The 48,755-nt window shown below is 67.9% G+C and carries 38 protein-coding genes (1 of these 38 only partly in view); 29 read left to right on the forward strand and 9 right to left on the reverse strand.

The features are described 5' to 3' along the window. Positions 1 to 237: the beginning of a DNA helicase RecQ gene (gene recQ, locus H4O10_RS07855; RefSeq protein ID WP_049454762.1), read on the reverse strand. It extends 1,569 nt beyond the left edge of the window; the window shows 237 of its 1,806 coding nt (coding positions 1-237); it begins with the start codon at positions 235 to 237; its stop codon lies off the left edge, out of view. 641 nt (positions 238 to 878) lie between these two features. Beyond that, the gene (locus H4O10_RS07860; RefSeq protein WP_005410730.1) at positions 879 to 1,427 is read right to left on the reverse strand and encodes a Dps family protein; all 549 of its coding nucleotides are present in this window, start codon (positions 1,425 to 1,427) and stop codon (positions 879 to 881) included. An 86-nt stretch (positions 1,428 to 1,513) separates the two neighbouring features. On the opposite strand from H4O10_RS07860, the gene hrpA reads away from it, so the two are divergent. Continuing rightward, positions 1,514 to 5,599, forward strand: coding sequence for an ATP-dependent RNA helicase HrpA (gene hrpA / locus H4O10_RS07865; protein ID WP_088470543.1), 4,086 nt, complete (start codon positions 1,514 to 1,516; stop codon positions 5,597 to 5,599). Positions 5,600 to 5,672: 73 nt separating this feature from the next. Here hrpA and H4O10_RS07870 read toward each other — a convergent pair whose 3' ends face one another. Further along, a complete protein-coding gene (locus tag H4O10_RS07870; RefSeq protein WP_005410728.1) occupies positions 5,673 to 6,209 on the reverse strand; it encodes a hypothetical protein in 537 nt (178 codons plus the stop codon). 130 nt (positions 6,210 to 6,339) lie between these two features. Here H4O10_RS07870 and H4O10_RS07875 point away from each other — a divergent pair, with 130 nt between their 5' ends. The 8 genes from H4O10_RS07875 to tsaB all read left to right on the forward strand — a co-directional run bounded on the left by H4O10_RS07875 (position 6,340) and on the right by tsaB (position 18,638). After that, positions 6,340 to 8,496: a bifunctional (p)ppGpp synthetase/guanosine-3',5'-bis(diphosphate) 3'-pyrophosphohydrolase gene (locus tag H4O10_RS07875; RefSeq protein WP_043035705.1), complete on the forward strand. Its 2,157-nt coding sequence runs from the start codon at positions 6,340 to 6,342 to the stop codon at positions 8,494 to 8,496. 30 nt (positions 8,497 to 8,526) lie between these two features. Next, complete coding sequence (locus H4O10_RS07880; protein ID WP_049453538.1) at positions 8,527 to 10,098, forward strand: hypothetical protein; 1,572 nt, start codon at positions 8,527 to 8,529, stop codon at positions 10,096 to 10,098. A 63-nt stretch (positions 10,099 to 10,161) separates the two neighbouring features. Further along, on the forward strand, positions 10,162 to 11,052 hold the full coding sequence (locus tag H4O10_RS07885; protein ID WP_005414259.1) for an NAD-dependent epimerase/dehydratase family protein: 891 nt from the start codon (positions 10,162 to 10,164) through the stop codon (positions 11,050 to 11,052). Positions 11,053 to 11,124: 72 nt separating this feature from the next. Beyond that, positions 11,125 to 12,177, forward strand: coding sequence for a glycosyltransferase family 2 protein (locus H4O10_RS07890; protein ID WP_088470542.1), 1,053 nt, complete (start codon positions 11,125 to 11,127; stop codon positions 12,175 to 12,177). Between the two features lie 84 nt (positions 12,178 to 12,261). Further along, positions 12,262 to 14,697 carry a penicillin-binding protein 1B gene (gene mrcB / locus H4O10_RS07895; protein WP_049453541.1) on the forward strand — a complete coding sequence of 812 codons (2,436 nt, stop codon included), beginning with the start codon at positions 12,262 to 12,264 and terminating at the stop codon, positions 14,695 to 14,697. Beyond that, positions 14,694 to 15,230, forward strand: coding sequence for a hypothetical protein (locus tag H4O10_RS07900; protein WP_049404693.1), 537 nt, complete (start codon positions 14,694 to 14,696; stop codon positions 15,228 to 15,230). The genes mrcB and H4O10_RS07900 overlap by 4 nt, the downstream gene beginning before the upstream one ends. A gap of 636 nt (positions 15,231 to 15,866) precedes the next feature. Further along, the gene (locus H4O10_RS07905; protein WP_049452989.1) at positions 15,867 to 17,915 is read left to right on the forward strand and encodes an ATP-dependent DNA helicase; all 2,049 of its coding nucleotides are present in this window, start codon (positions 15,867 to 15,869) and stop codon (positions 17,913 to 17,915) included. A 9-nt stretch (positions 17,916 to 17,924) separates the two neighbouring features. Then, complete coding sequence (gene tsaB / locus H4O10_RS07910; RefSeq protein ID WP_049452986.1) at positions 17,925 to 18,638, forward strand: tRNA (adenosine(37)-N6)-threonylcarbamoyltransferase complex dimerization subunit type 1 TsaB; 714 nt, start codon at positions 17,925 to 17,927, stop codon at positions 18,636 to 18,638. Positions 18,639 to 19,145: 507 nt separating this feature from the next. Here the strand turns inward: tsaB and H4O10_RS07915 are convergent. Both H4O10_RS07915 and gshB read right to left on the reverse strand, forming a co-directional pair. Further along, positions 19,146 to 20,030 (reverse strand): energy transducer TonB, encoded by an 885-nt coding sequence (locus tag H4O10_RS07915; RefSeq protein WP_005410719.1) that lies wholly within the window; start codon positions 20,028 to 20,030, stop codon positions 19,146 to 19,148. Continuing rightward, positions 20,030 to 20,977: a glutathione synthase gene (gene gshB, locus H4O10_RS07920; protein WP_049404563.1), complete on the reverse strand. Its 948-nt coding sequence runs from the start codon at positions 20,975 to 20,977 to the stop codon at positions 20,030 to 20,032. The genes H4O10_RS07915 and gshB overlap by 1 nt, the downstream gene beginning before the upstream one ends. Positions 20,978 to 21,217: 240 nt before the next feature. Between gshB and pilG the strand changes: the two genes are divergently transcribed. The 7 genes from pilG to H4O10_RS07955 all read left to right on the forward strand — a co-directional run bounded on the left by pilG (position 21,218) and on the right by H4O10_RS07955 (position 33,159). Beyond that, entirely contained in the window at positions 21,218 to 21,619 is a 402-nt protein-coding gene (gene pilG, locus H4O10_RS07925) for a twitching motility response regulator PilG (RefSeq protein ID WP_005418455.1), read from the forward strand. Between the two features lie 18 nt (positions 21,620 to 21,637). Continuing rightward, positions 21,638 to 22,000, forward strand: coding sequence for a response regulator (locus H4O10_RS07930; RefSeq protein WP_005410717.1), 363 nt, complete (start codon positions 21,638 to 21,640; stop codon positions 21,998 to 22,000). After that, the gene (locus tag H4O10_RS07935) at positions 22,000 to 22,530 is read left to right on the forward strand and encodes a chemotaxis protein CheW (RefSeq protein ID WP_005410716.1); all 531 of its coding nucleotides are present in this window, start codon (positions 22,000 to 22,002) and stop codon (positions 22,528 to 22,530) included. The genes H4O10_RS07930 and H4O10_RS07935 overlap by 1 nt, the downstream gene beginning before the upstream one ends. Positions 22,531 to 22,571: 41 nt before the next feature. Continuing rightward, positions 22,572 to 24,608: a methyl-accepting chemotaxis protein gene (locus H4O10_RS07940; protein WP_005410715.1), complete on the forward strand. Its 2,037-nt coding sequence runs from the start codon at positions 22,572 to 22,574 to the stop codon at positions 24,606 to 24,608. Positions 24,609 to 24,708: 100 nt separating this feature from the next. Beyond that, positions 24,709 to 31,386, forward strand: a complete 6,678-nt coding sequence (locus H4O10_RS07945) for an Hpt domain-containing protein (RefSeq protein WP_049453771.1) — start codon at positions 24,709 to 24,711, stop codon at positions 31,384 to 31,386. Beyond that, entirely contained in the window at positions 31,373 to 32,698 is a 1,326-nt protein-coding gene (locus H4O10_RS07950; protein WP_049453773.1) for a chemotaxis protein CheB, read from the forward strand. Before H4O10_RS07945 ends, H4O10_RS07950 begins: the two co-directional genes overlap by 14 nt. Continuing rightward, a complete protein-coding gene (locus H4O10_RS07955) occupies positions 32,695 to 33,159 on the forward strand; it encodes a chemotaxis protein CheW (protein ID WP_033833436.1) in 465 nt (154 codons plus the stop codon). Before H4O10_RS07950 ends, H4O10_RS07955 begins: the two co-directional genes overlap by 4 nt. Before the next feature lie 102 nt (positions 33,160 to 33,261). Here the strand turns inward: H4O10_RS07955 and H4O10_RS07960 are convergent, their stop codons facing one another. Together H4O10_RS07960 and bioA are read right to left on the reverse strand one after the other, a co-directional pair. Beyond that, on the reverse strand, positions 33,262 to 33,999 hold the full coding sequence (locus tag H4O10_RS07960) for a 16S rRNA (uracil(1498)-N(3))-methyltransferase (RefSeq protein WP_033833435.1): 738 nt from the start codon (positions 33,997 to 33,999) through the stop codon (positions 33,262 to 33,264). Then, the gene (bioA, locus tag H4O10_RS07965; protein WP_049454212.1) at positions 33,990 to 35,381 is read right to left on the reverse strand and encodes an adenosylmethionine--8-amino-7-oxononanoate transaminase; all 1,392 of its coding nucleotides are present in this window, start codon (positions 35,379 to 35,381) and stop codon (positions 33,990 to 33,992) included. The genes H4O10_RS07960 and bioA overlap by 10 nt, the downstream gene beginning before the upstream one ends. A 77-nt stretch (positions 35,382 to 35,458) precedes the next feature. Here bioA and nudE point away from each other — a divergent pair, with 77 nt between their 5' ends. The 10 genes from nudE (at position 35,459) to H4O10_RS08015 (ending at position 43,133) form a co-directional block, all read left to right on the forward strand. Continuing rightward, positions 35,459 to 36,022, forward strand: coding sequence for an ADP compounds hydrolase NudE (gene nudE / locus H4O10_RS07970; protein WP_033833433.1), 564 nt, complete (start codon positions 35,459 to 35,461; stop codon positions 36,020 to 36,022). Further along, positions 36,019 to 36,822: a 3'(2'),5'-bisphosphate nucleotidase CysQ gene (gene cysQ, locus H4O10_RS07975; RefSeq protein WP_033833432.1), complete on the forward strand. Its 804-nt coding sequence runs from the start codon at positions 36,019 to 36,021 to the stop codon at positions 36,820 to 36,822. Before nudE ends, cysQ begins: the two co-directional genes overlap by 4 nt. Positions 36,823 to 36,835: 13 nt before the next feature. Continuing rightward, positions 36,836 to 37,675: a nucleoside triphosphate pyrophosphohydrolase gene (gene mazG, locus H4O10_RS07980; protein ID WP_033833431.1), complete on the forward strand. Its 840-nt coding sequence runs from the start codon at positions 36,836 to 36,838 to the stop codon at positions 37,673 to 37,675. Further along, on the forward strand, positions 37,672 to 38,001 hold the full coding sequence (locus H4O10_RS07985) for a YnfA family protein (RefSeq protein WP_033833430.1): 330 nt from the start codon (positions 37,672 to 37,674) through the stop codon (positions 37,999 to 38,001). Before mazG ends, H4O10_RS07985 begins: the two co-directional genes overlap by 4 nt. A 125-nt stretch (positions 38,002 to 38,126) precedes the next feature. Next, positions 38,127 to 38,429, forward strand: coding sequence for a DUF962 domain-containing protein (locus H4O10_RS07990; protein ID WP_049454214.1), 303 nt, complete (start codon positions 38,127 to 38,129; stop codon positions 38,427 to 38,429). 66 nt (positions 38,430 to 38,495) lie between these two features. Continuing rightward, complete coding sequence (locus H4O10_RS07995; protein WP_005410704.1) at positions 38,496 to 39,455, forward strand: SPFH domain-containing protein; 960 nt, start codon at positions 38,496 to 38,498, stop codon at positions 39,453 to 39,455. Between the two features lies 1 nt (position 39,456). After that, positions 39,457 to 39,903, forward strand: a complete 447-nt coding sequence (locus tag H4O10_RS08000; RefSeq protein WP_049454216.1) for an NfeD family protein — start codon at positions 39,457 to 39,459, stop codon at positions 39,901 to 39,903. A 359-nt stretch (positions 39,904 to 40,262) separates the two neighbouring features. Then, complete coding sequence (gene gcvT / locus H4O10_RS08005) at positions 40,263 to 41,375, forward strand: glycine cleavage system aminomethyltransferase GcvT (protein ID WP_033834040.1); 1,113 nt, start codon at positions 40,263 to 40,265, stop codon at positions 41,373 to 41,375. A gap of 93 nt (positions 41,376 to 41,468) precedes the next feature. Continuing rightward, the gene (gcvH, locus tag H4O10_RS08010; RefSeq protein ID WP_005410701.1) at positions 41,469 to 41,864 is read left to right on the forward strand and encodes a glycine cleavage system protein GcvH; all 396 of its coding nucleotides are present in this window, start codon (positions 41,469 to 41,471) and stop codon (positions 41,862 to 41,864) included. A gap of 774 nt (positions 41,865 to 42,638) precedes the next feature. Then, positions 42,639 to 43,133, forward strand: coding sequence for a hypothetical protein (locus H4O10_RS08015; protein ID WP_049402545.1), 495 nt, complete (start codon positions 42,639 to 42,641; stop codon positions 43,131 to 43,133). Between the two features lie 119 nt (positions 43,134 to 43,252). Here the strand turns inward: H4O10_RS08015 and H4O10_RS08020 are convergent, their stop codons facing one another. Continuing rightward, complete coding sequence (locus H4O10_RS08020) at positions 43,253 to 44,146, reverse strand: LysR substrate-binding domain-containing protein (RefSeq protein ID WP_005414244.1); 894 nt, start codon at positions 44,144 to 44,146, stop codon at positions 43,253 to 43,255. A gap of 114 nt (positions 44,147 to 44,260) precedes the next feature. On the opposite strand from H4O10_RS08020, the gene H4O10_RS08025 reads away from it, so the two are divergent. After that, positions 44,261 to 45,019: an SDR family oxidoreductase gene (locus H4O10_RS08025; RefSeq protein WP_049433098.1), complete on the forward strand. Its 759-nt coding sequence runs from the start codon at positions 44,261 to 44,263 to the stop codon at positions 45,017 to 45,019. 99 nt (positions 45,020 to 45,118) lie between these two features. On the opposite strand, the gene H4O10_RS08030 is transcribed toward H4O10_RS08025, so the two are convergent. Further along, a complete protein-coding gene (locus H4O10_RS08030; protein WP_005410697.1) occupies positions 45,119 to 46,519 on the reverse strand; it encodes a serine hydrolase domain-containing protein in 1,401 nt (466 codons plus the stop codon). A 324-nt stretch (positions 46,520 to 46,843) separates the two neighbouring features. Between H4O10_RS08030 and H4O10_RS08035 the strand changes: the two genes are divergently transcribed. Then, on the forward strand, positions 46,844 to 48,133 hold the full coding sequence (locus H4O10_RS08035; RefSeq protein WP_172958442.1) for an MFS transporter: 1,290 nt from the start codon (positions 46,844 to 46,846) through the stop codon (positions 48,131 to 48,133). Between the two features lie 42 nt (positions 48,134 to 48,175). Continuing rightward, positions 48,176 to 48,526 (forward strand): DUF1304 domain-containing protein, encoded by a 351-nt coding sequence (locus H4O10_RS08040; protein ID WP_043034500.1) that lies wholly within the window; start codon positions 48,176 to 48,178, stop codon positions 48,524 to 48,526. Positions 48,527 to 48,755: the final 229 nt, after the last annotated feature.

Here is a 48,755-nt window from a genome sequence, read left to right on the forward strand (position 1 = left end):
GCGCAGGGCTTCGACCTGGTCCTGCATCAGCGCGATCAGCGGCGAGATGACGATGCCACATCCGTCACGCAGCAGGGCCGGGACCTGGTAGCACAGCGACTTGCCACCGCCGGTGGGCATCAGCACCAGGGCATCATGACCGGCAGCCACATGCTCCACGATGTCCTGCTGCGGACCACGGAAATCGTCGTAACCAAAGACGCGTTGGAGCAGGTCGTGCGCGGGACGGGAAGCCATCCGGCTAGTTTACCCCGGCGGGGGAGTCGGCAGGGCTGCGCCCTGCACCTGCTACAAGCCAGAGCAACGTCAAAGGCAACAGCCGGCTCTGGCGTGTCTGCTGGTTGGGCGGGGCGGTGTGGGCTTGCAGGACACGCCGTAAACCCCGCTCCGCGGTCCGGCCCAGCCGCTGGCGGCTGTGCGTTCGGGCGCTTGCGAAGCAGTGCTTCGCAAGCAAAGCGCCCTCACCCCTGGGGGCTCGATGGCGCCATCCATGGCGCCAACGGTCCTGCAAGCCCACACCGATCCGCCCCCGACAGCTTCCGGTTGACGGTGGGGCCATCCACGCCATGCGTGGATGAAATCTGTCAGATATCGACAATCAAAATGGGGTCAGATCCGTTTTCCTGCGGAAAAACGGATCTGGCCCCAGGCAATGCCCTGGCAGATCGCGGAAATCTGTCGAAGGCGGGGTGGGGCCGGTGGCAGGGGTGTCCGCGGCATGGATGCCGCGGCCAAGCCCCCAAGGACGGGTTTACGGCGTCCCCTGCCACCGGATCCACCCCGCCAACCCTCAGGAAACCAGCTTCTGCTCTGGCTCTGGCCGTTGATTTAAGGCCTCTGCGGGTGCAGGGCGCAGCCCTGCCGAATACCCCCAACCCTTACTGGAGCAGGGAACGCAGCATCCAGGCGTACTTCTCGTGTGTCTGCAGCCGCTGGGTCATCAGATCCTCGGTCGGGGCGTCGTCCCCCTTGGCCGCCACCTCCAGCACTTCACGTGCCGTACGGCAGACTGCTTCGTTGGCGACCACCAACTGGCGTACCATTTCACGCCAGTCCGCACTGTCGGTCAGGCCCGGTTCCTCGGCGATCGAGGTCAGCGCAGCGAATTCCCGGTAGGAGCCCGGGGCATTGAAGCCCAGCGCGCGGATGCGCTCGGCCACGTCGTCCAGTGCCGCCCACTGCTCGGTGTACTGCGTCTCGAACATGGTGTGCAGCGAGTTGAACATCGACCCGGTCACGTTCCAGTGGAAGTTGTGCGTCTTCAGGTAGAGCGTGAACGCATCGGCCTGGAAGCGCGACAGACCGTCGGCGATCTTCTTGCGGTCGCCCTGGGTGATCCCGATATCGATGTTCGGTGCCGACGGTGCCGCCGCAGCAAGCTTCTGCTTGCCGGTTTTGGCCTTGGTCGTGCTCTTGGTCTTCGCCATGGGGTTCCTCCTTGTGGAATCGTTGGCCTTCACAATAAACCGGTCGTGATGACTGGTCGCTTTCAAAGTTTTGAACGGACCGATTGATGAACTCTATCGATAAAAATCCATCGCCCCGCCTGCGCCAACAGCGTGCCGCCATCGACGGCGCCATGAGCCGCGACCGGGGCCGTTTGCTGGGGATGCTCTCGCGTTGCCAGGCCAAGCCACAGGATGCGGCACTGGCCGCCACCTTCGAGCAGGCCTTGCAGGCGTCGGTGCAGCGCCGGCAGGTGCGGGCGCAACAGCAGCCGTCCATTACTCTGGACCCGCAGCTGCCGATTGCGCGTGAAGCCGACGCCATCATCGGGCTGATCCGCGAACACCAGGTGGTGGTGATCGCCGGTGAAACCGGCTCGGGCAAGACCACCCAACTGCCGAAACTGTGCCTGGCCGCCGGCCGTGGCCAGGCCGGCATGATCGGCTGCACCCAGCCGCGACGGATTGCCGCACGTGCGGTGGCCAGCCGTGTCGCACAGGAACTGCAGAGTGAACTGGGCCAGCTGGTCGGCTACCAGGTGCGCTTCAATGACAAGGTCAGCGAAGACAGCCGCATCAAGTTCATGACCGACGGCATCCTGCTGGCGGAGATCGCCAGTGACCGCTGGCTGTCGAACTACGACACGATCATCGTCGACGAGGCGCACGAACGCAGCCTCAACATCGATTTCCTGCTGGGCTACCTGAAGCAGCTGCTGCGCAAGCGCCCGGACCTGAAGCTGATCGTCACCTCGGCCACCATCGACACCGAACGCTTCGCCCAGCATTTCGACAATGCGCCGGTGATCAGCGTCGAAGGCCGTACCTATCCGGTGGAAGTGCGCTACCGCGCGCTGGAAGGCGAGGGCGAAGACCAGGGCGAACGCACCGTCAACGACGCCATCGTGTCGGCCATCGACGAGATCACCCGCCTGGATGCGCGCGGCGACGTGCTGATCTTCCTGCCGGGCGAGCGCGAGATCCGCGATGCGCACCAGTCGCTGGAACGGCGCAAGTACCGCAATACCGAGGTGCTGCCGTTGTACGCGCGGCTGTCCAACCAAGACCAGGACCGCGTGTTCAACCCCGGGCCGAACCGGCGTATCGTGCTGGCCACCAACGTGGCCGAAACCTCGCTGACGGTGCCGCGCATCCGTTACGTGGTCGATCCGGGTTTCGCCCGCGTCAAGCGCTACAGCCCGCGCAACAAGCTGGACCGCCTGCACATCGAGCCGATCTCGCAGGCCAGCGCCAACCAGCGCAAAGGTCGCTGCGGACGTATCGCCGAAGGTATCTGTTACCGCCTGTACGCCGAAGCCGATTTCCAGGCGCGGCCCGAATTCACCGATCCAGAGATCCGCCGCTCCAGCCTGGCCGGGGTGATCCTGCGCATGCTGCAGCTGGGCCTGGGCCGCATCGAGGATTTCCCGTTCCTGGAAGCGCCGGACGAGCGTGCGGTGGCCGATGGCTGGCAGCAACTGACCGAACTGGGCGCGATCGATGCCGAGCGGCGCATGACCACCATCGGCAAGCAGATGGCACGCCTGCCGGTGGACGTGAAGCTTGCGCGCATGCTGGTGGCCGCGCAGGCTGCAGGCTGCCTGCGGCCGATGCTGGTGATCGCCTCGTTCCTGGGCATCCAGGACCCGCGCGAACGCCCACCCGAAGCGCGTGGTGCGGCCGACAGCGCGCACGCGCAGTTCGCCGATGACCGCTCCGAGTTCGTCGGCGTGCTGCGCCTGTGGGATGCCTACCGGCAGGCCCATGAAGACCTGACCCAGTCCAAGCTGCGCGACTGGTGCGGACGTCATTTCCTCGGCTTCCTGCGCATGCGCGAGTGGCGCGAGCTGCATCGCCAGCTGCGGCTGCTGTGCGAGGAACTGGGCTGGAAGGAGGAGGCCAGCGAGGCGTCGATGGCGCCGTTGCTGGCCGGCAGCAGTGCGCCGGCACCGGCGCGTGACGACGCGGCGGCGGTGAAAGCCACCCGGGGCCAGCTGCACCGCGCCGCGCGCCTGGCCCGCGAAGGCAAGGCGGAGGCCGCACCGGCGCCGGTGGCCGTGCGCGCGCAGAAGGAACAGGCGCCGGTTGGCGGCGGTTTCAGCGAACGCGTGCGCGCCGCCGCCTACCAGACCCTGCACCGGGCGCTGGTGGCGGGCCTGCCGACGCAGATCGGCCACCGCACCGAGAAGGGCGATTTCCAGGCACCACGCCAGCGCCGGTTCCTGCCGTTCCCGGGGTCGGCGCTGTCCAAGCGGCCGCCGCCGTGGCTGCTGGTGGCCAACCTGCTGGATACGCAGAAGGTGTGGGGCATGACCCTGGCCGCGATCGAACCGGACTGGGTGATTGCCGAGCTGCCGCACCTGCTGCTGCGCAAGCACTTCGATCCGCACTGGTCGCGCGCGCAGGGACAGGTGCTGGCCTCCGAGCAGATCAGCCTGTTCGGCCTGGTGCTGGCGCCGAAGAAGCCGGTGCATTACGGCCGCATCGAGCCGGGCGAGGCACATGACATCTTCGTGCGCCAGGCACTGGTGACCGGCGAGATCAACACCCGCGCCAGTTTCGTGGCCGACAACCAGAAAGTGCTGGAGGTCGCCCGCGAGGAGGAAGCCAAGCTGCGCCGTGCCGGCATCGTCGCCGACGAGGACTGGCAGGCGCGCTGGTACCTGGACCGGGTGCCGCCGCAGATCCATTCGGCGGCGGGCCTGGATGCCTGGTGGAAGGGGCTGGTGCCGGAACAGCGCAAGACCCTGCACTGGTCGCTCGCAGACTTGCTGCCCGGAGAGGGCAGTGAGCAGGAGCGCTACCCGAAATACCTGGCGCTGGGCCAGGCGCGGTTGCCGCTGCACTACCGCTTCGAGCCGGGTGCCGACGATGACGGCGTGACCCTGGACGTGCCGCTGCACCTGCTCAATGCACTGGACCCGGTGCAGCTGGGCTGGCTGGCGCCGGGCTTCGTCGCCGACAAGGCCTCGGCACTGATCCGCAGCCTGCCCAAGGCAACGCGCCGCAACTACGTGCCGGCGCCGGACTTCGGCCGCGCGTTCTACGAGGCGTTCCCGCAGCCCAGCGCCGATGCCATCACCGGCGAACTGGCACGTTTCCTGTCACGTGCAACCGGTGCCACCGTGACCGCGCTCGATTTCGAGCCCGGTTCGATCGAGCCGCACCTGCACATGAACCTGCGGCTGCGCGACGAGCAGGGCAAGGTGCTGGCCACTTCGCGTGATCTGGACGCACTGCGCGCGAAATTCGGCGGTCGTGCCGGCGATGCGTTCGCTGCACGCGCTGGCCGCGAGATGGCGGCCGATGGCCTGCGCACGTTCCCGGCCACGCCGATGCCGCTGCAGGTGCCCGGTGAAGCCGGCGTTCCGGCCTATCCGGCATTGCTGGACGAGGGTGACAGCGTGGCGCTGCGCATCTTCGCCGATCGGCAGCAGGCACAGGAGGCTCACCCGCTGGGCGTGCGCCGGCTGCTGGAGTTCGCCCTGGCCGAGAAGGTCAAGCAGGCGCGCAAGCAGCTGCCGGTGGGCGCCAAGACCGGCCTGTTGTATGCGGCGATCGAGTCGCAGGAGCGCCTGCGCGGAGACCTGGTGGATGCGGCGATGAACGCGGTGTTGGCGGAGGGCCTGGAAGACATCCGCGATGCGGCGGCCTTCGAACAGCGCCGTGAGCATGCGGCCAAGGCCCTGTTCGGCGAGGCCATGTCGCGGCTGAAACTGGCCGAAACCATCCTGGCGCTGGTGGCGGAACTGAAGCCGATGCTGGAAGCACCGTTGATGGGTTGGGCGCGCGGCAACCTGGACGACATGGAAGCGCAGCTGTCCGGGCTGATCCACCCCGGCTTCCTGCGCGACACGCCGGCCGACGCGCTGGCGCAGTATCCGCGCTACCTGAAGGCGATGATCCTGCGCAGCGAACGCGCCAAGCGTGATCCGCCACGTGACCAGGCACGCATGCTGGAACTGCATCCGTTCCTGGAAGCGCTGGAAACGGCAGAGCAGCAGGGCCTGCGCGATCGCCCGCAATGGCAGGCGCTGCGCTGGGACCTGGAAGAGCTGCGGGTGTCACTGTTCGCGCAGGAGCTGGGGGCACGTACCGGCATTTCGGCGAAGAAGCTGGCGCAGCGGGTGACGGCACTGCGCCAGGCCTCGTAACCCCCGACCCGACCCCGCCGGACGATGACCGGCGGGGTACGGTGGAATGTCATCCACGCGTGGCGTGGATCCACTACTTGGAGCGGCGCACCTTGGGCTGGCTGTTCACGCCTTCCACCTTCATGTACCACACGCCCATCACGCCGGGCTTGATGCTGACCTTGGGCGATTGCTTGCGCACGCCGACCACGCTGGTGCTGTCGGTCTGCTCCCATTCCTGGCCGTTGTCCAGCACGTAGACGCGGCCCTTGCCGAAGCCACGGAACTCGCCCTGCAGCACGCCGGTGATCGGCTCGCTGCTGCCGAAATCGAAGAACCCGCGGTTCTTCACGATCACTTCCTGGCGGCCCTGTTCGCGGGCTTCTTCGCGTACCGCTGCCACAGCCTGGGTCGTCGCCGCTTCAACCTTGCCCTGCAGCCAGCGGTTGAGCGTGGCCAGTTCCTGCGCGCTCAGCTTGTCCAGGCCGGCCGCCTTGAATTCGGTCGGCGACATCTGCTGCTGCAGGTCACCGTCCACCACGCGCTGGGCCAGCGCAGGCGCCGACAGGGACAGCAGCAGTGCGGCGCAGGCCAGCAGCCGTGGACGGAAACGTGGGGCGATCGAGGGCATGGCGGAACTCTCCTGGGTTTGCCGGCGAGTGTAGCGGCATGTCTTCATGCCGGGTGATGGTGGCTGCGGTGATTGTCCCTGAACGGCGCCGGCGCTAGTGTAGGAACCTCTGTCTTGCCTGCTCGATGCTGTGAACCGCGCTTCTGTCCCCGGCCTGGATGCCTTGTTGAACCGTCCCTCCGCCGCGGTGCTGCCCGCTCCGCTGCGCCAGGCCCTGCGCGAACACTGGGAAGCACCGGAGTGCGACCACCAGATGCGCGCCAGCTGGTCGGTGCTGGGCGATACCCTCGATGCACTGTCGATGCTCTCGGCCGACGAAGGCGCGGTGGTTGCCGCGCTGTTGTTCGACCTGCCCGGCCTGCGCGCCAGCCTGGACCAGCTGCCGCTGGGCAACCACAAGGCGGCGGTGATCGGCCTGCTCGACGGCCAGGACGCCGCCGATCCGGTCTGGGCGCTGCATGCTGGCCGCGAGGCCGGGCGCAACAGCGAGGGCCTGCGCCGCCTGCTGCTGGCGATCATCCGCGACCTGCGCGTGGTGCCGATCCTGCTGGCCCGGCAGCTGGCGAGAATGCGCGCTGCCGACAAGCTGGACGACGAGCAGCGCCGGGCGCTGGCGCAGCTGACCCGTGACATCCATGCGCCGCTGGCCAACCGGTTGGGCATCTGGCAGCTGAAGTGGGAGCTGGAGGACCTGGCGTTCCGCCACCTGGAGCCGGAAACCTACCGCCGCATCGCGCGCGAGGTGGACGAAACCCGCGTGGCGCGCGAGCGCTACGTGCAGAACGTGAAGAAGCAGCTGTCGCGCGAGCTGGCCGCACAGGGCATCCATGCCGAAGTGAGTGGCCGCCCCAAGCACATCTACAGCATCTGGCGGAAGATGCAGAAGAAGCGGCTGGCGTTCGACCAGCTGTACGACATCCGCGCGGTGCGGGTGATGGTCGACGACGTCGCCGCCTGCTACGCCGCGCTGGGTGTGGTGCATGCGCTGTGGGCCCCGGTGCCGAGCGAGTTCGACGATTACATCGCACGCCCGAAGGCCAACGACTACCGTTCGCTGCACACCGCCGTGGTCGGCCCGGAAGGGCGCACGATCGAAGTGCAGATCCGCACCCACGAGATGCATTCCCAGGCCGAGCTGGGCGTGGCCGCGCACTGGAAGTACAAGGAAGGCGGCAAGGGCGCGGAAAAGTCGTTCGATCGCAAGATCACCTGGATGCGCCAGCTGCTGGAGCAGGCGCAGGACGGGCAGGGCAATGAACTGGCCGGGGCACTCGACGCCGAGCTGACCGAGGACCGGGTCTATGCGCTCAGCCCGAAGGACGAGGTGCTGGACCTGCCCCAGGGGGCCACGCCGCTCGATTTCGCCTACCAGGTACATACGATGGTGGGCCACCGCTGCCGTGGCGCCAAGGTCAATGGCCGCATCGTGCCGCTGACCTATCGCCTGCGCAGCGGCGACCGTGTCGAGATCCTCACCGGCAAGGAGGCCGACCCCCGCCGCGACTGGCTGATGCCCGCGCTGGGCTTCCTGGCCAGCAACCGCTCGCGCGAAAAGGTGCGCAGCTGGTTCCACAAGCTGGACCGCGCGCGCAACGTGCAGGCCGGGCGCGAACTGCTCGAGCGCGAGCTGAAGCGTCTGGGGCTGCAGCATTCGGATCTGGCGGTGGCGGCGAAGAAGTTCCATGCCGACAGCGTTGACGACCTCTACATCCAGGTGGCGCTGGGCGACACCGGCCCGAACCAGGTCAGCCGTACGCTGCTGGAGGCAGAGCGCGCGGCCAGCCAGCCGGCCCCTGCGCCGGCGCTTCCGCGCCCGACCGCCCGCCGCGAGAACCTGGGCAAGTCCAAGTTCACGGTGCAGGGCGTGGGCAATCTGCTGGTGCAGCTGGCGCGCTGCTGCCAGCCGGTGGCCGGCGAACCGATCGTCGGCTACCTCACCCGTAGCCGTGGTGTCACCGTGCACCGGGCAGACTGTGCCGCGCTGGCCCGGCTGGCGGCCACCAGCCCGCAGCGCATCCTGCCGGTGGAATGGGGCCAGGCCGGGGGCGGCTACGAGGTGGACGTGGTGGTCAATGCGGTCGACCGCCGCTGGCTGCTGAAGGACATCACCAACCTGATCGCCCAGGAAGACGCCTACGTGCTCGACATCCACAGTGACAACGTGCGCAACAGTGGCCGTGCCCATCTGCGCCTGAGGCTGAAGGTCAGCGACTACGACCAGTTGTCGAACCTGCTGGGCAAGCTGGACGCGCTGCCGGGCGTGAGCGAGGCGCGTCGCCTCGGCTGAGCTTCACGCCGCCCCGGCTACCCTGCACGCATGGAACGCGAGCCCCCGCATCGCCCGCATGGCGCTGAACACCCTGCGCTGGATCGCGTCCGCCGCGAAGGCCGCTGGTGGTGGCTGCAGGCACGTCATGCGCGGCGGGTCTGGCGATGGGCGCTGGTCGCGGCGCTGGCGGTGTTCGTGCTGCTGGTGCTGCTGCGCAAGCCGCTGGCCGACTGGTTCTGGGACGAGCCGCAGATCGATCAGCTGCTGGTCGAAGGCGATCGCGCGCTCGCCGCCGGCCGGCTGAGTGCGGCCGACGGCAGTGGTGCGCGGGAGCGCTACCAGGCGGTGCTGGCACTGGATGGCGATCGGCCGCAGGCGCGGCAGGGCCTTGCACGAACCGCCGCGGCAGCATTGCAGCAGGCCCGCGACAAGCTGCAGGGCGACGATCTGGAGGGCAGCGCGCAGTCACTGGCGCTGGCCCGCGAGCTGCAGGTGCCGCAGGGCGACGCCGACGCCGTGGCCCGCCAACTGCAGGCGCGGCGTAGCGCCGGCGCCGGTATCGGCGCGTTGCTGGCCCAGGCCCGCAATGCGTTCGCGGCCGGCCGGCTGGACGATGGCGACAGCAGTGCGTTGCCGCTGTTCCAGCGCATCCTGGCACTGCAGCCGGACAACCTGCCCGCTCTGGAGGGGCGCGAGGATGCACTGAGCGATCTGCTGCAGCATGCGCGCGCGCTGGCCGGACGCGGGGAACTGGCTGAAGCCGCTGCGACGTTGCAGCGCGCGCGCCTGTTCGATGCAGGCCACGCCGATCTTCCCGCCAGCCAGGAGGCCCTGGCACGGGCGGTCGACGAGCGCTTGCGGCAGGCACAGCGCGCACTTCAGCGACAGCAGCTGGAACGTGCCGCAAAGGGGTTCCTGGCCGTGCTGGCGGTGGCGCCGGACGATCCCACTGCCCAGCGGGGCCGCGAGCAGGTGCTGCAGGCGGTGCTGGCGCGAAGCCAGATCCAGGCCGACGATTTCCAGTTCGAGGCGGCGCAGCGTGATGCCGTGCTGGCCGAAGCACTGGGCGCTTCGCAGGCGGCACGACAGCAACTGGTGCAGCGCCTGCAGCGTGCACGGCAGGCCCGGGAGGCACTGCAGCAGCCCGCAGTGAGCAACGCGCAGCGTGAACGCGAGCTGCGCGATCACCTGCGCCGGATCGAACGCGCCGAGCGCGCAGGCCAATGGATCAGCCCGCCGGGGCACAGCGCATTCGATGCCCTTCGCGAAGCACAGGCGCTGGCACCGCGCGATTCACGGGTGAAGGCCGCGGCCGCGCGCCTGCTGCCTGCCAGTCGCCGTTGTTTCGACGACAACCTCCGGCAGAACCGGGTGCAGGCTGCAGGTGCCTGCCTGCAGGCCTGGCAGACGTTGTCTCCCACCGCTGGCGGCCTGCCTGCGGCCCGCCAGCGCCTCGCGCAGCGTTGGATTGCGATTGGCAGCGAACGATTGGGCAACGGAGATGTCGCCTTTGCCGAACGTGCGCTCCAGCAGGCGGGCGAGCTTGGCGTCGGCACTTCCAGCAGCGAGTACCAGCAGTTGCGGCAGCGCCTGCGCGACATCGGGGTGTCGTCGCCCTGAGCCCGCCGCTGCCGGAGGGACCGCTATAGTAGCCACCCCTCGCAACATCCCCACGGAGTGCCGATGACCGTCCTTGTTTCCGGAGCCACCAGCCAGATCGGCCGGTTCCTGCTGCCGCGCCTGGTGCAGGCGCATGGGCGGGTACAGGCGGTGAGCCGGCAACCGCAACCGGCACAGGACGGCGTGCAGTGGCTGTGCGGGGACCTGGCAGCTGCGCTGGACAGCGTGCCGTCTCCGGACTGGCAGGCGATTGCCAGCTTCGGCCCCCTTGAAGCATTGGCGCAGTGGTTGTCGCGGCAGACGGCGGCCCCCGCGCGGCAGGTCATCGCCACCAGTTCGATGAGCGTGCTGAGCAAGCAGAATTCCGAGCAGGCCGACGAGCAGGACGTCGTGGCGATGCTGCAGCGGGGCGAAGCGGGCCTGATCGCGCAGGCCGAGCGTCTTGGCATGGGCTGGACGATCCTGCGGCCGACCCTGATCTATGGGGCCGGCATCGACCGCAGCATCACCCCGATCGTGCAGCGTGCGCTGCGTCTGCGCCTGTTTCCGATTCCGCTGGTGGGAGGCCTGCGCCAACCGGTGCATGCCGACGATATCGCCCGCGCCGTGGTGGCCTGCATCGCCACCGGTGCAGCGTCGGCACGGGTGCTGGAAATCGGCGGTGGCGAGCGCCTGCCCTATCACGCGATGTTCCGCCGCGTGCACGCCAGCCTGGCACAGCCGACATTGGCGCTGCCGTTGCCGGGCGCGGCACTGCGGGGCCTGGCCGCGGTGCTGCCGCGGGCGCGTGGTCCGGTGTCACGCCTGCAGCAGGATCTGATTGCGGACAATGGCCCGCTGCAGGCGCTGCTGGACGTACATCCGCGGCCGTTCCAGCCCGACGCGGACACGTGGCGACCGATGAGCGCGGCCCAGGCCGTGCAGCGGATCGCTGCGTATCCCGGCAACGGCTAGCCAGCCACCGTATCCATCCTCTTTGGGGGCTCTGCTACCATCCCCCGGCCCTTGTTTCCGCGAGTACGTTCGATGCCTGACGCGCCATCCCGATCGGCCCCTGCCGAGCGCATTGGCGTCGCGCTGTGCACCTACAACGGTGCGCGCTACCTGCAGGCGCAGCTGGACAGCATCCTCGACCAGGATCTTCCGGTGAACGAAGTCATGATCGGCGATGACGGTTCCAGCGACCAGACGCTGCAGCTGCTGCAGGCCTTCGTGCCGCGTGCACAGGCGCTGGGCATCCGTGTCGAGATCGTCCAGCACGCGCGCAATCTCGGCTATGTGCGCAATTTCGCCGATGCACTGATGCGTTGCCAGGCCGACATCCTGTTCCTGTGCGACCAGGATGATGTCTGGCATGCGGGGCGTGTCCGCCGCTATGTGGAGCGCTTCCAGGCCGATCAGGGCCTGTTGTTGCTGCACAGCGATGCATGGCTGGTGGACGCGCAGGGCGCGCCGCTTGGCCAGCGGCTGCTGGAGGTACTGGTGGTCCATCCGGCCGAGGTCGAGCTGGAACGCTCGGGCCTTGCGATCGACGCGATCCTGCTGCGCAACTTCATCACCGGTGCCACCTGTGCGCTGCGCCGCGGGCTGCTGGCCGGATCGCTGCCGGTCCCGCCGGGCTGGAGCCACGACGAATGGCTGGCGGTCCACGCATCGCTGCGTGGAGGATTGGACATGCTGGCCGAACCGACCATCGACTACCGGCAGCATGGCAACAACCAGATCGGTGCCAGTCGCCGCGGTTTCCTGCAACGCCTGCGCCATCTCGATCTGTTCGATTCACAGGCGCGCCAGCGCACGGCCGGGCGCCTGCTGGCCCTGGCCGATCTGCTGGGGCAGCGCGGCGTGGTGGTGGCGCCGGAGCGCTTCCAGGGACTTCACGCGCTCGCCTGGCGCATGGCCTGGTCGCGCCTGCAGCTGTATCGCCGCGTGGATGTGCCGGCAGGCTGGATCGCCCATGATGCGCCGCGGTTGATCGCACGCCTGGCCAACGTCTGCCTGGCGGGGGGCGGCTGGAAAGGGGGCTGGGCAGCGCTTGCGGGTGCGTGGGCCGGGTGGCGGGCGCCGCGCGCTGCTTGAACTGCAGTGAAACCGCGGGCCATCGCCTGCCAGCCACCGCGGCGCCTGCGTTAGACTCGCCAGACCCTACCTGCCTGCATGCCCGTGCCCCGACGCTACGATTCCGACGACATCGACGATTTCGACGACGACCAGCAGGACGACAGCCCGCTGTGGCGGCGTCGCCTGATCACCTGGAGCATGGCTGCGGTCGCGTTGGGATTGGGCTTCCTGATCCCTTATACGCTGTACCTGAACCAACAGGTGACCCAGCGCTTCGGTGAACTGCGCTGGCAGATCCCGACCCGGGTATATGCGCGGCCGCTGGTGCTCACACCCGGCAAGGCGATGGACGCGGCGACCCTGAAGACCGAACTCGCCGCATCCGCCTACCGCGATGACGGGCAGGGCAAGGAGCCGGCGACCTATGCGGTGAACGGCGGGCGCTTTGTCATTTCCAGCCGTGGCTACAACGATGTGGATGGCCGCGTCGCACCGCGTCGGCTGGAACTGTCGCTGGCAGACGGTGCGGTCGCGTCGCTGCGTGATGCCGACAACCGCAAGGCGCTGAAGGCTGCGCGCCTGGACCCGGCGCGTATTGCCACCCTGTACGGGCAGAAGCAGGAAGAACGCCGCCTGATCCGCATGGACGAGGCGCCGGACCTGCTGGTGACCGGCCTGCAGGCGGTGGAGGACAAGGACTTCAACCGTCACCACGGCATCGATCTGTCCGGCATCGCGCGCGCGGTGTGGGTGACGGTCCGTTCCGGTGGCCAGAGTCGCCAGGGGGCGTCCACGCTGACCCAGCAGCTGGCCCGCAGCGGCCTGCTCGGGATCGGCAAGGAACAGACGGTCACCCGCAAATTCAACGAAGTGCTGTACGCGCTGATCATGGAGGCGCGCTACGACAAGCGCACCATCTTCGAGGCCTATCTCAACCAGGTGTACCTGGGGCAGCGCGGCAGCCAGGCCATCCACGGCATGTCTTCCGGCGCCGAGTTCTGGTTCGGCCGTGACCTGCAATCGCTGGAAACCGAGCAGATCGCGCTGCTGATCGGCCTGGTCAAGGGCCCGTCCTACTACGATCCGCGGCGCAACCCGGAACGCGCGCTGGATCGCCGTAATTTCGTGCTGGGCAAGCTGCATGAGGCGACGCTGATCGACGATGCCGAGTACCAGCGTGCGTTGAAGGCGCCGCTGGGCGTGCCCAAGACGCCGGGCCTGGTGGCGGCCAACCGCTTCCCGGCCTATGTGGACCTGGTTCGCCGCCAGCTCGGCCATGACTATCCGGAATCGGCGCTGCAGGGCGCCGGCCTGAGCGTGATGACCGGCATGTCGCCGTCTGCGCAGGCCTATGCCGAAGGCGCGGTGACCCGCACCATCAAGTCGCTGGAAAGCAAGCGCCGTCCCGAACTGCAGGCCGGCATGGTGCTGACCGACGTGCACAACGGTGACGTGTTGGCGGTGATCGGCAGCCGTGAGGTGTCCGAGGTGGGGTTCAATCGAGCGATCGAAGCACAGCGCCCGGTCGGCTCGCTGTTGAAGCCGTTCGTGTACCTGCTGGCGCTGGCGCAGCCGGACCGCTACTCGCTGGCCAGCTGGGTCGACGATTCGCCGGTGACGGTGCAGCTCGGCCGTGGCCGCAACTGGAGCCCGGGCAACGCGGACAACCGCAGCCACGGCACCGTGCGCCTGATCGACGCGCTGGCGCATTCCTACAACCAGGCCACGGTGCGCGTGGGCATGCAGGTCGGCCCCGAGCGTGTGACCCAGCTGATCCACGTGCTGGCCGGCATCAAGGCCGAAGCGAATCCGGCGGTGATCCTCGGTTCGACCGACCAGAGCCCATACGCGATGGCACAGCTGTACCAGTTCCTCGCGTCCGGTGGCGAAATCCAGCCATTGCATGCGGTGCGTGGCGTGCTCGATCCGCAGGGCAAGCTGCTCAAGCGTTACGACAAGACCCCGGCACCGGCCCAGGAAGGCGATTCGATTGCCGCCAACCTGATCAGTGTCGGCCTGCAGCAGGTGGTTGCCAGCGGCACCGCGCAGCGGCTCAACGCCGATGGCCTCAGCCGCCTGCAGCCGGCCGGCAAGACCGGTACCACCAATGATGGTCGTGACAGCTGGTATGCCGGTTACACCGGGGATCACCTGGCGGTGATCTGGATCGGCAACGACCAGAACGAGCAGGCTGGCCTGTACGGTGCTACCGGCGCGATGCGGGTCTGGTCGGGTATCTTCCAGCGTCTTCCCAGTGCGCCGCTGCGGGTCAGCAACAAGGGCCTGGACTGGCAGTCGGTGGCCGCCAGCGGCCTCAACACGACCGACGAAGGCTGCCCGGGAGCGCGCCGCTTCCCGTTCGTGGTCGGCTATGCGCCGGCCTATGCGCCCTGTGCACCGGCGGTGTCGCCGGACGGGCAGGGTGAGGCCGAAGGCGAGGGTGGTGGCTGGCGCAGCTGGTTCGGCCTGGACCGCAAGCCGGAAGTGCCTGCCGAACCTGCCGCGACGCCCGCTGCCACTCCTCCCCCGAGCCGATGATGCCGATGAACATGCGATCCCTGCTGCAGCCCCTGGCCCTGACCGGCCTCAGCCTGTCCCTGGCCGCCTGCGTGAGCAGTGCACCGCCGGTGGTCAAACCGGTCGATACCACCACGCCGGCGCAGCGCCTGGCCGCAGTTGACGCAGCCGCTGGCCCGGATGACAAGGAGCTGTCGGTGCAGCCGTTGCGTGACTCGCAGGTGGAAGATCTGCGGGTGACCGCGCAGGCGCAACGCCAAGCCAACGATCTGGCCGGTGCCGCCAGCAGCCTGGACCACGCGCTGGAAATCGTCGCCGGCGACCCGGCGGTGCTGCAGGAGCGCGCCGAGCTGGCGCTGCTGCAGGGGCAGTGGGCGCAGGCGGAGGCGTTCGCGCGCAAGGCGGTCGACCTGGGCTCGAAGACAGGGCCGCTGTGCCGCCGGCATTGGGCGACGATCGAGCAGTCTCGCCTGGCGCGGGGCGAGAAGGAGAATGCGGTGTCGGCGCATGCGCAGCTGGAAGGCTGCACGGTGCCGGGGATCAAGCGGTACTGAGTTTTCAGCCAACGGAACAGCCCCTCGTGGCTGGCTGCTTGGCCGCGTAAAGCAAAAGCCGCGCTTGGCCGGGCGGGGTGGGTCCGCGGGGGACGCCGTGAACCGTCCCTGGGGGCTTGGCCGCGGCATCCATGCCGCGGACACCCCCGCGAAGCCACCCCGCCCGGCCTCTGACAGTTCCCGTGTGCGTCCAGCCACGGAAAAGAAAAAGAAAATCAAAAGCGGGTCGCGCGCTGCGCGCACTCGACCCCTTCTTGTTTCCGTTCGACCCACCGCTTCTGAATCCAGTCGAGCAAGCGCGACGCCACGAAGCACGTCCATCCGTCACCGGGAAACTGTCGAAGGCGGGGCGGGAGGGGCAGGCAGGACCGTTGGCGCCATGGGCCCGAGGCACGCCTCGGGCGGGTTGGGCAGGACGCCCAACCCCGGTCTTGCCGTGTGCGCAGGACAGCGCACACGAGCAAGGCGCCATCGAGCCCCCATGGACGGGTTTACGGCGTGTCCTGCCTGCCCCTCCCGCCCCGCCAAACACGCAGCAACCCAGAGCCATGAACCACGCTGTTGCTGTTGCCTTTGCCTGCGCTCTGGCTTGAAACGGGTGCCGGGCAGCGCCCGGCCGGGTATCCTTTCCCTCTGATGTCCGACCTTGTCCATGCCAGCCGCGAAGCCCTCAGCGACGGCGGCGCGCTCGCCTCGCACCTGGATGCCTTCGTCCCGCGTCCGGCACAGCTGCACCTGACCGAAGCCATCGCCGATGCGCTGCAGCAGCGTGACCCGCTGCTGGCCGAGGCCGGTACCGGCACTGGCAAGACCTTTGCCTACCTGGTGCCGGTGCTGCTGTCCGGGCTGCGTACCATCATTTCCACCGGAACCCGCGCGCTGCAGGACCAGCTCTACCACCGCGATCTGCCACGGGTGCGTCAGGCGCTGGGTGTCGGCCTGCGCAGTGCGCTGCTGAAGGGGCGCGCGAACTACCTGTGCCGCTATCGCCTGCAGCAGGCGCGCGGCGAGCCGCGTTTTTCCAGCCCCGAACAGGCGGCGCAGTTCCAGCGCATCCTGGCCTGGTCCGGTCGTTCGGAGTTCGGTGACATCGCCGAACTGGAAGGCCTGGCCGATGATTCGCCGCTGCTGCCGATGGTCACTTCCACTGTCGACAACTGCCTGGGTACCGACTGCCCGTTCTGGGATGACTGCTTCGTGGTGCGCGCGCGGCAGCGTGCGCAGGCGGCCGATGTGGTGGTGGTCAACCATCACCTGCTGCTGGCCGATCTGGCCCTGAAGCAGGATGGCTTCGGTGAACTGCTGCCGGGGGCGCAGGCCTTCGTCATCGACGAGGCACACCAGCTGCCCGAATTGGCCGCGCAGTTCTTCGGCGAAGGTTTCGGCATGCGCCCGTGGCAGGAACTGGGCCGCGACTGCCTGGCCGAAGCGCGTGGCGTCGGCGGCGCGCAGTCCGCGCTGCAGGAACCGGTCGACCAGTTGCAGCAGGCGCTGCTGGCCCTGCGTTCGGCGATGGAGGGACTGCCGCCGCGTGGCACGCAATGGCGCGCGTTGGCGATGCCGCAGGTGCGCGATGGATTCGATACGGTGATGGCGGGGTTGGTGACGCTGGAGCAGGCACTGCAGCCGCTGCGCGAAGCCGCGGCGGGCCTGGATGCCTGCCATGCACGGGCGCGCGAAGCGGTCTCGCGGCTCAGCCGCTGGCTGGGCGATGACGAACCTGCCCTCGATTTCGATACCGACCCGGCGGAAACCGCCACTGCCGCTGATGTGCTCTGGTACGAGCTCACGCCACGTGGTTTTCGCTGCCAGCGCACGCCGATGGATGTGTCCGGCCCGTTGCGTGAGCATCGCGAACGCAGTCGCGCGGCATGGATCTTCACCTCGGCGACGCTGACCGTGGGCGGTGGCTTCGACCACATCGCCACCCGCCTGGGCCTGGACGATCCGCACACGCTGGTCCAGCCGAGTCCGTTCAATTGGCCCGAGCAGGCATTGTGCTACCTGCCCGAAGGCCTGCCTGATCCGGCTGCGCGGGGCTTCGGTACTGCGTTGATCCAGACCCTGCGGCCGGTGTTGCAGGCCTCCCAGGGCAGGGCATTCCTGTTGTTTGCCTCGCACCGTGCATTGCGCGAGGCCGCCGAGGCACTGCGTGATGGGCCATGGCCGTTGTTCGTGCAGGGCGAGGCGCCGCGCGCGACGCTGCTGCAGCGCTTCCGCGAATCGGGCAATGGCGTGCTGCTGGGCTCGGCCAGTTTCCGCGAGGGCGTGGACGTGGTGGGCGAGGCGCTGAGCGTGGTGATGATCGACAAGCTGCCGTTCGCGGCGCCGGACGATCCGGTGTACGAGGCACGGCTGGAGGCGATCCGCAGCCAGGGTGGCAATCCGTTCCGCGATGAGCAGCTGCCGCAGGCGGTGATTGCGCTGAAACAGGGCGTCGGTCGCCTGATCCGCAGTGAGAGCGACCGTGGTGTGTTGGTATTGTGCGACCCGCGCCTGCTCAACCGTGGTTATGGCCGGGTCTTCCTCGATTCACTGCCGCCATTCCGCCGTACCCGCAGTCTGGCCGATGTGCAGGCCTTCTTTACGCCACAATGGGCGCCCGTGGCCGATCATGCGGCTGCCCCGGCCGCCGTTGCGACCGGCCCCGAGCCGGCGCCCGGTGCCACGTTCCCCCTGTTCTGACCCGATCCGATGAAACTGCTCGCCTTTGAAACCGCCACCGAAGCCTGTTCCGTTGCCCTGCATGTCGATGGGCAGGTGCTGGAACGCTTCGAGATCTCCCCGCGCCGGCATGCCGAACTGAGCCTGCCGTGGGCGGAGGCGCTGCTGGCCGAAGCCGGCATCAGCCGCCGCCAGCTGGACGGTATCGCGCTCAGCCGCGGCCCGGGTGCGTTCACCGGCGTGCGCCTGGCGATCGCCATCGCGCAAGGCATTGCGCTGGCACTGGATCGGCCGTTGCTGCCGGTCTCGACGCTGCAGGTGCTGGCGCTGCGGGCACCGGCGGACGAAACGCAGATCCTGTCGGCGATCGATGCACGGATGGGCGAGCTGTACGTCGCGCGCTTCGAACGTGTAGACGGCCTGCCGGTGGCACGCGATGCCGAGCGCGTGTGCGCACCCGCTGCGGTTGCGCTGCCGGAAGGGATGTCGGCCTACGGTGTCGGCACCGGTTTCGGTGCAGCCGAGGGGGCACTGGTGACCCAGCTGGGCACCGGCCTGCGCGGCTTTGATGCGACGGCGCTGCCGCGGGCGTCGGATGTATTGGCACTGGCGGTGCCGGCGTTCGCTCGCGGCGAAGCCATTGCACCGGAGAAGGTCGAGCCGGCGTACCTGCGTGACAATGTGGCGCTGACCCTGGTCGAGCAGCAGGCCGCGCGCGAGGCGAAGGCGAAGGCCAACGGCTGAGCCCCTCGTGGCGGGATTGGTCGCGTAGATCAAAAGCCGTGGTTTGGCCGGGCGGGTGGGCTGCGCAGGGGGCGCTGCAAGTACGTCCCTGTAAGCTCGGTCGCCGCATCCATGCGGCTCACGCCCCTGCGCAGCCCACCCGCCCGGCCTCTGACAGTTTCCGTGTGCGTCCGCCACGGAAAATCAAAAAAGAGAATCAAAGTCAAAAGCGGATCGCTTCGCTCGCATCCACACGTAGCGTGGATATGTGTCGACCAAGGTCGACACCTATCAACAGCGGAGCGGGACGTGATGCGCCGCGATCTGTCAGAGGTGGGGCGGTGTGGGCTTGCAGGACCGTTGGCGCCATGGATGGCGCCATCGAGCCCCCAGGGACGGGTTTACGGCGTGTCCTGCAAGCCCACACCGCCCCGCCAAACCCACAGCCCAACCGCCGCTGTTGCTGTTGCTTCAGTTGTTGCTGTTGCCTCCAGCGGGTCCCGGGCCGCAGGCCCGGGCAACAAAACCCTACCGGTCGTCGTGCAGGGTGCCGCCCGGCAGAAACACCCACGTACGGGTGACCTGCAGGATGTCGATTTCGTCTTCGGTCTTCGGCAATGGCGGGAACGGCTGGGCCAGCTGCACCACCCGCAGGGCGGCCTCATCCAACAATGGCGTCCCGCTCGAACGCAGGATCCGGCTGCTCTCCACGCTGCCATCGCGGCGCACGCCCACGCTGATCACTACCTGGCCGCCGAGGCGGCGCTGCCGCGCCTCATCCGGGTAATTCAGGTTGCCTACCTTCTCGGCGCGGTCGACCCAGGCGCGCAGGTAATTGGCATAGGCATACTCACGCGTGCTGGCCGACACGAACTTGCGGTTCGGGCGCTTGGCGTACTGCGCCGAGCGCAGATGTACTTCGGCAGCCAGCCGCGCCATCTCCACGTCGCGCTGTTCGCGTGCGCTCAAGGGCGCATCCGGTTCGGGCTGATCCGGCGTGGGGCGGGACTGCGCCTGCGCCACCACCTCTTCGCCATTGCGGCTGCTGACCACCCGTGCCTGTGGCGGCGGAACCGGCGCGGCCGATTGCTGCTGCTGTGGAACCGGGCTGATTCCGGACTGGGCCTGCGGCACGATGCCGGCCTGGTTGTCGCGCGGACGCTGTGCGCGGTCGTGCTCGCCACCGCCTTCCTGATTGGCCGCGGCCAGGAAATCGGCCTGCTTCGGGGTCAGCGCGGTGCGGGTCTGGCTGAAAATGACTTCCAGTGTCGGCACCAGCGGCGCATCGCCCTTCACGGCGAAGCCCACGCCCAGGATCAGCAGGGCGTGGACCAGCACCGACAGCGCGATGGTCGCCCCCAGCCGTTGCGCTTCGCGCGGCGGCGGGGGCAGGACGGCAGGTGCGGCAGACATCAGCGCAGGCCGGCCTCGAGTGCGTCGAACAGGGTGCCAGCGATGTTCAGGCCGTACTGCGAGTCCAGTTCGCGCACGCAGGTCGGGCTGGTCACGTTGACCTCGGTCAGGTAATCGCCGATCACGTCCAGGCCGACGAAGCGCATGCCGCGGCGCTTCATCTCCGGGCCGACCTGGGCGGCGATCCAGCGGTCGCGCTCGCTCAGCGGGCGGCCTTCGCCGCGGCCGCCGGCGGCCAGGTTGCCGCGGAATTCATCGCCCTGCGGGATGCGCGCCAGGCAGTAGTCCACCGGTTCGCCATCGACCAGCAGGATGCGCTTGTCGCCGGCGGTGATGTCGGGAATGAACTTCTGGGCCAGCGCCAGCTTGCGGCCGCCGTCGGTCAGGGTTTCCAGGATCACGTTCAGATTCGGATCGCCCTGGCCGCTGCGGAAGATCGAGCGGCCGCCCATGCCGTCCAGCGGCTTCAGCACGGCCTGGCCGTGCTCCAGCGCAAAGGCCTTCAAGACCTTCGCGTCGCGGCTGACCAGGGTCGGCGGGCAGCACTGGGGGAACAGCAGCGCGGCCAGCTTCTCGTTGTAGTCGCGCAGGCCCTGCGGGTTGTTGACTACGCAGGCGCCAGCCGCTGCGGCCACGTCCAGCACCTGGGTGTCGTAGATGTATTCGGCGTCGACCGGCGGGTCCTTGCGCATCAGCACGATCTGGCCGGGGCCGAACTCGGTGCGGCTGAACGCGCCCAGCTCATACCAGCCGGCCGGGTCGTCGCGCACCTGCAGCGGCGCGGTCTGGGCCACCGCTACGCCACCCTCCAGGGCCAGGCCGCCCGGGCGCACGTAGTGCAGGGCATGGCCGCGGCGCTGGGCTTCCAGCAGCATGGCAAAGGTGGTGTCCTTGGCGATCTTGATGTGGGCGATGGGATCCATCACCACGATGACGTTCAACGGCATGGGCGCACCTGTCAGGCAAGGCGTTGATGGTAGCGGCAACGCCGCTCGCGCGCCTCCCCGCCGTCCTGCAACGCAGCGTCCGCCCGGCGGTCGCGCACGCATTGCGAAACCCGTCACGTTCAGGAGGGTGCCATGCCCCGCGCCATGGGGCGGCCTTGAAGCGGGCGCGGAAAGTGCGATATAGATACGCTTTCGTAGCGGCCCCCGCCAGAGATCGGGCCGTGCGCTTGGGGATAGGCAATGACTGAAAACACGACTGCGGGCGGGGAACTCGCAGGACTCCGGGTGATGGTCATCGATGATTCGAAGACCATCCGCAGGACTGCGGAAACGCTGCTCAAGCGCGAAGGCTGCGAGGTGGTCACCGCCACCGACGGCTTCGAAGCGCTTGCGAAGATCGCAGACCAGCAGCCGCAGATCATCTTCGTCGACATCATGATGCCGCGCCTGGACGGGTACCAGACCTGTGCGCTGATCAAGGGCAACCAGCTGTTCAAGGCGACCCCGGTCATCATGCTGTCGTCCAAGGATGGCCTGTTCGACAAGGCGCGGGGACGCATCGTCGGCTCGGAGCAGTACCTGACGAAGCCTTTCACGCGTGAAGAACTGCTGGGTGCCATCCGCACATACGTCAACGCCTGACCAGGGGGGAAAGGCACAATGGCTCGTATCGTTCTGATCGAGGATTCACCGACCGACCGCGCGGTGTTCACCCAGTGGCTGCGCCGTGCCGGCCACGAGGTGCTGGAGGCGGACAATGCCGAGGATGGACTGCAGCTGGTCCGCGACCAGGTGCCGCAGCTGGTGCTGATGGACGTGGTCCTGCCCGGCATGAGCGGTTTCCAGGCCACCCGCGCGATGGCCCGTGATGCGGCGATCAAGCACATCCCGGTGATCATCGTCAGCACCAAGGCGATGGAAACCGACAAGGCATGGGGCCTGCGCCAGGGCGCGGCCGATTACATCGTCAAGCCGCCGCGCGAGGATGAACTGATCGCGCGGATCAACGAACTGGTGGCCTGATGCGCTCGCCCTTCGACATTCTCGAAGCCTACGAACGGCGCAGCCTGGCCCATGCGGTGCAGCTGCCCGAGCGGCAGTTCGCCCAGGACCTCTGGCGTGGCGTGGGTTACCGCGTCGGCCAGCGCCGGCTGGTGTCCGATTTCCGCGAAGTGGTGGAAATCGTGCCGATGCCGCCGGTGACCCCGGTGCCGTGCGCGCAGCCGTGGCTGCTGGGCGTGGGCAATCTGCGCGGCAACCTGTTCCCGGTGGTCGACCTGAAGTACTTCCTGGAAGGCACGCGTACCGTGCAGCAGGAAGGCCAGCGCGTGCTGATCATGCGCCAGGCCGGCGGCGACGTCGCCCTGACCATCGATGAACTGTTCGGCCAGCGCAGCTTTGAACTGGACCAGCAGATCGCGGCCGGCACGCTGGCCGAAGGGCGCTACGGCCACTTCGTCGATCGCGCCTTCCACGCCGACGGCCACGACTGGGGCGTGTTCTCCCTCTCGCTGCTGTCGCGTACCCCTGAATTCCGGCAAGCCGCGGCCTGAGGCCGGGCATCGCCCCCTGCATTGAAGATCGAGGTTGAACGATGAGTACTGCTTCGGACGCCACCAAGACCGGCAAGCTGCGGCTGGGCGGCAGCAACCTCTGGCTGTTCCTGCTGCTGGCATCGATGATCCTGTTCGGCGTCAACACCGGCGTCGCCACCTGGCAGGGCAGTCGCCTGGCCGATGCCGGTTCCAAGGCGGCCGACCTGCAGGTGCTGTCGCAGCAGCTGGCCAACCAGGGCCGTGACGCGGTGGGCGGCAACGCGCAGGCGTTCACCGCCTTCAAGGCGACCCGCAACGCGATCGAACAGAACGTGTCGACACTGCAGGGGCGCTACGGCAAGGAGCCGGGCGTGTCCGGTGCCATCGCCACCCTGGGCGAGACCTGGGCGCCGCTGGGCAAGCAGGCCGGGCAGCTGGTCGCCAGCGAACCGGCGGTGCTGGCGCTGGCCGGCAATGCCAACAACTTCACCGGCGCGGTGCCGGGCCTGCAGGCCCAGCTGAACGAGCTGGTGCGTGCGATGTCGGCCTCCGGCGCGCCGTCGTCGCAGGTGTACAGCGCCCTGCAGCAGGTGGTGGTGGCCGGCTCCATGGCCCGTCGCGTGACCGAAATGCGCGCCGGTGGCAGCGCCGCAGCGACGTCCGGCGATGCACTGGCACGCGACATCACCGTGTTCTCGCAGGTGCTCGACGGCCTGCGCAACGGCAACGAGGAACTGGGCATCACCGCCGTGCGCGGTGCCGCCGCCGTCGCCGCACTGGAGCAGTCGCAGCAGAAGTGGGAAGCGATGAAGCAGGACGCTGACGCGATCCTGGCCAGCTCGCGCCAGCTGTTCGCGGCGCAGTCCGCCGCCACCGCGCTGGGCCAGGGTTCGGCCCACATGCTGGATGACAGCCGCAAGCTGTTCGACGCGTTCTCCTCGTTCGGCTCGGTGTCTGACACCCGCCTGTTCCCGAACTTCTGGATCGGTGTGGTGTCCGGTGCGCTGTCGCTGATCGCGATCATCGGCTTCGTTTCCACCAACGTGCGCAGCCGCTCGCGCGAGCAGGAACTGCGTTACCAGACCCAGGTGGAATTCAACAGCCGCAACCAGCAGGCGATCATGCGGCTGCTGGACGAAATCTCCTCGCTGGGTGAGGGCGACCTGACGGTGAAGGCCTCGGTGACCGAGGACATGACCGGCGCCATCGCCGACGCGATCAATTACGCCGTCGACGAGCTGCGCCACTTGGTGACCACCATCAACGACACCTCGGCCAAGGTCGCGCTGTCCACCCAGGAAACCCAGGCCACCGCCATGCAGCTGGCAGAGGCGGCGGGCCACCAGGCCAACCAGATCACCTCGGCGTCGGACCGCATCGGCGAAATCGCGGCGAGCATCGAACAGGTGTCGCGCAACTCGGCCGAGTCGGCCGACGTGGCACAGCGTTCGGTGGTGATCGCCGCCGAAGGTGCCGGCGTGGTGCGCGAGACCATCCAGGGCATGGACCAGATCCGTGACCAGATCCAGGAAACCTCCAAGCGCATCAAGCGCCTGGGTGAGTCGTCGCAGGAAATCGGCTCGATCGTGGAACTGATCAACGACATTTCCGAACAGACCAACATCCTGGCGTTGAACGCGGCAGTGCAGGCGGCGTCGGCCGGTGAAGCGGGTCGCGGTTTCGCGGTCGTGGCCGACGAAGTGCAGCGCCTGGCAGAACGTACCTCCGGCGCGACCCGACGCATCGAGAACCTGGTGCAGGCCATTCAGGCCGATACCAACGAAGCGGTCACCTCGATGGAACAGACCACCGCCGAAGTGGTGTCCGGTGCACGCCTGGCCGAGGATGCCGGCACCGCGCTGACCGAGATCGAGCGCGTGTCCAATGCACTGAACACCCTCATCAAGAACATCTCCATCGCCGCCCAGCAGCAGTCGGCCGCGGCCTCGGACATCACCCGCACCATGGGCGTGATCCGGCAGATCACCGGCCAGACCTCGCAGGGTGCCGGGCAGACCGCCGAATCGATCGGCCACCTCGCGCAGCTGGCGGCCGACCTGCGTCGTTCGGTCGCCGACTTCAAGCTGCCGGCGTGACGCGGGCAGGGCGGCGAGCAAGGAACCAGTCGATGAAGCATTTCCATTCCCCACGCCAGAACTCGCGCGGCTTCCGCGCGGCGGCGAACGGAGCGCGTCCATGAGCAGTCTGCGCGATGCGATGAGCCACGCAGCGCTGGGCTGGGTCAAGCCCGAGCTGGACGAGACCCTGCGCCAGGTGCGCAACGAAGTCGAGTACTACGCGGAAGACCCGACCGACGCCAGCCGCATGCGCATCTGCGCCGGCTACCTGCACCAGGTGCAGGGCACCCTGCGCATGGTCGAGCTGTACGCCCCGGCCATGGTGGCCGAGGAGCTGGAACAGCTGGCCAATGCCATTGGCGCCGGTGGCGTGGCCGATCGGGATGAAGCCTGCGCGACCCTGATGCGTGGCAGCGTGCTGCTGCCCGATTACCTGGAGCGCCTGCAGAACGGTCACCGTGACATCCCGATCGTGCTGATGCCGCTGCTGAACGAGATCCGTGCCGCACGTGGCGAAGAGGGCGTACATGACAGCGTGCTGCTGGCATTCGCACCGGACAGCGTCACCGCCACCGAGGCCGAGCTGGACCATGCCCGTGGCAGCCTGAGCGGGCGCAACCGCGAGCTGCTCGATACCGTGGGCAGTGCAGTGAAGGAAGAACTGCTGCGCATCAAGGATGCGCTGGACCTGCACCTGCGTACCGGCGGTGCGCCGGAGCAACTGCAGACCCAGGCCAACGAGCTCGGTGCGGTCGCCGATACGCTGGGCATGATGGGCCTGGGCGTGGCCCGCGGCGTGGTCGTGCAGCAACGTGATGCCCTGCGTGGCGTGGTCGAGGGCCGCCAGCAGATCGACGAAAACCTGCTGCTGGATATCGCCGGGGCGCTGCTCTACGTGGATGCGTCGCTGGATGACCAGGTCGCCCACCTGGGCGCCGGCGGCAGTGGCCAGGACGATCCGAGCGCAGTGGAGAACCGGCGCACGGTAGAGGTGCTGGCGCACGAGGCCATCGCCAACTTCGCCGCCGCGCGCGAGCACTTCGTCGCGTTCATTGAAACCAGCTGGAACCATGCCGAGCTGCACGACGTGCCGCGCCTGCTGGGCGATGTGTCCGGTGCGCTGCGCATGCTCGACCTGGGTACCGCCGCCGATTACCTGCGCGGTGTGCAGCAGTACATCGAAGCCGAGCTGATCGGTCGCCAGCGCGTGCCGAGTGGCCGCCAGCTGGACACGCTGGCCGACGCCATGGCCAGCCTGGAGTACTACCTGGAAGCCCTGCGCGACCGTCGTCCGGGTCGCGAGGACATCCTCGACATCACCCGCAGCAGCCTTGAGGCGCTGCGCTACTGGCCGTTGCCGGACCACGATGCGGCTGAGCCGGCAGCGTCCGTGCCGCAGTCGATCGAGCGTGAGCCGGTCGTGCTGCAGGGCGAGGCACTGCAGCCAGAGCACATCGAGATCCCGGTACAGTCGGCCGCGCCGGCACCCGGTGAGGTGCCGGTACCGCTGCCGGACTTCACCTTCGATCCGCCACCGGCCACGCCTTCGCCTGCAGCGGCGGACAACAGCTTGATGTTCGGTGGGCTGGGATCCGTCGCCTCCGCGCCACTATCGCTGCGTGACGAGTCGGATGCACCGCTGGTCTTTGCCGCCTCCAGTGCACCTGCACCCGAGGTCCCGCAATGGGATCTGGCACCGTTCCATCCTGAGACCGATCCGCCCGCTCCAGCGGACGATGAGCGCAGTCCGACGTTTGCCAGCTTCGATCCGGTCAGTTTCGAACAGCTCGATGCAGGGCAGGGCGCCGCCGCCCATTGGACGCTGTCGGAGGCGGCTCTGCCAGTGCAGTCCAATGCGACAACCGGCCTGGACGTAGAGGACGCCGCCGACGCCTCGCTGTCCATCGAGACCGGCGCGCATGCCGCACCGGGGTTCGACCCGGTGGCCGCCGAACATGACGCGGTTTCTGCAAGTGACGACGTCGTGTTCCGTTTCGATGCCGATGCGCTGGACAATGCCGACGACGTGTTGTCGCTGCATGCGATGGAGGCATTGTCGCTGGAGGACGCTGCCGGGCTGCATCCGTCGCTGGAGAGCATCGATGCCACTGCCCCTGCGGTGGTGGAAGAGAGCCCGGCTGCCGCAGAGCCGGACATCACCCCTGTGGATGTGCCGGTGGAAGCGCCGGCACCGCTTGCCGATGTGCCGGCAGCGGCGGTGTCGATGATCGACATCGACACCATCGCACCGATTGATTTCAGCGAAGCCGACGCGCAGTTCTTTGTCGAGCTGAGCGCTGCCGCCGCGGACTTCAATCCGCAGGCGACCCCGACGCCGGCCGATGCGGAAGCGCCAGTCGCCGTGGGCAGCGCGGAAGATGCAGACGCCGGCTTCGAGGCCGGCTTCGACGACGATGCCGAGAACATCGACGAGGACATCCGCGAGGTGTTCCTGGAAGAGTTCGACGACGAACTGGCCAACCTCGGAACGTTGCTGCCGGCATGGCGCATGCAGCCGGACAACATGGACCGTCTGCGTCCCATCCGCCGCATCTTCCATACGCTCAAGGGCAGTGGCCGACTGGTCGGTGCACGCACCCTGGGCGAATTCGCGTGGAAGATCGAGGGCATGCTCAACCGCGTGCTCGACGGCAGCCGCCCGGCGACGCCAGCCGTGCTGGCCATGGTCGACAACGCGCATGCCGCGCTGCCGCAGCTGAACGCCGCGTTGCGTCATGGCCAGCGGATCAGCGTGGACCTGCAGGCGATGCAGGCCATTGCCGATCGCGTTGGCGCGGGTGAGGAAACCTATTACGTACCGCTGCCGGTTGCGGCCGCTCCCGCCGCACCGGTGGTCGAAGCCGATGGCGAGGACGAGATCAGCCGCATCCTCGAAGCCGAAGCAATGGCGTCGGTGCAGGCTGAAGCCGATGCGGACCCGGCGCCCGAAGCACTGGGCACGCCGGCCAACATCGACAGCGTGCTGCGCGAGATCCTGGAAGCCGAAGTGGAAGTCCACCAGGCGACCCTGCAGGACTGGCTGCGCTCGGCGCAGCAGGCGCCGCAGCCGGTCAGCGACGCGCTGCTGCGCGCGGTGCACACCATGAACGGCGCCTTCGCGATGACCGAAGTGCCGGAAATCACTGCCGTTACCGGCGGTGCCGAGTCCTATATCAAGCGCGCGCTGGCTGCAGACGTGGTGCCGGGCGACGAGGGCGTGGCTGCGCTGGATGCGACCGCGCAGGCGATCACCGCGACCATGGAAGCGCTGCAGGCCGAGCAGCCGCGCATCACGCCACAGGAAGCGCTGGTACAGCGCCTGCAGGCGCTGGCCGGTGAACTGCCGGAAGCGCGCTGGCCGATGGTCGGGCTGGAGGACGAGGATGAAGAGGGCATCGAGCTGGCGCCTGATGCCGGGCAGGCATCCGAAGCGGAAGCGCCGCTGGCTGGGCTGGACACGCTGGACGAAACCAGCATGGCGTCCGCTTTCGATGTGGCGCCCGATCTCATTGCCGAGCCGCAGCCGCTTGCCGAAGATGCGCTGGAGCCGGTTCCAGCTGCAACCGACCCGCAGACGCTGGACATCGCGGCCGATAGCGGCTTGGACGTGGGCGAGCTGACCGCCAGCGACGATCTTTCGCGTTACTTCGACGCCGGCTGGCCGTCGGTGCCGGGCGAAGGTGAACCTGCCGTGGCGGACACCGGCGCGATTGAATCGATCCAGCCGGTCGAGAGTGCGCCTGTTGTCGAAGTGACCGAAGCAGATGCCGTGCCCACGATCGCGACGGTCGACGACGCTGATCTGACCATGGCCGACGATCTGTCGCCCTACCTCGACGCCAGTGCGCTGCCGGTGGATGACCGCGACGCGGAAGAACGGCCGGTGCCTGCGGAAGTTGGCGCGATCGACCTGAATACGTCGTTGTCCTTTGATTCGGGCAGTGGCGATGACAGCGTCATTGACGCCGCTGCTGCACTGCCACTCGACAGCGGGCTGTCGAGCCTGCAGGATGAAATGGCTGCGCCGGGTTTTGCAGAACCGGTCACGCTGGCAGCCGCGCTCGAGGCCGGCCTGCACGTGATCGAAGAAGAGCAGACCCTGGACGACGACGGGCAATGGCCCGTGCTCGGCCTCCAGGCCAGCGAACTCGCGCCGGGCGAGGCGGAAGCCTTTGCCGAGGATGCGGACGTCGGCGGGGAGGCGGCGGTCGGCGAAGGAGAGAGCGCCGATCAGCCGTCCCCGGCGACGGTGAACGAGGTGAGCGCTGCCGAAGCACTGCAGGCCACCGCCGAGCCGGTGCGGTTCTTCGAACTGGAAGAAGCGCCGGGGCAGGGCACGGCCGACGCCGATGCCGAACCTGCCGAGGCCGACGCCGGAGAGCGGGCGCCGCTCCACGATGAAGCCTCCACCCTGGAAGACACCGCGGATGGCGCCGATGCGCTCGACTTCAGCGTGTACGACCGCGAACTGGTCGACATCTTCGTCGAGGAAGGCAAGGACCTGCTCGACCACTGCGATGGCCTGATCAGCGAGCTTCGCAATGCGCCTCAGGATCGCGAGGTGCTGGCCGGCCTGCAGCGTGACCTGCACACCCTGAAGGGTGGCGCACGCATGGCCGGCATCAATGCCATCGGCGACCTTGGCCACAGCATCGAATCCCTGCTGGAAGCCGTGGCGGCCGGCCGCACCGAGATCGAACGCCGCGACGTGCAGCTGCTGGAGCGCGGCTTCGACCGCCTGCACCAGCTGCTGACGCGGACCGGTGCCCACCGCGTGGTGGCGCCTGCACAGGACCTGGTGGAGGCCTTCGAGGTCCGCACCACCACCGATATCGCGGCGGCCGCTGCGGCCGCGCGTGCGGCCAGCGAGGCCGAGGCCGTGCCGGCACAGGCTGTGGGCCCGCTGACGACGCCGGCCGATGCCCCGCTGTCGGCACCACTGCCGGCCGAAGGCGTGGCCGACGAAGATCCGCTGGCGCGTCCGCAGCAGGAGCAGGTGCGGGTGCGCGCCGACCTGCTCGACCGCCTGGTCAACCATGCCGGTGAAGTGGCGATCTATCGCTCGCGTCTGGAACAGCAGCTGGGTGCCTTCCGTGGTGCCATGGCCGAACTGGAGCGCACCAATGCGCGACTGCGCGACCAGCTGCGCCGACTTGACCTGGAAACCGAGGCGCAGATCGTCGCCCGCTACCAGCGCGAGCAGGACCAGGCGGACCAGAAGTTCGATCCGCTGGAACTGGACCGTTTCTCCACCCTGCAGCAGCTCAGCCGTGCGCTGAACGAGTCCGCCGCCGACCTTGGCGGCCTGCAGGGCGTCCTGGACGATCTGTCGCGCCAGTACGACTCCCTGCTGCAGCAGCAGTCGCGCGTAAGCTCGGAACTGCAGGATGGCCTGATGCGCGCGCGCATGGTGCCGTTCGACGGTCTGGTGCCGCGCCTGCGCCGCGTGGTCCGCCAGTCCGGCATGGATACCGGCAAGCAGGTCCACCTGACCCTGGAAGGTACCCACGGCGAACTGGACCGCAACGTCCTCGACCGCATGGTCGCGCCGCTGGAACACATGCTGCGCAACTCCGTGGCCCATGGCCTGGAGGCGCCGGAACAGCGCCGCGCCGCCGGCAAGCCGGAGGAGGGCGAGATCGCCATCCGGCTGCACCGCGAAGGCTCGGAAATCGTGCTGGAAGTGGCCGACGACGGCGCCGGCCTGGACCGCGAGGCGATCCGCCGCCGCGCCATCGACCGTGGCCTGCTGGCTGCCGATGCGCAGCCGAACGAGCAGGAACTGGACAACCTGATCTTCGCCTCTGGTTTCACCACCGCTGACCAGGTCAGCCAGCTGGCAGGCCGTGGCGTGGGCATGGACGTGGTGCGCAACGAAGTGCGCCAGCTGGGCGGTTCGGTAGATATCCAGTCAGTGCGTGGCCAGGGCGTGCGCTTCACCCTGCGCCTGCCGCAGACGCTGGCGGTCACCCAGGCGGTGTTCGTGCAGATCGGCGAAACCACCTTTGCGGTGCCGGTCGCATCGGTCAGTGGCATCGGCCGCCTGTCGCGCGAGCGTTTCGAAGCGGCCGACAGCAGCTACCGCTACAGCGGCGAGGACTATCCGCTGTACGACCTCGGCAGCCTGGTCGGGCAGGCCCCGGCGCGTGCCGATGGCCAGGACCAGGTACCGCTGCTGCTGGTCCGTGCTGGTGACCTGCGTGCCGCTGTCGCGATCGACCAGGTGCTGGGCAACCGCGAAATCGTGGTCAAGCCGGTCGGCCTGCAGATCGCGTCGGTGCCGGGCATCTACGGTGCAACCATCACCGGCGATGGCCGCGTGGTGGTGATCCTGGACGTCGCGCCGCTGGTGCGCCGCTTCCTCGCCAACCCGACGCTGCCGGTGCTGGCCAACGCGCCACGCCAGGAGCGCCAGGTGCCGCTGGTGATGGTGGTGGACGATTCGCTGACCATGCGCAAGGTGACCGGGCGCATCCTCGAACGCCACAACTTCGAGGTCAGCGTCGCCCGCGACGGCGTGGAAGCACTGGAGCGTCTGGAAGAACGCGTGCCCGACCTGATGCTGCTGGACATCGAGATGCCGCGCATGGATGGTTACGACCTGGCCACCGCGATGCGTGCCGACCCGCGCTACAAGGACGTGCCGATCGTGATGATCACCTCGCGCAGCGGCGACAAGCACCGCCAGCGCGCCTTCGAGATCGGCGTGCAGCGCTACCTGGGCAAGCCGTACCAGGAGCTGGACCTGATGCGTAACGTGTACGACCTGCTGGGGATCGCCCGTGTCCGTGAGTGAAGCCCAGGCGGCCCCGGCCGTCGCCCTGCTGGCCCGTCCTGGCGCGGCGCGCGAGCGCCTGCGCGAGGCGTTGTCGCATGCCGATGTGCAGCTGGTGCTGGAAGACGACCCCAACGGCCTGGAGCCGCAGCTGCTGCAGGACGCGCGTCCACAGTTCGTGGTGATCGCGCTGGAAGCGGCCATCGAGGATGCTCTGGAGCGGCTTGAAGCGGTGCTGTCCGCACCAGGCCTGACCCTGGTCTTCGACGAAGCCGAGCTGGCGGCGCGCCGTGATGGCTGGGAGGCACAGCGCTGGGGCCGCCACCTGGCCGCCAAGCTGCACGGCCACCAGCAGGTGCTGCCGCCGGGTGCGGAAGACGAACCCGCCCTGCAGCTGGAACCGGGTCACCCGGCACCGCCGCCGGCACCACGGGAAGAAGCGCTCCAGCCGCATCTGGACCAGGCATTGAGCTGGGCCGACGAGGTGCCGGCGGACAGCCTGTATGCGCCACCGGCGCACCTGCACGAACCGATCGCGCTGGAGCAGGCACTGGCCGCGCTGCAGCCGGTGGTGCCGGAGCCGCTGGAGGCAGCGCCGATGCAGCCGGTTGCCACACCGGCAACGCCGCCGGTGTCCTTCGACCACACCGCGTGGTCGCTGGTCGAGGACGTAGCAGACGCACCCGCAGCCACCGGGTACAGCGCCGCGATGGAAGCCCCGCTGCCGTCCTTCGATACCGATCACCTCAGCCTGGTGGACCTGGACACTGCGGCGCCTGCGGGCGCACGTGCCGGCTCGCTGCTGGTGCTGGCCGGCATTGGTGGCCCGGATGCGCTGCGCCGTCTGCTCGGTGCGCTGCCGTCGTCGCTGAGCGTGCCGGTGATGGTGCACATGCGCCTGGACGGTGGCCGCTACGGCAACCTGGTCAAGCAGATGACGCGGGTGTCGCCGCTGCCGGTGCAGCTGGCCGAAGCCGGCCAGCGTGCAACACCCGGTGAAGTGCACGTGCTGGCCGATGACATCGGCGTGCAGGCCGCCAGCGACGGCCTGCATTTCGTCAGCGACGCGCAAGGCATTTCGATTGCCGGGCTGCCGGCCGACCACACTGCGCTGGTCCTGCTCAGCGGCGCCGACCTTGCGCATGTGGGTCCGGCGCTGGACCTGGCCGCCGCCGGTGCCTGGGTGGCCGGGCAGGTCGGCGAGGGCTGCTATGACCCTGCCGCAGCCACGGCGGTGGTCGCCGCTGGCATGGTGGCGGGTGAGCCACAGGAACTGGCGCAGGCCATCGCCTCGCGCTGGGGCGTGGAAGACGATAACGGAGAGGCACCATGAGCTATGCCAGCAATGACGAAATCCGCGGCGTCCTGATCCAGGCCGGCAACGAGCGCGTGCTGCTGCCCAATGCCACCGTGGCCGAAATGATGTCGCGGGTGCCGGTGCAGCCGGTTTCCGACGCCCCGCGCTGGCTGGTCGGCGAAATCGGCTGGCACGGCTGGCAGGTGCCGCTGGTGTCGTTCGCGCGCCTTTCCGGCCTGGGCGAGGAAGCCGTGGGCGGCCACAACAAGGTCGTCGTGCTGAAGGCCCTCAGCGGCAACGCGCAGCGCCCCTACTACGCGCTGCTGACGCAGAATTTCCCGCAGTTGATCTCGGTGCCGCGCGATGGCCTGCTGGCCGATGCTTCCGAGGAAACCCTGCCGCAGATCGTGCACATGCGCGTGCTGCTGGGTGAGCAGAGCGCGCTGCTGCCGAACCTGGATGCGCTGGAAGCCGCGCTGGATTCGCTGGCGACCTGATCGGCAATCCGCCGGTCGGGTTCCCGGTAGTGCCGGCCGCTGGCCGGCAACCTCATGATCCCTTGGATGCCGGCCAGCGGCCGGCACTACCACCAATCAACCTTACCCCAGGTCGCCCAACCACGCCTGCAATGCCGCGATCGCGGCCAGCCCGGCGGTCTCCGTGCGCAGGATGCGCGGCCCCAGCTGCAGGCCCTGGAATCCTGCCGCTGCCAGCTGATCCCGGTCGCGCGGCGACCAGCCGCCTTCCGGGCCGATCGCGATCACGATGCCGCCGGTCGGCGCCGCGTCGAGCGTCGACAGGCGATGGGCACCGTGCGGGTCCAGCGTCAGCCGCAGCGTATCGGCCGGCAGCGTCGCCGCCGCCTGCGCCAATGCCACCGGCGAGCCCACCTGCGGAATGCGCGCGCGCCCGGACTGGCCGCAGGCCGAGGTCACCACGTTGTTCCAGTGCGCTACGCGCTTCTCCGCGCGCGCGGCATCCAGCTTCACTTCGGTGCGCTCGGCATTCACCGGAACGATGGCGCTCACGCCCAGCTCGGTGGCCTTCTGCAGGATCAGGTCCATCTTCTCGCCTCGGGCAATGCCCTGCAGCAGAGTGATCGCCAGCGGCGATTCGTTGTCCACCGCCTGCACCGCATCGATGCGCACCTGCACCTCGCGCTTGCCAGCGGCGGTCAGCGTGGCGCTGTAGTCGTGGCCATCGCCGTTGAACAGCACGCAGGTATCACCCTCGCGCAGGCGCATCACCCGCACCAGATGGTTGGCCGTCTCTTCCGGCAGGGTCACGGTCTGGCCGCTGTGCAGCGCCAGGTCGATGGGGCAGCGGGTCACGCGCATGCAATCGCCTCGTCAATCGCCGCCAGCGTGGTATGTGCCAGCAGCTCCAGTTGTTCGTCATCCACGCAGTAGGGTGGCATCCAGTACAGCACGTCGCCCAGCGGACGCAGCACCACGCCACGTTTCAGCGCAGCCTTGTAGGCGTGCAGGCCCAGTCGCAGCGCCGGATCGAACGGCGTGCGCTTGTTGCCATCCCGCGACAGCTCGAAGGCCACCACCATGCCGGCCTGGCGGACGTCGGCCACGTGCGGATGGTCGCTCAATGGCGCAGCCAGCGCGCCCATCACCGAGGCGATGCCACGGTTGCGGGCGATCACATCGCCGTCGCGGAAGATGTCCAGCGTCGCCAGCGCAGCCGCACAGGCCAGCGGGTTGCCGGTGTAACTGTGCGAATGCAGGAAGGCGCGCTCGCGCGAGTCATCAAGGAAGGCGTCGTACAGCGCCTGCGTGGCCAACACCGCGGCAAGCGGCAGGAAGCCGCCGGTCAGGCCCTTGGACAGGCACATCAGGTCCGGCATCACGCCGGCCTGCTCGCAGGCGAACAGGGTGCCGGTGCGGCCGAAGCCGGTGGCGATCTCGTCGGCGATCATGAATGCGCCGTGCGCATCACACAGTTCGCGCACCCGCTGCAGGTACACCGGGTCATGCATGCGCATGCCGCCGGCGCACTGCAGGCGCGGTTCCAGGATCACTGCGCAGATCTCGCCGGGATGCTGGTCAAACAGAGTGGCCAGGCCATCAGCGGCCTGGCGTGCGCGATCAGCCGCACTCTGGCCCGGCTCGGCCAGGTAGGCATCGGGCGAGGGCGCGAACAGGCCTTCGGCCAGCAGCGGCGCGTAGACGCGGCGGTACAGCGGAATGTCCGCCATCGCCAGCGCTCCAAGGGTCTCGCCGTGGTAGCCGTTCTCCAGCGCGATGAAGCGCGTGCGCCGTGGCTCGCCGCGGTTCTGGAAATACTGGAAGGCCATCTTCAGCGCGACTTCAACGCCGGCCGAGCCGTTGTCGGCGTAGAACACCTTGGCCAGCGGCTCGCGGCCGGGCTGGCGTGGCGCCAGCGCCAGCAGGCGCTCGGCCAGGGTGATCGCCGGCTCATGGCCGAAGCCAGCCAGCATCACCTGTTCCAGCTGCCCGGCCTGCGCCGCGATGGCGCCGCCGATGCGCGGCTCGGCATGGCCGAACAGATTGGTCCACCAGCTGCTGACGGCGTCCAGGTAGCGGTTGCCGTCGTGGTCGATCAGCCATGCGCCTTCACCACGGGCGATCGGCACCAGCGGCAGGGTATGCGGGTGCTCACGCATCTGCGTGCACGGATGCCACAGCACCTGCAGGTCGCGTTGCCGCCAGTGCTGGGCCAGCGGGGAGGGGGTTGGGTCTGCTAGCATTTCGGGCTCATGAACATGTTGCTGCCTGCACATTCTATCGGCCCCGGCGCTGGCGCCGGCCGCCGCGGAGATTCCGCATGAACGATGACCGTGCCGGCCGGCGCTTGCCGATCATCCATCGGATCACCGATGAGGAGAACGGCCCCTTCCAGCGCCAGCACCTGGACCTGGAGTTCTCCAACGGTGAACGCCGCCGCTTCGAACGCCTGGTCAGCCGTGGCCATGGTGCGGTGGTGGTGGTGCCGATGCTCGATGACGAGACGGTGCTGCTGGTGCGTGAATACGCCGCCGGCATGCACCGCTATGAACTGGGCCTGGTCAAGGGCCGGATCGATGCCGGCGAAACCCCCGGGCAGGCCGCCGACCGCGAGCTGAAGGAAGAGGCCGGATACGGTGCACGCCGGGTCGACGTGCTGCGCGCGATGACCCTGGCCCCCACCTACATGAGCCACCAGTCGTGGCTGGTGGTGGCACGCGACCTGTATCCGGAAAAGCTGGCCGGCGACGAGCCGGAAGAACTGGAGGTGGTGCCGTGGAAGCTGGCCGAACTGGACCAGCTGATGCTGCGCGAGGATTTCTCCGAGGGACGCTCGCTGGCGGCGCTGTTCATCGCTCGCCAGTGGCTGCAGGGAACGCGATGATCAAACTGACCACGGACCTGCGCGAGACCGCCATCGCCATCGCCCAGGAAGCCGGACAGGCCATCATGCAGGTGTACGCCGATGGCTTCGAGGTGCAGATCAAGGACGACGACAGCCCGGTCACCGCCGCCGACCTGGCCGCCAACCAGGTCATCGAACTGGGCCTGCGCCAGCTGACCCCGGACCTGCCGATCCTGTCGGAGGAATCGGCGCAGGTGCCGTGGGAGCACCGCCGCCACTGGGGCGCGTACTGGCTGGTGGATCCGCTTGACGGCACCCGCGAGTTCGTCAAGCGCAATGGCGAGTTCAGCGTCAACATCGCGCTGATCTACCAGGGCGCACCAGCGTTCGGCGTGGTGCTGGCCCCGGTCACCGGCATCGTCTGGCATGCCATGCGTGGCGAGCTGGCCTATCGCCGGCAGGGCCTGCACGACACCGTGCTGCGCACCCGCACGCCGGCCACCGCCCCGCTGCGCGTCGCCGCCAGCCGCTCGCACCGCTCAGCGGAAACCGAGGCGCTGCTGGCGCGCATGGGCCGCATCGAGACCATCGCGCAGGGCTCGTCGCTGAAATTCTGCCGGATCGCCGAAGGTGGCCTGGATGTCTATCCGCGGCTGGGCCCGACCTCCGAATGGGATACCGCCGCCGGCCAGTGCGTGCTGCACGCCGCCGGCGGTGCGGTACTGTCGGCCGCGACCGGCAAGCCGTTCCGCTACAACCGCCGCGAAACCCTGTTGAACGGGGATTTCATTGCCCTTGGTGATACCAGCCTGCCGTGGCGCGACTGGTTGTCCGACTGAACCTGGAGGCCGCATGAGCGCGCACGACACCCCCGCCACCGGCAGCGCCGCCGCCCACGAGCTGGAGCGCCTGCTGGCGATCATGGCGCGCCTGCGCGACCCGCAGGGCGGCTGCCCGTGGGATCTGGAGCAGAACTTCGCAACCATCGCGCCGTACACCATCGAGGAAGCCTACGAGGTGGCCGATGCGATCGACCGTGGCGATCTCGACGATCTCTGTGACGAGCTGGGCGACCTGCTGCTGCAGGTGGTGTTCCATGCGCGCATGGCCGAAGAGCAGGGGGCCTTTGCCTTCGCCGAGGTCGCACGCGCGATCAGCGACAAGATGCAGCGCCGTCACCCGCACGTGTTCGCCGACGTGAGCGTCGACGATGCCGACGGCGTGACGCGCAACTGGGATGCGATCAAGCGTGCCGAGCGTGCCGCCAAGGGCGAGCAGGACACCTCCGCGCTGGCCGGCATTTCGCGCGGGCTGCCGGAATGGCAGCGGGCGGTGAAGCTGCAGTCGCGTGCGGCCAAGGTCGGCTTCGACTGGCCCGGCCCGTTGCCGGTGCTGGACAAGGCGGCCGAGGAACTGCAGGAACTGCGCGAGGAGTTCGAACGCGGCGATATCGCCGGCAACAAGGCGCGGCTGCAGGAAGAACTGGGCGACCTGCTGTTCGTCTGCGCCAACCTGGCGCGCCATGCCGACATCGACCTGGGTGCGGCGCTGCGCGGGGCCAACCACAAGTTCGAACGCCGCTTCCGCGCGATGGAAGCGCAGGCCGACGCGCAGGGTGGGGCGCTGGCTGCGATGGGCCTGGATGCGCAGGAAGCGTTGTGGCAGCAGGCCAAGGCGGCGGAGAAAGCGTGAAGACGCTGGGCCTGTTCCTGCTGACCGCGCTGGCCGAGATCGTCGGCTGCTACCTGCCCTGGGTATGGCTGCGCAAGGGCGGCAGCGTCTGGTTGTTGTTGCCGGCCGCGGCCAGCCTGGCCCTGTTCGCGTGGCTGCTGACCCTGCACCCGGCCGCCAGTGGGCGGGTCTATGCGGCCTACGGTGGCGTGTACATCGGCACCGCGCTGTTCTGGTTGTGGCTGGTCGACGGCATCCGCCCCAGCCGCTGGGACCTGCTGGGCGCTGCGCTGTGCCTGGCCGGCATGGCGGTGATCATGTTCGGGCCGCGCACCTCATCAGGGTAGCGCCGGGCCGTGCGTGGCTGCGCCTCCTTCCGACCGCGCTGGCGCGCGCAAGCCGGGCATGGCTCGGCGCCACAAGGTCAGCGATGGTGCATGATGGCGACGCCCCTGGTTCCCGGAGCACGCGCATGTCCCGCTTCGCCAGCTTCCGCGAGTTCTATCCGTTCTACCTCAGCGAGCATCGCCACCCGGTATCGCGCCGGCTGCACTTCATCGGCAGCTGCGGGGTGTTGCTGCTGGTTGCGGCGGCAATCCTGCGCGGGCAAGCCATCCTCGTGCTGGCCGCCCTGGTCTGCGGTTATGGCTTCGCCTGGGTCGGTCACTTCTTTTTCGAGAAGAACCGCCCGGCGACATTCCAGCACCCGCTGTACTCGTTCATGGGCGACTGGGTGATGTTCGCCGACATCCTGTGCGGGCGCATGCCCTGGTAGCTCCGCTGTGAATGCGGCCTTCACGCGCTATGCTGGGGCCTGGACGTCATAGATAAGGAAAGCAAGATGTTCCCGACCATGTTCTTTACCGTGGTGCTGGCCTTCGTGGCCGTGGTGATCCTGTTCAAGGCGGTACGGATGGTGCCGCAGGGCTACGAGTGGACCGTCGAGCGCTTCGGGCGCTACACGCACACCATGACCCCCGGCCTGCACTTCCTGATTCCGATCGTGTACGGGGTCGGGCGCAAGGTGAACATGATGGAGCAGGTGCTGGATGTACCCAGCCAGGAAGTGATCACCAAGGACAACGCCGCCGTGCGCGTGGACGGCGTGGTGTTCTTCCAGGTCCTGGATGCCGCCAAGGCGGCCTATGAGGTGGCCAACCTGGAAGTGGCGATGATCGCCCTGGTGCAGACCAACATCCGTACCGTGATCGGTTCGATGGACCTGGATGAATCGCTCAGCCAGCGCGAGGTGATCAATGCCCAGCTGCTGAGCGTGGTCGACCATGCCACCAACCCGTGGGGTGTGAAGGTCAACCGCATCGAGATCCGCGACATCCAGCCGCCGCGCGACCTGCTGGATGCGATGGCGCGGCAGATGAAGGCCGAGCGCGAGAAGCGCGCGCAGATTCTAGAGGCAGAGGGTTCCCGCCAGTCGGAGATCCTGCGCGCCGATGGCGAAAAGCAGGCCACCGTGCTGGAGGCCGAAGGCCGTCGCGAAGCCGCGTTCCGCGATGCCGAGGCGCGCGAGCGCCTGGCCGAGGCCGAAGCGATGGCGACCAAGGTGGTGTCGGCGGCGATTGCCGAGGGCGACGTGCAGGCGATCAACTACTTTGTTGCGCAGAAGTACGTGGAAGCGTTCAAGGAGCTGGCCAGTTCGCCGAACCAGAAGCTGGTGCTGATGCCGATGGAGGCCAGTGGCGTGATCGGTTCGATCGCCGGCGTGGCCGAACTGGCGAAGCAGGCGCTGGCCAGCCAGGACAACAAGGCCGCGGGCAAGCGGCCGCCGCCGCTCGGAGGCTGACATGCGCTGGGAAGTCGTCGGTTGGGGCGCGCTGGCGCTGCTGCTGTTTGCCGCCGAGGCGTTGGCGCCCGGGGCGTTCATGCTGTGGATCGGCATTGGCGCGGCGGCGGTGTTCGTACTGGTTGCGGTGTTCAGCGGCATTCCATTGCTGTGGCAGGTCGTTGCCTTCGTCGTGCTGAGCGTTGTCTCGATCCAGTGCTACCGGCGCTGGGGCAAGGCAAGGGCGCGACCCAGCGATGCACCGTTGCTCAACCGCCGCGCCGAACAACTGGTCGGACGGGTGGTGCCGTTGCAGCAGGGTATCGTTGGTGGGCAGGGCCGGGTCAGCATCGACGACGCGTACTGGCAGGTCAGCGGCCCGGAACTGCAGGCCGGTGCCATGGTGCGGGTGGTAGCGGTGCAGGGCAGCACGCTGGTGGTCGAGTCTGCTGCGGGTAGAGTCGACTGATAGTCGACTGGCATGTGTTGGGTCGGGCGGGTTGGGTTCGGGGTACACGCCGTAAACCCCGCTCCGCGGTCCGGCCCAGCCGCTGGCGGCTGCGCGTTCGGGCGCTTGCGAAGCAGTGCTTCGCAAGCAAAGCGCCCCCAGGGATGGGATCACGGCGTGTCCCGCTCGCCCATACCGCTCCGGCCAAGCCGTCGACTTCGCCGAGCCGATACGCTTTGGCTGTTGCCGTTGCCTGGCCTGTAAAAGGCGCCCGCCGGCCGCAGGCCGGCCAAACACCCCCCGCTGCGCTGCGGCGCGACCTGCAGGCGACCGATCTGGGATAATGGGCATTCTTGTTTCCTCTGCTGCCGGACCCGGTCATGACCCAGAAGACGCTGCTCAACGATACCCACCGCGCCCTTGGCGCCAAGATGGTCGATTTCGGGGGTTGGGACATGCCCATCCACTACGGCTCGCAGCTGGACGAGCACCACCTGGTGCGTCGCGAGTCGGGTGTGTTCGACGTCAGCCACATGACCGTGGTCGACCTGCGCGGTGACCAGGTCAAGCCGTTCCTGCGCCGCCTGTTGGCCAACTCGGTCGACAAGCTGAAGGTCACCGGCAAGGCGCTGTACTCGTGCATGCTGAATCCGCGCGGCGGCGTCATCGACGACCTGATCGTCTACTACCTGGGCGAGGATTTCTTCCGCATGGTGGTCAATGCCTCCACCCGCGAAAAGGACCTGGCCTGGCTGCGCGAGCAGGCTGCGCCGTTCGGCGTCACCGTCGAGCAGCGCCCGGACCTGGCCATCCTCGCCGTGCAGGGCCCGCAGGCGCGCGACATCGTGATCGGCCTGGCCCGCGAAGCCGACCGTGCCGCGTTGACCAAGCTGGGTCGCTTCGCCGCCCTGCAGGTGCAGTCCGACGACGGCGTCGAACTGTTTGTCGCCCGCACCGGTTACACCGGCGAGGACGGGTTCGAGATCCTGCTGCCGCAGGACGCGGTGGTCGCGTTCTGGAACCGCCTGCTGGCGGCGGGCGTGAAGCCGGCCGGTCTCGGCGCACGCGACACGCTGCGCCTGGAAGCCGGCATGAACCTGTATGGCCAGGACATGGACGAAGAGATCAGCCCGTACGAAGCGGCGCTGGCCTGGACCGTGTCGCTGGACGAAGGCCGCGACTTCATCGGTCGCGACGCGCTGGAAGCGCAGAAGGCTGCAGGCACAGCACGCCAGATGATCGGCCTGGTGATGGACGAGAAGGGCGTGCTGCGCCATGGCCAGGCGGTGACCACCGCTGGCGGCCAGGGCGAGATCCTGTCCGGCACCTTCTCGCCGACCCTGGCCAAGGGCATCGCTTTTGCCCGCGTGCCCGCCGGTGAACTCGGCGAGGTCACCGTCGACATCCGCGGCCGGCAGGTGCCCGTGCGCGTGGTCAAGTTCCCGTTCGTGCGCGAAGGCCAGGCCCAGCCCGGCGTGCTCGCCGACGCCTGATCCGGACATGCCGGTCGTCACTGACAGCAGTGGCGGCCGGTTGGTTACACTAGCCCCGTTTTTTCCACCCCTGCATATCTCTGGAGCAGTCCCATGAGCGAGATCCCCGGCGACCTCAAGTTCCTCAAGTCCCATGAGTGGGCCCGTGTCGAAGGCAATGGCCGCGTCACCGTCGGTATTTCCGACCATGCCCAGGGCCTGCTGGGTGACCTGGTCTACGTCGAACTGCCGGAAGTCGGCGCCGACGCCAAGGCCGGCGAACAGATCGCCGTCGTCGAGTCGGTGAAGGCCGCCTCGGACGTCTACAGCCCGATCAGCGGCAAGGTTGTCGAGGTCAACTCGGCCCTGTCCGACAAGCCGGAAACCATCAACGAAGATGCCTACGGCGAAGGTTGGATGTTCGTGGTCGAACTGACCAACGCTGAAGAGGTCAACGAGCTGCTGGACCCGGACGCGTACGCCGAAGCCCTGGAGAACGACGACCACTGAGTCGTCGTTTACGGGTTCTGCAACGGCCACCTTCGGGTGGCCGTTTTTGTTTTGGCGAGTACGTCGGCTCATGACGCAGGGTTTGCTGCGCGCCCTCGACGCGGCATCAGCAGACCCGCGAACGGTACCGAGGGGCGTGCGCAGTTTTGCGCAAATCCGCGTTTCCGCCCCGCGCCGACGCGTCCGGATGTGAAAACTTTTCGCCCCCCGTTGCGGTGCCGTTGTGCTGGCGCTGGTGCCGGCGCCGGCCGGTGCCGGCGTTGCGTGCATGCAGCGGCCGCCAACATGCATGCATCTGCGCAGAGTGCCTATTTCAAGTGGTTTTTGTTCAACGCTTGCGTTGTTGTTGCTGCAGGCAACGCGCGTGCGTGGTGCTTTGTTGGTCGTCGAGGGCGGAGCGTCGCGACCGTGCAGGCAACACCGCGGATGGCGCGGATGTGAAAATTTTTCGCGGGGGTTGTTGACAGTAAAAAAAACCGTGATTAGGTTTCGCCTCAGCAGACCTTGCCTGCCAAACCGAGTGCGCAGAATCAATCGTCCGATGCGAAGCAGCCCCTTCAAGACCACCGCGACCCAGATGACGGTGGACATGGCCCCGCTTCCCCCGGAGAAATGCAAGGCACCTCCCGTTCCGATGCCCGCTCCGCCGATCGAGGCGGGCATTGCCGCATCCGTAACGGCGCGCTTGACGCGCCGGCGGTCCCCGCACGCAGCATCCGCGGGTTTGATCCACCTGGGCGTTTCAACTCCCTATCACTGACGAGGAGCCATCCCATGGCAACCAAGAAAGCTGCGAAGAAAAAGCCCGCCGCCAAGAAGGCGGTGAAGAAGGTCGCGAAGAAGGCCGCTGCCAAGAAGGCAGTGAAGAAGGTCGCGAAGAAGGCGACCGCCAAGAAGGCAGTGAAGAAGGCTGCGAAGAAGGTCGCCAAGAAGGCCACTGCGAAGAAGGCAGTGAAGAAGGCGGCGAAGAAGGTAGCCAAGAAGTCTCCTGCCAAGAAGACCGCGAAGAAGGTAGCCAAGAAGGCCACCAAGAAGACTGCCAAGAAGGCAACGGCCCGCAAGCCGGCCAAGAAGGTCGCGAAGAAGGCGACTGCCAAGAAGGCCGTCAAGAAGACCGCCAAGAAGGCAGTGAAGAAGACCGCGAAGAAGGCCACCAAGAAGGCTGCCCCGAAGAAGGCAGCGAAGAAGGTTGCCAAGCGCAAGCCGGCCGCCCGCAAGAAGAAGGCCGCTCCGGTCGCTCTGCCGGCAACCCCGGCGCCGCTGATCTAAGTACTTCCCGATAGCCGCATCCTGAAACCCCTTCCCTGGCTGCCCAGCGGGGAGGGGGTTTTTTTATGGGGCCATTGGCAGCGTCGAGCCATGCTCGACCGCCTTGCTGACGGTCGATGCTAGCGGTGCGGCGCCGGTGGAAAGCGCTCCACCAGGAAATCGATGAAGCTGCGCAGGCGGGTCGAGGGGTAGCGGTCGTGGGCGTAGACCACGTGCATCGGCCGCCCCGCGTGGCCGTGTTCGGGAAACAGCTGCACCAACCGCCCAGCCTCGACATCCGCGGCCAGAAGCAGTGCCGATTGCAGCACGATGCCCAGCCCATGCAGCGCCGCTGTACGCAGCGCTTCGCCGTTGTTGATCTGCAGCCGACCTGTGGGCACATGGCCGAGCCCGCCAGCATCGGCCTGCAGCCACTGCGCCAGCGCGCTGGGTTCGAAGGACAGGCATTGGTGCCGGGCAAGCGCCAGCAGGTCGGAGGGCGTACCGTGCCGGGCGAGGTATCCGGGCGAGGCGCACATCATCAAGCGATATGGTGCCAATGCACGCGCCACCAGCACGCTGCTGTCGGCCAGCGTGCCGATGCGCAGGGCTGCTTCGAAACCTTCCTCTGCGAGGTCGACCACGCGGTCGGTCAGCACCGCGTCGACACGCACGTCGGGGTAGCGCGCCATGTAATCGGCCAACGCCGGCACCAGCGCATGCGTGCCGAAGATCACCGGCGCGCTGATGCGCAGCGTGCCTGCAGGTGCAAGGTGCTGGTACTGGGCCTGAGCATCGGTTTCCTCCACCAGCCGCAGGATCTCCCGGCAGCGGGCGTAGTAGTCCTCGCCGAACGGCGTCATGTGCTGGCGCCGGGTGGTACGACTGAGCAACTGCATGCCCAGCCGCGCCTCCAACGCACGCAGGTGCTTGCCGGCCATCGTCGGGGAGATGGCCAGTGCTGCCGCCGCAGCGCTGAGGCTGCCCTTGTCCACGATCAGCACGTAGACCTGCATGCTTTCCAGCAGGTTCATCTGACACTCCGGGTGTTGAATGCCGAAACTTTTGCGGAGTTTATCAATCACGGGTGATCAAACAGCATGCACTGCAGGGGCCGGATCCACCGGCCGTGCTGAAAGGAGAACACGATGGATTTGAATCTTGAGGGACGCACAGCGCTGGTCACCGGGGCGGGCAGTGGCATCGGTGCCGCTGTCGCCAGGCAACTGGCCGCGCTGGGCGTACGTGTTGCCATCTCGTCACGGCGGCAGGCACCGCTGCAGGCGCTGGCGGCAGGGATCGAAGCGGCGGGCGCACCCGCGCCGATCATCCTGCTGGGCGATGTCACTGACGCCGGGGACGTGCGACGCATTGCTGACGCGTCGCTGGCGGCGTTGCAGCGGGTGGACATCCTGGTCAACGCGGCTGGCGGTTCGCGGCCAACGACCGTCGATGCAGCCGACACGATCTGGGAGGAGGCATTGGCGCTGAACTTCTCTGCCGCACGACGGCTGACCCAGGCACTGCTGTCGGCGATGCAGGCGCAGGGATGGGGGCGGGTGATCAACTTCAGCGGTTCGATGGAGCCCCGTTCGGTGAATGCCGCCACCGCGGCGAAGGCAGCGCTGCATCTGTGGAGCAAGGGGCTGTCGTCGGAGGTGGCCGGGCAGGGCATCACGGTGAATGCCATTGCGCCGGGTCGGATCAACAGCCCGCAGATCCTGGACCGCCTGCATCCCACCGAGGAAAGCCGACGCGCGTTCATCGCCAGTAACATCCCGATCGGACGCTTCGGTGAGCCGGAAGAAGTGGCGCCGCTGGTGGCATTCCTCGCCTCGCCGCTGGCCGGTTACATCACCGGTGCAGTGATTCCGGTGGACGGCGGCATGCACTACTTCGCGCATTAGCGCTGCGTTTGTAGAGGCGAGCGCGGCTCGATTCCACAACAGCCAACAAAAAGGGCGGCCTGCAGGCCGCCCTTCATGCTCACGGTCGCGCCCGCCTGATCAGCGCGGCGACGCCACCGCGCGGTTGCTCGAAGCGCCCTTGCCCTTGCGCTTGTCCTGCTGCGCCGGGCTTGCACCTTCGGCCATCAGGTTGTCGCTGCCGAAGTCGGTGTCCACATCCAGCCAGCGCTGTGCCGGCAGGCCGAGCGCGGAATCGAGCACGGTCGGCAGCAGGCCGCTGGGCAGGCCGCTCTCGCCATTCCACATGATGGCGATGCCGAGATCGCGTTCGGGGACCAGCGCGACCAGGCCGCGGTAGCCCTGTACGGCACCGGCATGGAACACCACGTCGTGGCCGGCGTAGTCGAAGGTGCGCCAGCCCAGCGCGTAGCCGGCCGAGTGCAGGCGCTCGCGGCGCCAGCCCGAACGCATCTCGCCGGGGGTGTTGATCAGGCTCGAATGCAGGGTAGCCAGCAACGGTGCCGGCAGCACATCGGGGCGATGGCCGGTGTGCGCCAGCAGCCACTGCGCCATGTCGCTGGCGCTGGCGTTGACGCCAGCCGCCGGGGCAACACGGTAGTAGGTCGGCTTCGGTGTCAGCGACACCCAGCCGTTGCGGCTGCGCACGTGCGGGCGCGCCCAGCGCGAGCTGGCCTGGATGCCGGCCAGGCCGAGGCTGGCATCGTTCATGCCCAGCGGCTTGAAGATGCGGCGCTCGACCGACTGCTCGTAGAAGCTGCCGGAGGCGGCATAGACGACGTCGCCGATCAGGCTGAAGGCCACGTTCTGGTAGGCGTAGCAGTCGCCCGGCAGGCACTTCAGGCTGGTGTTGGCCAGCTTCTGGGTCAGCGCGTAGTACTCGGCGTTGCCTTCGATGTCGCGGTCGTAGGCGTTGTAGGGCAGGCCGACGCGGTGGCTGAGCACATCGGCCACGGTCAGGCGGTCGGTGGCTTCGGGCGAGTTGAGGCGGAAGCCCGGCACGTAGTCGGTGACCTTGCTGTCCCAGCGCAGCGTGCCATCGTTGACCAGCAGTCCGGCCATGGTGCCGGCGAAGGCCTTGGACAGCGAAGCCAGGCGGAACACGGTGTGGGCGTCGACCGGCAGCGGATTGTTGACGTCGGTAACGCCATAGCCGCGCGCGCTGAGGATGCGGCCGCCCTGCACGATGGCCACGGCCATGCCCGGCACGCGCTCGCCATAGGTGAGCTGCTGCGCCATCGATTCGATATTGGCGACGTTGAAGCCTGCGGCGGGCGCCTGCACCTGCGGCACCAGCCCGGTACGGTAGGCCGCCGGCTGGGTGTGGGCAACGGCGGTGGCCGCAGCGGACTCGATGTTGGCCGGCATCGGCGGCAACGGCGGCGGGGTCTGCGCGGTGGTGGACAAGGCAACAGGCATCAACATGCCCAGCAAACCGGTGGCCGCCGAACGGATCGGACGACGCAGGCTGTTCTTTTTCATCGGTGGGACCCGTGCGCGACTGCTGATGGCGATTCTAGCGCCGCTTTTCCTCTGTGCACAAACAAAGCGAAGATGAATGCGCATCTCGTTGAAAAAGTTGGGATTTTGACGCCTCGAAGGCGTGTATCGGAACGTGTCATCCGGACCCGGTCATGACACCGCGTTGCGGCCTTCAGACGGCCACCTGCTGGCGATGTTGCAGTGCATTGGATAACGTACGCGCTTCACCGCCCCGGAGCTTGCCATGCCGCTGTCCAACCGCCGTCATCTGGCGAGGGACGCCGCGTGAGCGCGGTACGAGGGAAGGGCCCGCTGCAGGGGCTGATGGCGGCACTGCGCGAGTCCCCGGCGCTGTGGTGGTCGTTCCTGTACTTCTTCTGCCTGCTCAGCGGCTACTACGTGCTGCGTCCGGTGCGTGAAGCCATGGCCGCCTCGGCGGACCTGGAAACGGTGTTCCCGCCAATGCTGATTGCCTGGTTCGCCGGTCACGGCATCGCGCTGAAGGACTTCGTCCTGCAGTTCCTGTTCTCCTGTGTGTTCGTGATCATGCTGGTGCTGCAGCCGGTGTACGGCTGGCTGGTCAGCCGCTTCCCGCGACGGGTGTTCCTGCCGGCGGTGTATGGGTTCTTCATCGTGACCCTGCTTGGCTTCTACATGATGTTCGACAGCGGCGTGCCTGGCCGCGGCATGGCTTTCTTCTTCTGGATCACCGTCTTCAACCTGTTCGCAGTGGCGGTGTTCTGGAGTTTCATGGCCGATGTCTTCTCCAATGTGCAGGCCCGGGCCTTCTATGGCTACATCGGCGCGGCGGGCACCGTCGGTGCCTTCCTTGGTCCGGTCATCACCAGTGCGCTGGTGCAGCGCGTGGGCATCGCCAACCTGATGCTGGTGTCGGCCGGTTTCCTGGCGATCTGCTTGTTCTGCATCTGGCGCCTGCGGCACTGGGCGGTGCTGCGCGAGCAGGAGCAGCAGTTGGTATCGGGTGAGAAGCCGATGGGCGGCAGCGTGCTGGATGGCCTGAAACTGATCGTGCGCGAGCCGTTGCTGCGCTGGCTGGCGATCATGGTGGTGTTCGGCGTGGGCGTGGGGACGCTGCTCTACAACCAGCAGGCTGCGATCGTGCGTGCGGCGTTCACCGACCCGGCGGCCAGTACCGCGTTCTTCTCGCGCATCGACCTGGCGGTGAACGCGCTGGCGCTGCTGATGCAGGTGGGCCTGACCCGCTGGCTGCTGTCGCGCCACGGCATCGCGCCGGCGCTGCTGATTCCCGGTTTCGCGATCCTGATCGGCTTCTCGGTTCTGGCAGCCTCGCCGATGCCGTTGATGGTCGCGGTGGTGCAGGTGATGACCCGCGCCAGCGAATTTGCACTGGCCAAGCCGGCGCGCGAGACCATCTACACGCGCGTGGACCGGCAGTGGCGCTACAAGGCCGGCGCAGCGATCGACACCGTGGTCTACCGCGGTGCGGACCTGAGCTTTGCCTGGGTGCACAAGGGCCTGTCATTGTTCGGCTCGCACGTGGTGTTCATCGGCGGCATGCTGGTGGCCGCGTGCATGACCGCAGCCGCGTTCGGTGTACTGCGCGAAGAAAAGAAACTGCCGCGCGACCGCTGATTTTCCGGGGCCCGATCCCCATCCCTGTCCAAGGAACTGCCCATGTACTGGATCGCACTCACCCTGACGTTGCTCGTCGCCCTGCTGCACGTCTATTTCCTGGTGCTGGAGATGTTCCTGTGGACCCGCCCGCTGGGCCTGAAGACCTTCCGCAACACGCCGGAGAAGGCGGAGACCACGCGGGTGCTGGCGGCCAACCAGGGCCTGTACAACGGCTTTCTGGCAGCAGGCATCGTGGTGGGGCTGGTGATCGGGCAGCCGGTGCTGGTGACGTTCTCCCTGGCCTGCGTGGTGGTGGCAGGGTGCTATGGCGCCTACAGCGTGAGCCGGCGCATTTTCATGATCCAGGCGGTGCCTGCGATCCTGGCGTTGGTGTTTCGCGCGGTGGCGTGATTTCCAGCCAACGGCGCAGCCCCTCGTGGGTTGGTCGCGTAATGCTTGTCATGGGGTTGGCCGGGCGGGTTGGGTTCGCGGGGGACGCCGCAAGTACGTCCGTGTAGCAACTGTGTTGATGGAGGGACTTGGCCCCTCCATGAGACGGGCACGGTAGTGCCGGCCGCTGGCCGGCAGCCTTTGGTCTTGCGCCCTGGCTGGCCTTAGGCAGGGACCAGCCCGTTTTCAG

Origin of the sequence: Stenotrophomonas sp. I18B00994, assembly GCF_014145825.1 — a bacterium.
Classification (GTDB): domain Bacteria; phylum Pseudomonadota; class Gammaproteobacteria; order Xanthomonadales; family Xanthomonadaceae; genus Stenotrophomonas; species Stenotrophomonas maltophilia.

What these genes read in the sequence shown, in the direction of transcription:
- H4O10_RS07960 (WP_033833435.1), bottom strand. Translation starts at nt 33,999, where the DNA reads ATGCGCGTGACCCGCTGCCCCATCGACCTGGCGCTGCACAGCGGCCAG.
- H4O10_RS07860 (WP_005410730.1), bottom strand. Translation starts at nt 1,427, where the DNA reads ATGGCGAAGACCAAGAGCACGACCAAGGCCAAAACCGGCAAGCAGAAG.
- pilG (WP_005418455.1), top strand. Translation starts at nt 21,218, where the DNA reads ATGACTGAAAACACGACTGCGGGCGGGGAACTCGCAGGACTCCGGGTG.
- H4O10_RS07945 (WP_049453771.1), top strand. Translation starts at nt 24,709, where the DNA reads ATGAGCAGTCTGCGCGATGCGATGAGCCACGCAGCGCTGGGCTGGGTC.
- H4O10_RS07880 (WP_049453538.1), top strand. Translation starts at nt 8,527, where the DNA reads ATGGAACGCGAGCCCCCGCATCGCCCGCATGGCGCTGAACACCCTGCG.
- H4O10_RS07870 (WP_005410728.1), bottom strand. Translation starts at nt 6,209, where the DNA reads ATGCCCTCGATCGCCCCACGTTTCCGTCCACGGCTGCTGGCCTGCGCC.
- H4O10_RS08020 (WP_005414244.1), bottom strand. Translation starts at nt 44,146, where the DNA reads ATGAACCTGCTGGAAAGCATGCAGGTCTACGTGCTGATCGTGGACAAG.
- gcvH (WP_005410701.1), top strand. Translation starts at nt 41,469, where the DNA reads ATGAGCGAGATCCCCGGCGACCTCAAGTTCCTCAAGTCCCATGAGTGG.
- H4O10_RS07900 (WP_049404693.1), top strand. Translation starts at nt 14,694, where the DNA reads ATGATGCCGATGAACATGCGATCCCTGCTGCAGCCCCTGGCCCTGACC.
- H4O10_RS07930 (WP_005410717.1), top strand. Translation starts at nt 21,638, where the DNA reads ATGGCTCGTATCGTTCTGATCGAGGATTCACCGACCGACCGCGCGGTG.
- H4O10_RS08000 (WP_049454216.1), top strand. Translation starts at nt 39,457, where the DNA reads ATGCGCTGGGAAGTCGTCGGTTGGGGCGCGCTGGCGCTGCTGCTGTTT.
- cysQ (WP_033833432.1), top strand. Translation starts at nt 36,019, where the DNA reads ATGATCAAACTGACCACGGACCTGCGCGAGACCGCCATCGCCATCGCC.
- H4O10_RS08030 (WP_005410697.1), bottom strand. Translation starts at nt 46,519, where the DNA reads ATGAAAAAGAACAGCCTGCGTCGTCCGATCCGTTCGGCGGCCACCGGT.
- H4O10_RS08015 (WP_049402545.1), top strand. Translation starts at nt 42,639, where the DNA reads ATGGCAACCAAGAAAGCTGCGAAGAAAAAGCCCGCCGCCAAGAAGGCG.
- bioA (WP_049454212.1), bottom strand. Translation starts at nt 35,381, where the DNA reads ATGCTAGCAGACCCAACCCCCTCCCCGCTGGCCCAGCACTGGCGGCAA.
- H4O10_RS08035 (WP_172958442.1), top strand. Translation starts at nt 46,844, where the DNA reads ATGGCGGCACTGCGCGAGTCCCCGGCGCTGTGGTGGTCGTTCCTGTAC.
- tsaB (WP_049452986.1), top strand. Translation starts at nt 17,925, where the DNA reads ATGAAACTGCTCGCCTTTGAAACCGCCACCGAAGCCTGTTCCGTTGCC.
- hrpA (WP_088470543.1), top strand. Translation starts at nt 1,514, where the DNA reads ATGAACTCTATCGATAAAAATCCATCGCCCCGCCTGCGCCAACAGCGT.
- H4O10_RS08025 (WP_049433098.1), top strand. Translation starts at nt 44,261, where the DNA reads ATGGATTTGAATCTTGAGGGACGCACAGCGCTGGTCACCGGGGCGGGC.
- H4O10_RS07890 (WP_088470542.1), top strand. Translation starts at nt 11,125, where the DNA reads ATGCCTGACGCGCCATCCCGATCGGCCCCTGCCGAGCGCATTGGCGTC.
- H4O10_RS07940 (WP_005410715.1), top strand. Translation starts at nt 22,572, where the DNA reads ATGAGTACTGCTTCGGACGCCACCAAGACCGGCAAGCTGCGGCTGGGC.
- H4O10_RS07885 (WP_005414259.1), top strand. Translation starts at nt 10,162, where the DNA reads ATGACCGTCCTTGTTTCCGGAGCCACCAGCCAGATCGGCCGGTTCCTG.
- H4O10_RS07915 (WP_005410719.1), bottom strand. Translation starts at nt 20,030, where the DNA reads ATGTCTGCCGCACCTGCCGTCCTGCCCCCGCCGCCGCGCGAAGCGCAA.
- H4O10_RS07955 (WP_033833436.1), top strand. Translation starts at nt 32,695, where the DNA reads ATGAGCTATGCCAGCAATGACGAAATCCGCGGCGTCCTGATCCAGGCC.
- H4O10_RS07990 (WP_049454214.1), top strand. Translation starts at nt 38,127, where the DNA reads ATGTCCCGCTTCGCCAGCTTCCGCGAGTTCTATCCGTTCTACCTCAGC.
- gshB (WP_049404563.1), bottom strand. Translation starts at nt 20,977, where the DNA reads ATGCCGTTGAACGTCATCGTGGTGATGGATCCCATCGCCCACATCAAG.
- H4O10_RS08040 (WP_043034500.1), top strand. Translation starts at nt 48,176, where the DNA reads ATGTACTGGATCGCACTCACCCTGACGTTGCTCGTCGCCCTGCTGCAC.
- H4O10_RS07995 (WP_005410704.1), top strand. Translation starts at nt 38,496, where the DNA reads ATGTTCCCGACCATGTTCTTTACCGTGGTGCTGGCCTTCGTGGCCGTG.
- mazG (WP_033833431.1), top strand. Translation starts at nt 36,836, where the DNA reads ATGAGCGCGCACGACACCCCCGCCACCGGCAGCGCCGCCGCCCACGAG.
- gcvT (WP_033834040.1), top strand. Translation starts at nt 40,263, where the DNA reads ATGACCCAGAAGACGCTGCTCAACGATACCCACCGCGCCCTTGGCGCC.
- nudE (WP_033833433.1), top strand. Translation starts at nt 35,459, where the DNA reads ATGAACGATGACCGTGCCGGCCGGCGCTTGCCGATCATCCATCGGATC.
- H4O10_RS07935 (WP_005410716.1), top strand. Translation starts at nt 22,000, where the DNA reads ATGCGCTCGCCCTTCGACATTCTCGAAGCCTACGAACGGCGCAGCCTG.
- H4O10_RS07905 (WP_049452989.1), top strand. Translation starts at nt 15,867, where the DNA reads ATGTCCGACCTTGTCCATGCCAGCCGCGAAGCCCTCAGCGACGGCGGC.